53 protein-coding genes and 1 pseudogene (1 of these 54 running past the window's edge) are annotated in these 57,671 nt (G+C 54.2%); 15 read left to right on the top strand and 39 right to left on the bottom strand.

The features are described 5' to 3' along the window. A protein-coding gene (acs, locus tag JQ822_RS21480; RefSeq protein ID WP_213135164.1) for an acetate--CoA ligase crosses the window boundary here: on the bottom strand, positions 1-737 show its start. The gene continues 1,222 nt to the left of window position 1, outside the view; only the first 737 of its 1,959 coding nucleotides appear in the window; its start codon is at positions 735-737; the stop codon falls past the left edge of the window. 436 nt (positions 738-1,173) lie between these two features. On the opposite strand from acs, the gene nrfA reads away from it, so the two are divergent. The 8 genes and pseudogenes from nrfA (at position 1,174) to gltP (ending at position 9,249) form a co-directional block, all read left to right on the top strand. Further along, positions 1,174-2,610 carry an ammonia-forming nitrite reductase cytochrome c552 subunit gene (gene nrfA / locus JQ822_RS21475; RefSeq protein ID WP_213135163.1) on the top strand — a complete coding sequence of 479 codons (1,437 nt, stop codon included), beginning with the start codon at positions 1,174-1,176 and terminating at the stop codon, positions 2,608-2,610. A 44-nt stretch (positions 2,611-2,654) separates the two neighbouring features. After that, entirely contained in the window at positions 2,655-3,221 is a 567-nt protein-coding gene (gene nrfB / locus JQ822_RS21470) for a cytochrome c nitrite reductase pentaheme subunit (protein ID WP_135323507.1), read from the top strand. Next, entirely contained in the window at positions 3,218-3,889 is a 672-nt protein-coding gene (gene nrfC / locus JQ822_RS21465) for a cytochrome c nitrite reductase Fe-S protein (protein ID WP_213135162.1), read from the top strand. Before nrfB ends, nrfC begins: the two co-directional genes overlap by 4 nt. Next, positions 3,886-4,842, top strand: a complete 957-nt coding sequence (gene nrfD, locus JQ822_RS21460) for a cytochrome c nitrite reductase subunit NrfD (protein ID WP_213135161.1) — start codon at positions 3,886-3,888, stop codon at positions 4,840-4,842. The genes nrfC and nrfD overlap by 4 nt, the downstream gene beginning before the upstream one ends. An 8-nt stretch (positions 4,843-4,850) precedes the next feature. After that, on the top strand, positions 4,851-6,578 hold the full coding sequence (locus JQ822_RS21455; protein WP_446715023.1) for a heme lyase CcmF/NrfE family subunit: 1,728 nt from the start codon (positions 4,851-4,853) through the stop codon (positions 6,576-6,578). A gap of 28 nt (positions 6,579-6,606) precedes the next feature. Beyond that, positions 6,607-6,978, top strand: a pseudogene (gene nrfF / locus JQ822_RS24710) (heme lyase NrfEFG subunit NrfF); the annotation flags it as partial. After that, on the top strand, positions 6,975-7,592 hold the full coding sequence (nrfG, locus tag JQ822_RS21450; RefSeq protein ID WP_213135160.1) for a heme lyase NrfEFG subunit NrfG: 618 nt from the start codon (positions 6,975-6,977) through the stop codon (positions 7,590-7,592). The pseudogene nrfF and the gene nrfG, both read left to right, overlap by 4 nt. A 343-nt stretch (positions 7,593-7,935) precedes the next feature. Beyond that, on the top strand, positions 7,936-9,249 hold the full coding sequence (gene gltP / locus JQ822_RS21445) for a glutamate/aspartate:proton symporter GltP (RefSeq protein WP_213135159.1): 1,314 nt from the start codon (positions 7,936-7,938) through the stop codon (positions 9,247-9,249). A 53-nt stretch (positions 9,250-9,302) separates the two neighbouring features. On the opposite strand, the gene yjcO is transcribed toward gltP, so the two are convergent. Then, the gene (gene yjcO / locus JQ822_RS21440) at positions 9,303-9,992 is read right to left on the bottom strand and encodes a Sel1 family TPR-like repeat protein YjcO (protein WP_213135158.1); all 690 of its coding nucleotides are present in this window, start codon (positions 9,990-9,992) and stop codon (positions 9,303-9,305) included. A gap of 103 nt (positions 9,993-10,095) precedes the next feature. Then, complete coding sequence (gene fdhF, locus JQ822_RS21435; protein ID WP_213135157.1) at positions 10,096-12,243, bottom strand: formate dehydrogenase subunit alpha; 2,148 nt, start codon at positions 12,241-12,243, stop codon at positions 10,096-10,098. A gap of 287 nt (positions 12,244-12,530) precedes the next feature. Here fdhF and JQ822_RS21430 point away from each other — a divergent pair, with 287 nt between their 5' ends. Next, positions 12,531-13,262 (top strand): response regulator, encoded by a 732-nt coding sequence (locus JQ822_RS21430; RefSeq protein WP_213135156.1) that lies wholly within the window; start codon positions 12,531-12,533, stop codon positions 13,260-13,262. A 3-nt stretch (positions 13,263-13,265) separates the two neighbouring features. On the opposite strand, the gene JQ822_RS21425 is transcribed toward JQ822_RS21430, so the two are convergent. The 6 genes from JQ822_RS21425 to JQ822_RS21400 form a co-directional block, all read right to left on the bottom strand. Beyond that, entirely contained in the window at positions 13,266-14,270 is a 1,005-nt protein-coding gene (locus JQ822_RS21425) for a carbohydrate kinase family protein (protein WP_213135214.1), read from the bottom strand. Continuing rightward, positions 14,267-15,127, bottom strand: a complete 861-nt coding sequence (locus JQ822_RS21420) for a ketose 1,6-bisphosphate aldolase (RefSeq protein ID WP_213135155.1) — start codon at positions 15,125-15,127, stop codon at positions 14,267-14,269. The genes JQ822_RS21425 and JQ822_RS21420 overlap by 4 nt, the downstream gene beginning before the upstream one ends. A 14-nt stretch (positions 15,128-15,141) precedes the next feature. Continuing rightward, positions 15,142-15,825 (bottom strand): D-lyxose/D-mannose isomerase, encoded by a 684-nt coding sequence (locus JQ822_RS21415; protein WP_213135154.1) that lies wholly within the window; start codon positions 15,823-15,825, stop codon positions 15,142-15,144. Between the two features lie 68 nt (positions 15,826-15,893). Beyond that, a complete protein-coding gene (locus tag JQ822_RS21410; RefSeq protein ID WP_005132549.1) occupies positions 15,894-16,835 on the bottom strand; it encodes an ABC transporter substrate-binding protein in 942 nt (313 codons plus the stop codon). A 28-nt stretch (positions 16,836-16,863) separates the two neighbouring features. Further along, positions 16,864-17,859: an ABC transporter permease subunit gene (locus JQ822_RS21405; RefSeq protein WP_213135153.1), complete on the bottom strand. Its 996-nt coding sequence runs from the start codon at positions 17,857-17,859 to the stop codon at positions 16,864-16,866. Next, the gene (locus JQ822_RS21400) at positions 17,852-19,375 is read right to left on the bottom strand and encodes a sugar ABC transporter ATP-binding protein (protein ID WP_213135152.1); all 1,524 of its coding nucleotides are present in this window, start codon (positions 19,373-19,375) and stop codon (positions 17,852-17,854) included. The genes JQ822_RS21405 and JQ822_RS21400 overlap by 8 nt, the downstream gene beginning before the upstream one ends. A 114-nt stretch (positions 19,376-19,489) precedes the next feature. On the opposite strand from JQ822_RS21400, the gene JQ822_RS21395 reads away from it, so the two are divergent. After that, a complete protein-coding gene (locus JQ822_RS21395; protein WP_213135151.1) occupies positions 19,490-21,754 on the top strand; it encodes a hybrid sensor histidine kinase/response regulator in 2,265 nt (754 codons plus the stop codon). Positions 21,755-21,822: 68 nt separating this feature from the next. Continuing rightward, entirely contained in the window at positions 21,823-22,152 is a 330-nt protein-coding gene (gene yjdP, locus JQ822_RS21390; protein WP_213135150.1) for a DDRRRQL repeat protein YjdP, read from the top strand. Here the strand turns inward: yjdP and JQ822_RS21385 are convergent. The 18 genes from JQ822_RS21385 to JQ822_RS21300 form a co-directional block, all read right to left on the bottom strand. Beyond that, positions 22,149-22,436, bottom strand: coding sequence for a type II toxin-antitoxin system RelE family toxin (locus JQ822_RS21385; RefSeq protein ID WP_213135149.1), 288 nt, complete (start codon positions 22,434-22,436; stop codon positions 22,149-22,151). The two genes, yjdP and JQ822_RS21385, sit on opposite strands and share 4 nt — an antisense overlap. Continuing rightward, positions 22,433-22,684 (bottom strand): type II toxin-antitoxin system Phd/YefM family antitoxin, encoded by a 252-nt coding sequence (locus JQ822_RS21380; protein ID WP_213135148.1) that lies wholly within the window; start codon positions 22,682-22,684, stop codon positions 22,433-22,435. Before JQ822_RS21380 ends, JQ822_RS21385 begins: the two co-directional genes overlap by 4 nt. A 77-nt stretch (positions 22,685-22,761) precedes the next feature. After that, a complete protein-coding gene (phnP, locus tag JQ822_RS21375) occupies positions 22,762-23,520 on the bottom strand; it encodes a phosphonate metabolism protein PhnP (RefSeq protein WP_213135147.1) in 759 nt (252 codons plus the stop codon). A 9-nt stretch (positions 23,521-23,529) separates the two neighbouring features. After that, positions 23,530-23,964, bottom strand: a complete 435-nt coding sequence (phnO, locus tag JQ822_RS21370) for an aminoalkylphosphonate N-acetyltransferase (protein WP_213135146.1) — start codon at positions 23,962-23,964, stop codon at positions 23,530-23,532. After that, positions 23,951-24,505, bottom strand: coding sequence for a ribose 1,5-bisphosphokinase (phnN, locus tag JQ822_RS21365; protein WP_213135145.1), 555 nt, complete (start codon positions 24,503-24,505; stop codon positions 23,951-23,953). The genes phnO and phnN overlap by 14 nt, the downstream gene beginning before the upstream one ends. 2 nt (positions 24,506-24,507) lie before the next feature. Then, complete coding sequence (gene phnM / locus JQ822_RS21360; protein WP_213135144.1) at positions 24,508-25,644, bottom strand: alpha-D-ribose 1-methylphosphonate 5-triphosphate diphosphatase; 1,137 nt, start codon at positions 25,642-25,644, stop codon at positions 24,508-24,510. Further along, positions 25,641-26,321, bottom strand: a complete 681-nt coding sequence (phnL, locus tag JQ822_RS21355) for a phosphonate C-P lyase system protein PhnL (RefSeq protein WP_213135143.1) — start codon at positions 26,319-26,321, stop codon at positions 25,641-25,643. The genes phnM and phnL overlap by 4 nt, the downstream gene beginning before the upstream one ends. Positions 26,322-26,330: 9 nt before the next feature. Next, entirely contained in the window at positions 26,331-27,089 is a 759-nt protein-coding gene (phnK, locus tag JQ822_RS21350; RefSeq protein WP_213135142.1) for a phosphonate C-P lyase system protein PhnK, read from the bottom strand. Then, a complete protein-coding gene (locus JQ822_RS21345; RefSeq protein ID WP_244849068.1) occupies positions 27,086-27,877 on the bottom strand; it encodes an alpha-D-ribose 1-methylphosphonate 5-phosphate C-P-lyase PhnJ in 792 nt (263 codons plus the stop codon). The genes phnK and JQ822_RS21345 overlap by 4 nt, the downstream gene beginning before the upstream one ends. Before the next feature lie 46 nt (positions 27,878-27,923). Then, on the bottom strand, positions 27,924-28,991 hold the full coding sequence (locus JQ822_RS21340) for a carbon-phosphorus lyase complex subunit PhnI (protein ID WP_213135140.1): 1,068 nt from the start codon (positions 28,989-28,991) through the stop codon (positions 27,924-27,926). Continuing rightward, positions 28,991-29,575, bottom strand: a complete 585-nt coding sequence (phnH, locus tag JQ822_RS21335; RefSeq protein ID WP_213135139.1) for a phosphonate C-P lyase system protein PhnH — start codon at positions 29,573-29,575, stop codon at positions 28,991-28,993. Before phnH ends, JQ822_RS21340 begins: the two co-directional genes overlap by 1 nt. Beyond that, positions 29,572-30,024 (bottom strand): phosphonate C-P lyase system protein PhnG, encoded by a 453-nt coding sequence (gene phnG / locus JQ822_RS21330; protein WP_213135138.1) that lies wholly within the window; start codon positions 30,022-30,024, stop codon positions 29,572-29,574. The genes phnH and phnG overlap by 4 nt, the downstream gene beginning before the upstream one ends. Further along, positions 30,025-30,750: a phosphonate metabolism transcriptional regulator PhnF gene (gene phnF, locus JQ822_RS21325; RefSeq protein WP_213135137.1), complete on the bottom strand. Its 726-nt coding sequence runs from the start codon at positions 30,748-30,750 to the stop codon at positions 30,025-30,027. It lies immediately after the preceding gene. Between the two features lie 20 nt (positions 30,751-30,770). Further along, positions 30,771-31,550, bottom strand: a complete 780-nt coding sequence (gene phnE, locus JQ822_RS21320) for a phosphonate ABC transporter, permease protein PhnE (protein WP_135323480.1) — start codon at positions 31,548-31,550, stop codon at positions 30,771-30,773. Positions 31,551-31,612: 62 nt separating this feature from the next. Next, positions 31,613-32,629, bottom strand: a complete 1,017-nt coding sequence (phnD, locus tag JQ822_RS21315; protein ID WP_213135136.1) for a phosphonate ABC transporter substrate-binding protein — start codon at positions 32,627-32,629, stop codon at positions 31,613-31,615. Positions 32,630-32,653: 24 nt separating this feature from the next. Continuing rightward, a complete protein-coding gene (gene phnC / locus JQ822_RS21310) occupies positions 32,654-33,442 on the bottom strand; it encodes a phosphonate ABC transporter ATP-binding protein (RefSeq protein WP_213135135.1) in 789 nt (262 codons plus the stop codon). A 132-nt stretch (positions 33,443-33,574) separates the two neighbouring features. After that, a complete protein-coding gene (gene yjdN / locus JQ822_RS21305; protein ID WP_213135134.1) occupies positions 33,575-34,024 on the bottom strand; it encodes a VOC family metalloprotein YjdN in 450 nt (149 codons plus the stop codon). A gap of 97 nt (positions 34,025-34,121) precedes the next feature. After that, a complete protein-coding gene (locus JQ822_RS21300) occupies positions 34,122-34,457 on the bottom strand; it encodes a zinc ribbon domain-containing protein YjdM (RefSeq protein ID WP_096758651.1) in 336 nt (111 codons plus the stop codon). A 553-nt stretch (positions 34,458-35,010) separates the two neighbouring features. Between JQ822_RS21300 and crfC the strand changes: the two genes are divergently transcribed. Continuing rightward, positions 35,011-37,365 (top strand): clamp-binding protein CrfC, encoded by a 2,355-nt coding sequence (gene crfC / locus JQ822_RS21295; protein ID WP_213135133.1) that lies wholly within the window; start codon positions 35,011-35,013, stop codon positions 37,363-37,365. After that, entirely contained in the window at positions 37,362-38,255 is an 894-nt protein-coding gene (locus JQ822_RS21290; RefSeq protein WP_213135132.1) for a diguanylate cyclase regulator RdcB family protein, read from the top strand. The genes crfC and JQ822_RS21290 overlap by 4 nt, the downstream gene beginning before the upstream one ends. A 29-nt stretch (positions 38,256-38,284) precedes the next feature. Here JQ822_RS21290 and kdgT read toward each other — a convergent pair whose 3' ends face one another. Then, positions 38,285-39,283, bottom strand: a complete 999-nt coding sequence (gene kdgT / locus JQ822_RS21285) for a 2-keto-3-deoxygluconate transporter (protein ID WP_135323474.1) — start codon at positions 39,281-39,283, stop codon at positions 38,285-38,287. 697 nt (positions 39,284-39,980) lie between these two features. On the opposite strand from kdgT, the gene proP reads away from it, so the two are divergent. Beyond that, positions 39,981-41,483, top strand: a complete 1,503-nt coding sequence (proP, locus tag JQ822_RS21280) for a glycine betaine/L-proline transporter ProP (protein WP_213135131.1) — start codon at positions 39,981-39,983, stop codon at positions 41,481-41,483. 81 nt (positions 41,484-41,564) lie between these two features. Further along, on the top strand, positions 41,565-41,654 hold the full coding sequence (pmrR, locus tag JQ822_RS21275) for an LpxT activity modulator PmrR (protein ID WP_181212896.1): 90 nt from the start codon (positions 41,565-41,567) through the stop codon (positions 41,652-41,654). Here pmrR and pmrB read toward each other — a convergent pair. The 11 genes from pmrB to JQ822_RS21220 form a co-directional block, all read right to left on the bottom strand. Continuing rightward, positions 41,648-42,730 carry a two-component system sensor histidine kinase PmrB gene (gene pmrB, locus JQ822_RS21270; protein WP_213135130.1) on the bottom strand — a complete coding sequence of 361 codons (1,083 nt, stop codon included), beginning with the start codon at positions 42,728-42,730 and terminating at the stop codon, positions 41,648-41,650. The genes pmrR and pmrB overlap by 7 nt on opposite strands. Continuing rightward, positions 42,731-43,399, bottom strand: a complete 669-nt coding sequence (gene pmrA / locus JQ822_RS21265; RefSeq protein WP_213135129.1) for a two-component system response regulator PmrA — start codon at positions 43,397-43,399, stop codon at positions 42,731-42,733. 4 nt (positions 43,400-43,403) lie between these two features. Further along, positions 43,404-45,041, bottom strand: a complete 1,638-nt coding sequence (gene eptA / locus JQ822_RS21260; RefSeq protein ID WP_213135128.1) for a phosphoethanolamine transferase EptA — start codon at positions 45,039-45,041, stop codon at positions 43,404-43,406. A gap of 136 nt (positions 45,042-45,177) precedes the next feature. Beyond that, positions 45,178-46,515 carry an arginine/agmatine antiporter gene (gene adiC, locus JQ822_RS21255; protein WP_213135127.1) on the bottom strand — a complete coding sequence of 446 codons (1,338 nt, stop codon included), beginning with the start codon at positions 46,513-46,515 and terminating at the stop codon, positions 45,178-45,180. 128 nt (positions 46,516-46,643) lie between these two features. Continuing rightward, the gene (locus tag JQ822_RS21250) at positions 46,644-47,405 is read right to left on the bottom strand and encodes an AraC family transcriptional regulator (RefSeq protein ID WP_213135126.1); all 762 of its coding nucleotides are present in this window, start codon (positions 47,403-47,405) and stop codon (positions 46,644-46,646) included. A 316-nt stretch (positions 47,406-47,721) separates the two neighbouring features. Next, on the bottom strand, positions 47,722-49,989 hold the full coding sequence (adiA, locus tag JQ822_RS21245; protein ID WP_213135213.1) for an arginine decarboxylase: 2,268 nt from the start codon (positions 49,987-49,989) through the stop codon (positions 47,722-47,724). Between the two features lie 251 nt (positions 49,990-50,240). Further along, on the bottom strand, positions 50,241-50,873 hold the full coding sequence (locus JQ822_RS21240) for a DUF2238 domain-containing protein (RefSeq protein ID WP_213135125.1): 633 nt from the start codon (positions 50,871-50,873) through the stop codon (positions 50,241-50,243). A 161-nt stretch (positions 50,874-51,034) separates the two neighbouring features. Then, positions 51,035-52,681: a class I fumarate hydratase FumA gene (fumA, locus tag JQ822_RS21235; protein ID WP_213135124.1), complete on the bottom strand. Its 1,647-nt coding sequence runs from the start codon at positions 52,679-52,681 to the stop codon at positions 51,035-51,037. Between the two features lie 96 nt (positions 52,682-52,777). Then, positions 52,778-54,118, bottom strand: coding sequence for an anaerobic C4-dicarboxylate transporter DcuB (dcuB, locus tag JQ822_RS21230; RefSeq protein ID WP_213135123.1), 1,341 nt, complete (start codon positions 54,116-54,118; stop codon positions 52,778-52,780). A gap of 751 nt (positions 54,119-54,869) precedes the next feature. Continuing rightward, positions 54,870-55,589 (bottom strand): two-component system response regulator DcuR, encoded by a 720-nt coding sequence (dcuR, locus tag JQ822_RS21225; RefSeq protein ID WP_135323462.1) that lies wholly within the window; start codon positions 55,587-55,589, stop codon positions 54,870-54,872. Continuing rightward, a complete protein-coding gene (locus JQ822_RS21220) occupies positions 55,586-57,217 on the bottom strand; it encodes a sensor histidine kinase (RefSeq protein ID WP_213135122.1) in 1,632 nt (543 codons plus the stop codon). Before JQ822_RS21220 ends, dcuR begins: the two co-directional genes overlap by 4 nt. Positions 57,218-57,671 lie beyond the last annotated feature (454 nt).

Here is a 57,671-nt window from a genome sequence, read left to right as displayed (position 1 = left end):
GGGCTGGCTTTCTCAATAAGATCGGACCACCACAGGTCGCGGCCTTCCTGCCAGTCCGTTTTTCCGCCGGTACGTTTGAGAACCACCACGTGCTCAACGGTCTTCACGTTCGGGTTTTTCAGTGCATCATCCACGTTCTTTTTCAGTGGGATGCCGCGTCCAGCACGCACGCCTTCGTCAGCGGTGATCACCAGGCGCGAGTTGGAATCGATGATGCGCCCGGCAACGGCTTCCGGGGAGAATCCGCCGAAGATGACCGAATGCACTGCGCCAATACGGGCGCAAGCCAGCATGGCCACCGCGGCCTCCGGTACCATTGGCATATAGATCGCCACCACATCGCCTTTTTTAATGCCTAACTCCAGCAAGGTATTGGCAAAACGGCAAACGTCGCGATGCAGTTCGCGATAGGTAATATGTTTGCTCTGGGTGGCGTCATCGCCTTCCCAAATGATGGCGGTGCGATCGCCGTTTTCCCGCAGATGGCGATCAAGACAGTTAGCCGCCAGGTTCAGCGTGCCGTCTTCGTACCATTTAATGGACACGTTGCCGGGGGCAAAAGAGGTGTTTTTCACCTGGCTGTACGGTTTGATCCAATCAAGAATTTTTCCCTGTTCGCCCCAAAATGTGTCGGGGTCGGTAATAGACTGCTGGTATTTCGCGTCGTACTGCTCCGGATTTATCAGGCAACGATCCGCAATATTTGCGGGAATGGCGTGTTTATGTATTTGGCTCATGGCTTTTGTTCTCCTTGTAGGATGTTAATAATATGTCGCGAAAAAGTTAAATGTAGGGCCTTTAAGAGTTTTGTTTGGGATTTGAGCGGCAGATCACGCAATAACCGAATTGTGCAAATTAGCGGCAAACTGATTTTTGAAGGGTGCTAGCAAAAATTGATTAAATCTCGCTATAACATGCAGTTATATGAAAGCTGTTGAAAAGGTGATCTGTAGCAGGAATAGACGAAAGAGTGAGATCCTGGAGGGGGTTAATAACTCTAAAGTGGTATTTTACATGCACTTACAATTGATTAAAAACAACATTTTTAATGTGGTTTTTTGTTAAAAAGAGGGTGGAGCAATGTCATGACAGTATGCGTGTGGTTGCTGTTATGGAAAACAATAAAAGAATCGCCATTGCAGACAATGGCGTCATCTGGATGAGACCCCCTCTATGGCAAGGACAAAATCACCCGTACTCCGTTTTTTCAGCCTGATATTACCGTTTTTATTTATCTCTGCCGTTCACGCTGAACAAACCCCAGTACCCGCAAAAACCGTCACCGTTGAAGCGAAGAATGAAACCTTCGCCCCTCAGCATCCCGATCAATACCTCTCATGGAAAGCCACGTCGGAGCAGTCCGCACGCGAAGATGCGCTGGCAGAAGATCCGCGGCTGGTGATTCTGTGGGCGGGATATCCTTTCTCGCGTGATTACAACAAACCGCGTGGACACGCGTATGCCATCACTGACGTACGCGAAACCTTACGTACCGGCGCGCCAAAAACCGCAGAAGACGGCCCGTTGCCAATGGCCTGCTGGAGCTGTAAAAGCCCGGACGTGGCGCGTCTGATCCAGAAAGATGGCGAAGACGGCTACTTCCACGGCAAATGGGCGCGTGGCGGTCCGGAAATTGTTAACAACTTAGGCTGTGGCGATTGCCATAACACTGCGTCACCAGACTTTGCCAAAGGCAAGCCAGAACTGACGCTATCGCGCCCTTATGCGGAACGCGCGATGGAAACTATCGGCAAACCGTTTGATAAGGCCGGTCGCTTTGACCAGCAGTCCATGGTTTGTGGTCAGTGCCACGTGGAGTACTACTTCGACGGTAAAAACAAAGCCGTTAAGTTCCCGTGGGACGAGGGCATGAAAGTCGAGAACATGGAGAAATACTACGACACCATTGCGTTCTCTGACTGGACCAACTCCTTATCTAAAACGCCGATGCTGAAAGCGCAGCACCCGGAATATGAAACCTGGAGCGCGGGCATTCACGGCAAAAACAACGTGACCTGTATCGACTGTCACATGCCGAAAGTGCAAAACGCCGAAGGCAAGATCTACACCGACCATAAAATTGGTAACCCATTCGATAACTTCCCTCAGACCTGCGCCAACTGCCACACCCAGGACAAAGCGTCCCTGCAAAAAGTGGTCGCTGAGCGTAAACAAGCGATTCATGACCTGAAAATCAAGGTTGAAGATCAGCTGGTACATGCCCACTTCGAAGCGAAAGCAGCATGGGATGCGGGCGCAACGGAAGCCGAAATGAAGCCGATTCTGGAAGACATTCGCCACGCGCAATGGCGCTGGGATCTGTCAATCGCTTCTCACGGTATTCACATGCATGCGCCGGAAGAAGGTCTGCGCATGTTGGGTAGCGCGATGGATAAAGCCGCCGATGCGCGTACCAAACTGGTCCGTCTGCTGGCGACCAAAGGCATTACGCATGAAATCCCGCTGCCGGATATCTCTACCAAAGAGAAAGCCCAGAAGGCGATCGGTTTGAACATGGAGCAAATCAATGCTGAGAAGCAGGACTTCATCAAAACGGTGATTCCGCAATGGGAAGACCAGGCGCGTAAAAACGGTCTGTTAAGCCAATAACCCCATTCCGCCTCGCAAGGGGCGGATAACTCAACGGAGTGAATATGAGCGTATTACGTTCGTTATTAACTGCTGGGGTGCTGGCGTCAGGCCTGTTCTGGAGCCTGTGCGGGAACGCCGCCACACCCACGCCACAGGAATCGGACCAACGCTGGACGGTTACCCAACAGCGTAGCCCGGATGCTGCCTGTCTGGATTGTCACAAGCCAGACACCGAAGGCATGCATGGTAAACATGCAGAAGTCATCAACCCGAACAATAAACTGCCGGTCACCTGCACTAACTGTCACGGCCAGCCGTCACCGAACCACCGCGAAGGGGTGAAGGATGTGATGCGCTTTAACGAGCCGATGTACAATGTGGAGCAGCAGAACAGCGTCTGTATGTCCTGTCACCTGCCTGAGCAGTTGCAAAAAGCGTTCTGGCCTCACGATGTTCACGTGACCAAAGTAGCGTGTGCCAGCTGTCACTCACTGCATCCGAAGCAAGACACGATGCAGACGCTGAGCGATAAAGGACGGATTAAGATTTGCGTCGATTGCCACAGCGATCAGCGTAACAATCCGAACTTTAACCCGGCGTCGATTCCCTTGCTTAAGGAGCATCCATGAGTTGCTCTCGTCGCCAGTTTATCACCGACGTCGGCGCGCTGGTGGCAGTGAGCGGGACGGCGGGGCGCGTCGTGGCGAAGACGTTAAACATCAATGGCGTACGTTACGGCATGGTACATGATGAGTCATTATGCATCGGCTGCACCGCCTGTATGGACGCCTGTCGGGAAGTCAATAATGTGCCGGAAGGCGTGTCACGTCTGACGATTATTCGTAGCGAGCCGCTGGGGACGTTTCCTGATGTGAAGTACCGTTTCTTCCGCCACTCGTGCCAGCACTGCGATCATGCGCCCTGCGTTGATGTCTGCCCAACGGGGGCATCGTATCGCGATGCCGCCAGCGGCATTGTGGATGTGAACCCGGATCTGTGCGTCGGCTGCCAGTATTGCATCGCCGCCTGTCCGTATCGCGTGCGCTTTATTCATCCGGTCAACAAGACGGCGGATAAGTGCGACTTCTGCCGTAAAACCAACCTGAAAGCGGGCAAACAGCCTGCCTGCGTTGAGTCATGTCCGACAAAAGCGCTGACGTTTGGTAACCTTGACGATCCCAACAGTGAGATCTCTCGTCTGTTGCACCAGAAAAATACCTACCGTTACAAGCTGGCGCTGGGCACTAAACCGAAGGTCTACCGCGTTCCCTTTAAATATGGGGAGGTGAGCCAATGACACCCGCTTCTGCATTCCATTTTGAATCACTGGTGTGGGACTGGCCCATTGCCATCTATCTGTTCCTGATCGGTATTTCCGCCGGACTGGTGACGCTGGCGGTATTATTACGACGGCTGCACCCGGAAGCGGGCGGTTCAGACAGCACGTTACTGCGCACCACGCTGGTACTTGGTCCGGGGGCGATTATTCTCGGCCTGCTGATCCTGGTCTTTCACCTGACGCGTCCATGGACCTTCTGGAAACTGATGTTCCACTACAGCTTCACCTCGGTGATGTCGATGGGGGTCATGCTGTTCCAGGTGTATATGGTGGTACTGGTGCTGTGGCTGGCAAAAATCTTTGAAAAAGAGGTGATTGCCCTGCAACAGCGGTTCGTGCCGCGACTGACGATCGTGCCAAAATTGCTGACGCTAATCACGCCGTTCCATCGCGCGTTGGAGACGCTGATGCTGGTGCTGGCGGTTCTGCTCGGGGCCTACACCGGATTCCTGCTGTCGGCACTGAAATCCTATCCGTTCCTGAATAACCCGATCCTGCCGGTGCTGTTCCTGTTCTCCGGGATCTCCTCCGGTGCGGCGGTGGCGCTGATCGCTATGGCGCTGCGTCATCGCAGTAACCCGCATAGCACCGAGGCGCACTTTGTACACCACATGGAAACCCCGGTGGTGTGGCTGGAAATCTTCCTGCTGGCGGCGTTCTTCGTCGGGCTGGCGTTGGGCGATGACGGCAAAATGCGCGCGCTGGCTGCGGCGCTGGGCGGCGGCTTCTGGACCTGGTGGTTCTGGCTGGGCGTGGCTGGGTTGGGTCTGATCCTGCCGATGCTGCTAAAACCGTGGGCTAATCGCATCTCGACGTTTCACGGCGTGCTGGCAGTGTGCGGTGCGAGCCTGACCGGCGTGCTGCTGCTGCGCTTTTTTATTCTCTATGCGGGTCAGCTAACCGTTGCGTAAGGTGATTTCTGGACGTACTCCTTCCTGAAGCCGGTTTTCTGGCATTGCTGTTAAGTCTCGGGGTCAACGTGTTGACCCCGCTTGCCGTGTTGGCGGGTGTCCGCCAGCGCTGGCAGGGTGTTATGCGCCTGGCCTGTGCTGGCGTGTGGACGCAGTTTGCGCTGTTGCTGCTGGCTTTTGCCATTCTGGTGTTCTGTTTCCTGACCAGCGACTTCTCCGTTGTGTATGTTGCTCAGCACAGCTATAGCCTGCTGCCGTGGGGGTTAAAGCTGGCGGCGGTGTGGGGCGGTCATGAAGGGTCGCTGCTGCTGTGGGTGCTGTTTCTTTCCGCCTGGAGCGCGCTGTTCGCCTGGCGTTCTTGTCGCGAGGCGGACGCGTTGTTTCCGCTGACATTAAGCGTCCTGTCTATGATGACGGCCTCACTGCTGCTGTTCGTGGTGGTGTGGTCCGATCCGTTTGTCCGTATCTTCCCACCAGCGATTGAAGGGCGTGACCTGAACCCGATGCTGCAACATCTCGGGTTAATCCTGCATCCGCCGTTGCTGTATCTGGGCTACGGTGGCCTGATGGTGGCGGCCGGTGTGGCGCTGGCCTCGCTGCTGCGCGGCGGTTTTAACGCACAGACCGCATGGGTGTGCTGGCGCTGGGCGCTGCCCGGCTGGTGCGCCCTGACGCTGGGGATCATCCTCGGTTCCTGGTGGGCGTACTGTGAACTGGGCTGGGGCGGCTGGTGGTTCTGGGATCCGGTAGAAAATGCCTCCTTATTACCCTGGCTTTCCGCCAGTGCGCTACTGCATAGCCTGTACGTCTCGCGCCGGCGCGGAGGCTTCCAACACTGGTTGCTGCTGCTGGCGATTGTCACGCTGATTCTATCGCTGCTGGGCACGCTGATTGTACGTTCCGGCATTCTGGTTTCTGTGCATGCCTTCGCACTGGATAACGTCCGTGCTGCGCCGCTGTTCGCGCTGTTTACCGTGTTAAGCCTGGCGTCGCTCGGGCTGTACGCCTGGCGGGCGCGTGATGTTCGCCAGACGGCGCGTTTTGGCGGCTGGTCGCGTGAGATGTTGATTCTGGTCGCGCTGCTGCTCTTTTGCGCGGTGCTGCTGATCGTGCTGATTGGCACGCTGTACCCAATGATCTACGGCCTGTTTGGCTGGGGACGACTTTCCGTTGGCGCGCCATACTTTAACCGCGCGACGCTGCCGTTTGGCCTGCTGATGCTGGTGGTTATCGTGCTGGCGACGATCAGAAGCCGGAAAGCCTCGCTGCGAAGCCAGCTTCCGGCGCTGCTCGCGCATGCCGGTGTACTGGTTTTTGCCGCCGGGATTGTTTTTTCCAGCGGGAGCCGTCAGGAAGTTAGCCTGAATCTGAGTCCGGGGCAGCAGGTGGAACTGGCGGGCTATATTTTCCGTTTTGAACGCCTCGATCTGGAAGCAAAAGGAAACTACACCAGCGAGAAAGCGCTAATTACGCTGTGGCAGAATGAAAAGCGTATCGGCAGCCTGCAACCGGAGAGGCGTTTCTATGCTGCTCGTCGCCAGCAAATGATGGAGCCGGGTATCCGCTGGAATCTGCTGCATGACTGGTATGCGGTGATAGGCGAAAAAACCGGACCGGACCGCTACGCCATGCGTTTATACGTGCAAAGCGGTGTGCGTTGGGTATGGGGCGGCGGGCTGCTGATGGTGCTCGGTGCGCTGCTCAGCGGATGGCGAGGGAGGACGCGCGATGCGTAGTATCTGCGGTTTTATTATCCTGTTTTGCATCACCTTCGCGACGCATGCCCAGGTTGTGGACACCTGGCGCTTTGATAACCCGCAACAGCAAGAAAAAGCCCTGTCTATTGCCAGCCAACTGCGCTGCCCGCAGTGTCAGAATCAAAACTTACTGGAATCCAATGCGCCGGTGGCGGTCAGTATGCGTCATCAGGTGTACAGCATGGTGGCAGAGGGGAAAAACGAAGACGAGATCACCTCGTGGATGACCGATCGTTACGGTGATTTCGTCCGGTATAATCCTCCACTCAATGAGCAAACGCTGCTGCTGTGGGCGCTGCCGTGTCTGTTATTGCTGTTGGTGGGGGTGATCATCTGGCGGGTGAGAGAGCGTCAACGCAGAGAAGAGGACGAACGATGAGTCAGCCTGAATGTTCCACACCGTTACGTCCGATGCCCGTGAAACGACTGGCTGCAGCGGCTGTGCTGATGGTTGCTGCCTGTATTGGAGCTTATCTGATGACGCCAAAATGGCAGGCGGTGCGTCAGGAGCAGGTGAGACTGGCGGATCCCTTACACGCGTTCTCTGATGAGAATATTCAGGAAACACAGCTGATTTCGCTGCAATCAAAAATTCGCGCCAACCCGCAAGACAGCACGCAATGGGCGCAATTGGGTGAATATTATCTTTGGCAAAACGCGTATCATAATGCGCTACTGGCCTATGAGCAGGCGCTGCGTTTGCGCGGTGAAAACGCCGAAATCTATTCGGCGCTGGCGACGGTATTGTACTATCAGGCCGGGCAACATATGACGCCGCCCGCCCGTGAAATGATCGATAAATCGCTGAAACTGGACCCGGCAGAGGTCACCGCGCTGATGCTGCTGGCTTCCGATGCGTTTATGCAGGCTGACTACGCGCAGTCCATTTTGCAGTGGCAAAAGGTTCTCGATTTAAACTCGCCGAGGGTGGATCGCGCACAGCTAATTGACTCGATCAATATGGCGAAATTGCTGCAGAATAGACAAAAATAATTTTGTTTTTTTGTGATTTGTGTCGTTTTTGCTGTGTAAAAAAACAGCAGTTGAACGAATTCGTGAAAAAAATGCACGACGTAAATTCTTCATTTTTTATCAAATAAATATTCTTTTATAACAAAAAGTTATTCATGATGACCCGCATAAACTCGCGTTTTTATGCATAAAATCAGCTAAAGGCGCTGTTCCTGGAGGGTTGCGCGAGACAGTACGCAAATGATAATGATAATAAGCGTTAAAAAACTCCATAAACGAACGCAACACAAATCATACCCTTTCAGTATGTACTGTTCCCGCACTACGTGTGTGGAATAGCGCTCCATCGAGGAAGTCCGTTGTTATGAAAAATTTGAAAGTCAGCCTGGCATGGCAGATTCTAATCGCCATGGTGCTGGGCATTTTGCTGGGGAGTTACCTGCATTACCACAGTGACAGCCGCGAATGGCTGGTGGTCAACCTGCTGTCTCCGGCAGGGGATATCTTTATCCATCTGATTAAAATGATTGTTGTGCCGATTGTTATCTCCACGCTGGTGGTCGGTATCGCCGGGGTCGGTGATGCCAAACAGCTGGGCCGTATTGGCGCTAAAACCATTCTCTATTTCGAAGTGATCACCACCGTGGCGATTATCCTTGGGATCACGCTGGCGAATGTGTTCCAGCCGGGTTCCGGGATTGATATGTCGCAGCTGGCGACCGTGGATATTTCGAAATATCAGAGTACAACCGCTGAAGTGCAGAGCCACGCGCATGGCCTGATGGGCACAATTTTGTCACTGGTGCCGACCAACATCGTCGCATCGATGGCCAAAGGCGACATGCTGCCGATTATCTTCTTCTCGGTGCTGTTCGGTTTAGGTCTGTCTTCGCTGCCAGCCACTCACCGCGAACCGCTGGTTACCGTATTCCGTTCTATTTCCGAAACCATGTTTAAAGTGACGCACATGGTGATGCGTTATGCGCCGGTGGGTGTCTTTGCACTGATTGCCGTCACCGTGGCGAACTTCGGTTTTGCCTCCCTGTGGCCGCTGGCAAAGCTGGTGCTGCTGGTGCACTTTGCCATTCTGTTCTTCGCGCTGGTGGTACTCGGTATCGTGGCGCGTATCTGCGGTTTGAGCATCTGGATCCTGATTCGTATCCTGAAAGACGAGCTGATTCTGGCCTACTCTACCGCCAGCTCTGAGAGCGTGCTGCCGCGTATTATTGAGAAGATGGAAGCCTATGGCGCACCGGCCTCAATTACCAGCTTTGTGGTGCCGACCGGGTACTCGTTCAACCTCGACGGTTCGACGCTGTACCAGAGTATCGCCGCTATCTTCATTGCCCAGCTGTACGGTATCGATCTGTCGCTGTGGCAGGAAATCGTGCTGGTGCTGACGCTGATGGTGACTTCGAAAGGGATCGCGGGCGTGCCGGGCGTATCATTTGTGGTGCTGCTGGCGACGCTGGGTAGCGTGGGTATTCCGCTGGAAGGTCTGGCGTTTATTGCCGGTGTTGACCGTATCCTCGATATGGCGCGTACTGCGCTGAACGTGGTAGGTAACGCGCTGGCGGTGCTGGTGATTGCCAAATGGGAACACAAATTTGACCGCAAAAAAGCGCTGGCCTATGAGCGCGATGTTTTGGGCAAATTTGATAAGACCGCTAATCAGTAATTGATTACGGGTTGTCTGATGGCGCAGTTGATCGCGCCATCAGACAACAAACATCAACCATTGGTTAATTTATCAAACTCCTCGCAGCCGGTATCAAACCCTTCCGTACAGCTTAGATTCAACCAGTGCAGCGCCTTCTGTTTATTCTTCTCAATAAAACCCTGTTCGCCGTTTAGGAACATCATCCCGGCCCAGTATTCGGAATACCCGGTTCGCGAAATAGCCGAGCTGCGTTTGAAATACCAGGTGGCTTTGTCATCGTCTGCGGGAATGCCTACGCCATTGGCGTAAATCAGCCCGAGCAGCATTTGTGCGTCGACGGCGGAGTCGTTTTCCAGATCTTCAGAGGCGTTTTGCAGCAAAGTAATGGCTTTGGGGTAATCGGTGCGCCCTGCCTGGGTGTTGACCAGGATTCGTGCCAGGGTGAGTTCTCCCGCTTTACTGCCCGCTTTGGCGGCCTTTTCCGCCAGTGTTTTGGCCTGGGGGTAGTCAAGACTTACCGGATTTGTAATTTTGATTTGCGCCAGTAGCGCGCAGGCATCAGCATCACCGTTGTCGGCGGCTTTTTGCGCCCAATACTCGGCTTTGCTCAAATCGCCCGAGCTGAACCAGGTATCGGCGAGAAAATACTGTGCGCGTCGGTCCCCTGCCTCAGCGGCCTGTAGGTACTGGCTTCCTGGCTCAGTATCACTGGCATGGGCAAAGAATGTCACGAGGAACATCAATGCAAGAAGTTGTTTCATTTTGAGTTTTATTTAGGGTACGGAATGAACAGTATAAAGAGATCGTATGGATAAAAAAACAGCCTCCGGGCGGAGGCTGTTGCAGAACAGGTACGTAAACGGACTAACCCATTGCGCTTTCGCGCAGGCTGGATTTCAGCTTAGTGTACTCATCAATTACATACTGCTCAGCAGCACGCTGGTCGGCAATGCGCTCAACGTTGACGGCACAGTACTTGTACTCCGGCGTTTTGGTAATCGGGCTTAAGTTCTCGGTTACCAGTTCATTACATGCCCCAATCCACCACTGGTAGGTCATGTAAATCGCGCCTTTGTTCGGACGATCGCTGACTGCCGCGCGGGTGATAACGCGACCTTTGCGCGAGTTAACCCATACCAGCTCTTCATCCTGAATGCCCAAACGTTCTGCGTCGGCGGTGTTGATCTGGGCGTAGCCCGGTTCATCTGCTAACGCCGCCAGCGCCGCACAGTTGCCGGTCATGGAGCGGCAAGAGTAGTGGCCGACTTCACGCACCGTCGACAGCACCATCGGGTACTCTTCGGTGAGCTTGTCGATTGGCGCGACCCAGTCACAGGTGAAGAACTGCGCCAGGCCGTTCGGGGTGTCGAACTTCTCTTTAAAGAGGTAAGACGTACCCTGGTCGGCATCTGAGGTGTCGCGGCATGGCCACATGACATAACCCAGTTCGCCCATTTTCTCGTAAGTGGCGCCGTAGAAGTCCGGGCACAGATGACGCAACTCATCCCAGATTTCCTGGGTATTGTTGTAGTGCATCGGGTAGCCCATACGGGTGGCGATTTCACTGATAATCTGCCAGTCCGTTTTCAGATCCCACTTCGGCTCAACCGCTTTAAAGAAGCGCTGGAAGCCACGGTCAGCGGCGGTAAAGACGCCTTCATGCTCACCCCATGACGTAGACGGCAAAATAACGTCTGCGGCAGCGGCAGTTTTGGTCATGAAGATATCCTGCACGATGACCAGCTCCAGATCCTCAAAGCCTTTGCGCACTGCGGAGAGTTCAGCATCGGTCTGTAATGGATCTTCGCCCATAATGTACGCCGCGCGCACTTCGCCATGCGCCGCACGGTGTGGTAGCTCGCTGATGCGATAGCCAGTATGTGCAGGCAGGCTTTCCACGCCCCAGGCTTTGGCGAATTTCTCGCGGTTTTCCGGGAACTTAACGTACTGATAGCCTGGATAGGTATCCGGCAGCGCGCCCATGTCGCAGGCACCCTGAACGTTGTTCTGGCCGCGAACCGGGTTAACGCCCACGCTTGGCTTACCGAGGTTGCCGGTCAGCATCGCGAGGCTGGTCAGTGAACGCACTGTTTCCACACCCTGATAGAACTGGGTTACACCCATGCCCCACAGGATAGCGGCGCTTTTCGCCGAGGCGTACATACGTGCAGCCTGACGAATTTCCTGAGCGCTAACGCCAGTAATGTCTTCGACGGACTCCGGCGTATAGCCTTCGACAATCTTGCTGTACTCTTCAAAGCCTTCCGTACGTGAGGCCACGAACGCCTGGTCGTACAGTTTTTCTTCGATGATGACATGACCCATAGCGTTGAGCAGTGCGATGTTCGAGCCGTTTCTTAACGCGATGTGCATGTCGGCAATGCGCGCAGTTTCAATTTTGCGCGGATCGCAGACGATGATTTTCGCCCCGTTACGCTTAGCGTTAATCACGTGATTCGCCACAATAGGGTGGGAATCCGCCGGGTTGTACCCGAAAATAAACACTAAATCGGTGTTATCAATTTCGTTAATCGCATTACTCATTGCGCCGTTACCGACCGATTGGTGCAGACCTGCAACCGAAGGGCCGTGTCAGACGCGAGCGCAGCAGTCAACGTTATTGGTACCAATAACGGCGCGCGCGAATTTTTGCATTACATAGTTGGTTTCATTACCCGTTCCGCGAGATGAACCGGTCGTCTGAATGGCGTCCGGGCCATACTTCGCTTTGATGGCGCTCAGGCGATTAGCCACGTAATCCAGCGCTTCATCCCAGGAAACAGATTCCAGTTTGCCGCCACGTTGGCGACGGATCATGGGGGTTTTCAGGCGAGGGGTCAGGATCTGGGTATCGTTGATAAAATCCCAGCCATAGTAGCCCTTCAGACACAGGGTACCCTGGTTGGTTTTCCCCTGCGCCGCCTCAGCCCGGACGATTTTGCCGTTATCGACCACCAGGTTGATTTTGCAACCTGATGCGCAATATGGGCAAACCGTGACGACTTTTTTCATCGGTCTCGCTCCAGTTAATCAAATCGCGCATACGCGCTTGTCGTTTTTGTTATGCATCTTTTATGCCATGTTTTTATCAGGGGCATCAGCCGATAATACGGGCATAATTTGCGCAAAACCCTGACGAAAAACAGGCTGTCGTCATATTTGACGTGACGAATCTCCAGGGCGTGACGGTCTGGCAGTGTGACCGGGGCTATGTTTCCCGCACATCCTGTGCCTTATCGCTGTCACTCTGCGCAGAATCATTCACACTCATTTAAGTTGGCCATAAATGGGGAAAAACAATGAAGCCGGCGATACTGGTTGTGGATGATGACGTGGCTGTCTGCACGCTTTTACAGGATGTGCTGAACGAGCATGTCTTTGCAGTGACCGCTTGTTATAGCGGCCAGGAGGCGCTGCGCTGCATTGAGACGCAGCCGGAAATCGCTCTGGTACTGCTGGATATGATGCTGCCTGATATCAACGGTCTGATGGTGCTACAGCAGATACAAAAGCTGAGGCCCGGACTACCAGTAGTGATGCTGACCGGTATGGGCAGCGAGTCGGATGTGGTGGTTGGGCTGGAAATGGGCGCTGACGACTACATCGGTAAACCGTTCAACGCGCGCGTGCTGGTGGCGCGGGTAAAGGCGGTGCTCAGACGCGTGGGCGTGCTCACGCCTGAAAGCGCAGGCGCGCAAACCACCGGGCTTTCTTTTAATGGCTGGCATCTGGATACCGCAGGCTGCCAGTTGCACAATCCTCAGCAACTGAAGGTAGACCTGACGCAGGGCGAATACAGCCTGCTACTGGCGCTGGTACAAAACGCCCGCCGGGTGCTCAGCCGTGAGCAACTGCTGGAACTGACGCGCAGTGACAGCGTCGACGTGTTTGATCGCACCATCGATGTGTTAATCATGCGACTACGGCGAAAAATAGAGACCAACCCGCATCAGCCGATGCTGATCAAAACCCTGCGCGGTTTAGGGTACGTATTTGCCGCTGACGTCCAGCATCACGATAAGGCGGCGTAAGCATCAGGTATCAGCTATACAGGCTTTTAACGCTTCCAGCGTTTTCGCACCGTCTATCGCGTTGGCGCACAGTAGGCTTGCTCGTGCGCAGGCGTGTGCCAGCCGGATGCTCTCATCCAGTGACCAACGTTCATGACAGCCATACAGGAAACCGGCGCAAAACGCATCTCCCGCCCCGACGCTACCCACGATCTCCTCCTGCGCCAGGTATTGTGATGGGATCCAGACGCCCGCCCGATCCGGCGCTTCACCCCAGGCACCTTCCGGGCAGTGGATCACCACCCGCTGGCGCACGCCTGCGTCCAGCAGTTCACGCGCGGCGGTGGCGATGTGCGGGATATGCAGCTCGCCGTTGGGCTGACGAATTTCCAGCCCGCTAAACTCCCCGGCCTCCAGTTCGTTAATCACCAGATAGTCGAGATGGCGCAGGGCGGGCATCACCAGCGGCTGGTAGCGCGGATCGCCCTTGCGTGACACCAGATCCAGCGACGTTTCAAAACCGTTGTCGCGCATTTGCGCCAACAGCCGCGCGCTACGAGTGCCAAATTCCACATCCGGCATATCCAGGCTGTCGAGCAGCAGCAGATAACCGAGATGGAAGATTTTCATCGAGGTATCCAACTGCTCAAAAGCGGGCAGATCCAGCAGCCGGTTGGCACCGGGGGAGTGGAAAAAGGTGCGCTGACCGCTCGGGTCAGTCATGACCTGCGACATAGAGGTGGGCGCGAAAGTGGTGCGCTGCACGTGTTGGCGATTAACGTGATACTGCTCGAGCATCGCCATGATGTAGTCGCCGTCGCTGTCCTGACCGATTAACCCCACCGCCTGCAGCGGCATCCCGGAGTGCATTTTCGCCAGCGTCAGTAGCACGTTCAGCGGTGCACCGCCCGTGGCGCGTTCGCTACGGGTGATCTCCGCCAGCCAGCCGCGTTCCGGCCACTGCACAATCTGATGTACATGATCGACCAGCATATTCCCTGCGGCAATAATGCCTTTGCGTTCCATCAGACCTGCCCCGCGCTGCCAAAAATACGCATCTGTTCTGAAACGGTATCGGTAATGGCTTCTTCAATACTTAGCAGCAGTTCGGCAAATTCGTCGTACAGCGGCTGACGGTTGCTCATTCGCGACTCGACTGCTGACAACGCCGCCTGCGACATGCCGGTATAGAAGTTAATTTTGTGAATACCAAGCGCAATAGCGCGACGGAAATCGTCGTCGCTGATGCCGGAACCGCCGTGTAGCACCAGCGGGATCGCCGCCTGCTGGCGAATGGCGTCCAGCCGCGGGAAGTCGAGTTTGGGTTCGCCTTTGTACTTGCCGTGCGCATTGCCAATGGCGACCGCCAGCGCGTCAATTCCGGTTCTGTCGACGAAATCCCGCGCCAGCATCGGGTCGGTAAACAGTGATTCGTCGGCATGACCATACAGCGCGCCGCCTTCATCGCCACCGACTGCACCCAGCTCAGCTTCCACCGACACGCCGACAGCGTGGCACATCTTCACCACTTCACGAGTCTGGCGGATATTTTCTTCGTACTCCAGCGTGGAGCCATCGAACATCACTGAACTGAAACCTAAGCGTAGCGCTCGCACCACCGACTCAAAGTGCAGGCCGTGGTCAAGATTCAGCACCACTGGAATGTCATGTCTGGCGGCTTCGAATTTGACCGCTTCGACCAAAGAATCCAGTGAGATATATTTAAAATGTACTTCGGCGATGTTGATAATAAACGGCGAACGCTCCTGCTTTGCCGCGGCAAACAGCGCGCGCAGGAAGTGTGAATCCAGAACGTTAAACGCCCCTAAGGCATAGCGGTGCTCGCGGGCATGGGCGAGACCATCAGCGAGAGAGATCAATGGCATGATGCGCTCCTTGGTTAACGGAACAGGCGATACTCGTTGCACAGTACCAGCAACGCCGGTTCATCTTCTTCAATGTCGTTGTAGCGGGCGATGGGTTGCAGGAAATGGTTATCGTGGTCGTCGTCATTGACCGAGGAGACTTCGCCAACCAGCACGTCGCCAAACCCTTCTTCCGCCCAGAAGCTGTGATACAGCCCCGGCGGCAGGCAGATACTTTCACCGGGCGTCAGACGCAGTTGGCTACCTGCGGCATGCGTTTGCCGACAGCCGTCAATTACCACGCTAACGTCGCTGTCTTCCGTTTGTTCTCTGACCCCCGCATTCCACAGTTCCACAATCAGATTGCCGCCGCCGCGATTGATAATGTCCTCGCGTTTACGCCAGTGAAAATGCATCGGCGTGACCTGCGCATCGCGAACATGCATGATTTTCTCGGCGTAGCATTTCTCAAAAGGCATGCCTTTCGGTGAACCATTGCGCAGGGTGAACAGCGTTAACCCTTGTGCGGTGAAATTGTTACCGCCGAACGCGGTGACATCCCAACCGAGTTTGAGGTCGAAAACTTCGCTCCAGGCACTGGCGTCGAGCTTGCGCCATTGGGTGGGGGGAAAACTGGCAAAAGGAGGCAGGTGCACGTCGTGCAGAGAAAAAAACTGGCGCGTATGGCCAAGGATTTCGTTAATTGCGGAGCGTTTCATCGGCAGAATTCTCCTTATATAATGCCGGATAGGGCATTTATGCCGCCATCCGGCGCTGTATTGTCAGGTTATTTCACCGTCCAACCCTTATAGCTGCCGACGTTGTTTTTATCGATCATCGTCACCGGGATCAGCACGGGCTCTTTCGGGGCGGGTTTCCCCTGCAATATGTCATAACCGATTTCGACCGCTTTGGCAGCCATCACCTGCGGATCTTGTGCCGGGGTCGCCACAAATAGTGAGTTTTCGCGCTTCAGGGCCTCTTCACCGTCTGGGCTGCCGTCTACGCCAACAATAAAGAATTCGCTGCGTTGCGCCTGTTTTGCCGCCAGATCGGCACCGATCGCGGTGGGATCGTTAATCGCAAACACGCCGTCGATCTTCGGATTGGCCGCCAGCAGGGCGGTCATGATCTCCAGACCGCCTTCGCGGCTGCCTTTGGCGTTCTGATTATGCGACAGCACCTTGATGTCCGGGTGGCGTTTGAACTCGGTCTGGCAGCCTTCCACACGGTTCTGCACGGCGGAAACCGGCGGCCCGTTGATGATGACGACGTTGCCTTTCCCTTTCAGACGGTCGGTAATGTATTTACAGGCCATTTCTCCGGCCTGGGTGTTATCAGAGGTGATGGTGGCGTCTGCGCCTTCCGCCGCTACGTCAACGGCGACCACCACAATCCCTGCATCTTTCGCGCGTTTTACCGCCGGGCCGATGCCTTTGGAGTCGGCGGCGTTAAGAATGATCATGTCGACTTTGGCGGCAATAAAATTGTCTATCTGCGATACCTGCTGGCCGAGATCGTAGCCGCTGGAAACCAGCGTCACTTTGACGCCATCGCCCGCCAGTTTGCGTGCTTCCAGTTCCGCGCCTTTGGTTATCTGCACGAAGAATGGGTTGGCCAGGTCGCCCACCGTTACGCCGATGGATTTCAGTTCTTTTGCCTGCACAAACGGAGCGCTAGCAAGCAATGCGCCAGCACAGAGCGCGGTCACTAATGGCTTTAATCTCATGCTGTTTCCTCGAAGTAAGATGTTGTTGTTATGCACTTTGATGGTGTCGGGTACGGTATTTGTCGATCAGCACCGCTATGATGATCACCGCCCCTTTGATCACCAGTTGCCAGAAATAAGACACGCCCATCAGCGTCATACCGTTATTGAGCGTGGCGATAATCAGCGCCCCCACCAGCGTGCCGGTGATGGTGCCAATCCCGCCGACAAAGCTGGTGCCGCCGAGGATCACCGCCGCGATGGCGTCCAGCTCATAGCCCATGCCTAAGTTGCCGTTGGCGCTGTACAGCCGCGAGGCGCTCATCACCCCGCCAAGACCGGAAAGCAGTCCGCTCATGCCGTAGACGAATAACAGCACCAGCCACACTTTGATGCCGGTTAAGCGCGCGGCCTGCATATTGCCGCCGACCGCATAGATATGAACGCCGAGTGTGGTGCGGCGCAAAATGAACCAGCACACCGCAATGACCGCCAGCGCAATCACGACCAGCCACGGGATCGGCCCGAGATAGTTGTTACCAATCCACTCGAAGCTGATGTTGGAGTTAATCACCGTCGTGCCGTCCGCCAGCAGGTAGGCCGCGCCGCGCAGCGCCGTATAGGTCCCGAGCGTGACGATAAACGGCGGCAGACCAGCAAACGCCACCAGCGCACCGTTAAACAGTCCCAGCACCAGGCCGAGCATCAGCGCCGCCGGAATCGACAACATCGCCAGCTCCGGAATAAGAGAAACGACCATCGCCGCCACCGCGGTGGTGCCGAGAATCGAACCCACGGAAAGATCGATCCCACCGGTCAAAATGATGAAGGTCATACCCGCCGCCAGCACGATGTTGATCGACGCCTGGCGCGTGATGTTCAGCAGATTACTTTCGGTAAAAAAGTTGGGTGCGATAAAGCCAAATACCGCCACAATCAGGATCAGAATGGGCAAGATGCCGACCGTTTGCATCAAATCGCCCATCAGCATTTTTTTTGCGGAGGCGGATTTCGCCACCTGCCGGGGAGTGGTTGGATTATTCATGGGGCACCGCCTGATGGTGGGAGTCGTTCACGCCGGTTGCGAGCGTCATAATGTTTTCCTGGGTAATGCTTTGTCCGTTCAGCTCGCCGGCAATGCTGCCTTCGCGCATCACGTAAACCCGATCGCTCATACCGACGACTTCCGGCAGTTCACTGGAGATCATCAGGATCGCCACGCCTTTGCGCGCCATATCGTTCATGATCCGGTAGATCTCGCTTTTGGCGCCAACGTCCACGCCGCGCGTGGGTTCATCGAGGATCAAAATGCGTGGGCCGATCGCGACCCAGCGCGAAATCAGCAGCTTTTGCTGGTTGCCGCCGGATAGCCCGCCCGCGCGGACCTGCGCATGCGGTACGCGAATATTGAGCAATTTGATGGCGTCATCGGAAATCGCCTGCGCCTTTTTGCGATCGAGCATGCCCCAGTTGGCGTCACGCTCCAGCGTCGCCATGGTGATGTTCTCTGCCGCCGCCAGCTCTAAAAACAGCCCCTGTTCTTTGCGATTCTCGGTAAGAAAACCGATGCCGTGGTCGATGGCTTCACGCGGAGAGTGGACAACCACCGGTTCGCCGTCGACTTCTATCATGCCGCCGATGGCTTTGCGCACACCAAAAATCAGCTGCGCCAGTTCGGAACGCCCGGCACCGACTAAGCCCGCAAGGCCCACAATCTCCCCGGAGCGCACCAGTAAACTGCATGGCTGCACTTTGTTGCCGTCGGTCAGGTGATGCACGTTCAGACGTGCTTTGCCTAAGGGGATATCGCGCTCTTTGTTAAACAGATCGCTTAACGGACGGCCCACCATCATGCGCACCAGTTCAGAAGCGTTAAGCTTGTCGCGGGTCAGGCTGCCGACGTATTGCCCGTCGCGCAGGACGCTGACGCGATCGGAGAGTTCGTACACTTCCGCCATGCGGTGGCTGATGTAGATAATCGCCATCCCTTCATCGCGCAGGCGCATGATCAGTTCAAACAGGCGGTGAGTTTCACGTGAGGAGAGGGCGGCGGTGGGTTCATCCATCACCAGAATGCGGCTGTTACGGTGCAGGGCGCGGGCGATTTCCACCTGCTGCTGCTCGGCGATGGTCAGCGTCATGACCCGATCGCTGGCCTTAAACTGGGCGCCAAGCCGGTCGATGACTTTCTGCGACTGCATCACCATCTCTTTGCGTTGCACCAGACCACCGCGCGACAGTTCGCTGCCAAGAAAGATATTTTCCGCCACCGTCAGATTGGGCGCGAGCTGCATCTCCTGATAAATCAGCGTAATGCCAGCGCTGAGCGCATCTTTTGGCCCGCGAATATGAAACGGCTGACCGTCAATCAGGATCTCGCCGCTGGTGGCGGTATAAGCACCGGCGAGGATCTTCATCAGGGTACTTTTCCCCGCGCCGTTCTCGCCCATCAGGGCGTGGATTTCGCCAGGCCAGACCGTCAAATCGACCCCTTTCAGCGCATAAAACTTGCCGAATGCTTTGGCAATATTGCGCATCTCCAGAACCGGTGTCTTGCTCATAACGGATCTCCTGCGGGGTGGCCGATATCAGCAGTCCATCACAGGAATGTAAATGCAAAATGTCAGAAGCCGTTCATATTTGTCATATTGCGATTTTTCTTTACGGAGCGTGATATGCCACAACCCGGACGTCACTTTTTCGCCAGTGCGCGCGGGCGATTGCTGTTCTTCAATCTGCTGGTGGTGGCGGTCACGCTGATGGTTAGCGGCGTGGCGATGCTGGGTTTTCAACATGCCAGTCAGATCCAGGAGCAGGTGCAACAGCAAACCGTTGACGACATGACCGGCAGCATGAATCTGGCGCGCGACACGGCAAACGTGGCGACGGCGGCGGTACGGCTCTCGCAGGTGGTGGGCGCACTGGAATACAAAGGCGAAGCGGAACGGCTACAGGAGACCCAACGCGCGCTTAAGCATTCGCTGGAACAGCTAGCCAGCGCGCCGCTGGCGCAGCAGGAGCCGGGGCTGGTCGAGCGTATTATCCAGCGCAGTAATGAGTTGCAAAGTAGCGTGGAAGGGATGTTGCAGCGCGGGCAGTTGCGGCATCAGGAGCGTAACGCGCTGCTCAGTTCGCTGTACCAGAATCAAAGCTATTTACGCCATCTGCAAAAACTCACCGGCGCACAGGATGACGCGCTGCTTGCGCAAATGGACCGCCTGATCGTCGCCGCGATTGAAACGCCCGCGCCGCGCTCGGTGATCAAACAGTTGGGCGGTGTGATGCCTGCGCTTGCCCTGCAAAACACGAATTTGCTGGTGAGCCGCATTCTGAGCGATTTCAACCTTGAACTGCATAAGCTGGAACCGCTTTCGTCCGCGCTGGAGCAGAGCGATCTGGCGATCAGCTGGTATATGTTCCACATCAAAGCGCTGGTGGCGATCCTCAATAGCGACATCAACCAGTATGCTTCACAGGTGGCGATTATCTCCGAGCAGCGGGTGGCGCAAAGTCATCAGGAGCTACAGTCCGGCGCGCTGTTTATTATGATTTTTGCGCTGCTGGCGGTGGTAATCACCGGTTTTGCCGGCTGGTATATCTACCGCAACCTCGGCTCCAACCTGACGGCTATCTCGCGGGCGATGACCCGGCTGGCGCATGGGGAATCAGACGTCAGCGTCCCGGCCCTGCAGCGGCGAGATGAGCTGGGTGAACTGGCGCGCGCCTTTAGCGTCTTTGCCCGCAATACGGCGTCGCTGGAGCACACCACCCGGTTGCTGAAAGAAAAAACCACGCAGATGGAAATCGACCGCACTGAGCGCCAGGGGCTGGAAGAAGCGCTGCTGCACAGTCAAAAGCTGAAGGCGGTGGGGCAGTTGACGGGCGGATTAGCGCATGATTTTAATAACCTGCTGGCGGTGATTATCGGCAGTCTTGACCTGGTGAATCCGGACTCCCCCGACGCGCCACGGATCAACCGGGCGCTAAAAGCGGCCGAGCGCGGGGCGCTATTGACCCAGCGACTTCTGGCCTTTTCGCGCAAACAGTCTTTGCATCCGCATGCGGTGGAGCTGAAAACATTGCTGGAAAACCTGGGCGAACTGATGCGCCATTCGCTCCCGTCCACGCTGGCGCTGGAAATTGAAGCCCAGTCGCCAGCCTGGCCCGCGTGGATCGACGTCAGCCAACTGGAAAACGCCATTATCAATTTGGTGATGAATGCCCGTGATGCCATGGACGGGCAGGCGGGTACGATAAAAATCCGTAGCTGGAATCAGCGGGTCACGCGCAGCGATGGGCGCAAACAGGACATGGTGATGCTGGAGGTAGCCGACCAGGGAAGCGGGATGTCGCAGGAGGTGAAAGCCCAGGTCTTCGAGCCGTTTTTCACCACCAAACAGACCGGCAGCGGCAGCGGTCTGGGATTGTCGATGGTGTACGGTTTTGTGCGCCAGTCCGGCGGTCGGGTGGAAATTGAGAGCGCGCCGGGGCAGGGAACCACGGTCCGGTTACAGCTTCCCCGCGCCGTTGTGCCGGTACAGATTCAGGCAGAACCGGTAGCGGAACATGCGGCGAACAGCGGTGAAAAGCTGGTGCTGGTGCTCGAAGATGAGGCCGACGTGCGCCAGACGCTGTGTGAGCAGTTGCATCTGCTGGGCTATCTGACGCTGGAAGCCGCCAACGGCGAGCAGGCGCTGCATATGCTGGCGGCTTCCTCCGAGATTGATATTTTTATCAGCGACCTCATGCTGCCCGGCGGGTTAAGCGGCGTGGATGTGGTTAACTATGCGTTGAAGCATCATCCGCAGCTGACCATCCTGCTGATCAGCGGCCAGGATTTACGCCCGGCACATAACCCGGCCTTGCCGGAGGTAGCACTATTACGTAAACCCTTTACCCGGGGGGAACTGGCGCAGGCGCTACGCCACCCGCGTAATTGAGATTCCTCCGCTACTCGCGAACAAGCGCTTTGATTACCTTGGGGCGAGTTTCTTTCTGAGGCTGGTTTATGAAACGCACCCCGACATTCTTTTTATTCAGTTTGCTGATGCTGCCCACCCTTTCGGCGCAGGCGGATATTATTGATGATGCTATTGGCAATATTCAACGCGCCGTCAGTGATGCCTATAAGCCTGAAAATAATCGGGATTACGACGACTCGCGCGATGAAAGCTGGCAGCGCCAGATGAGCGACGATCGCCGCAGGCAATATAACGATCGCCGCCGGCAGTTTGAAGACCGTCGTCGTCAGTTAGACGATCGCCAGCGCCAGCTCGATCAAGAACGGCGTCAGCTCGAAGATGACGAGCGAAGAATGGAATACGATTACGATCGTTAGCGCAGTCTTTCGCTGGCAAGATTATAGACTTCACTACGCTCGCGTTTACCGACGGCAACGACAGCGATGATCAGGGCATCATCAATGACTTGATAAACAAGACGGAACCCTGAAGTTCGGAGTTTGATTTTGTAGCAATCTTTTATTCCCCTGAGCTTTGCTGAGGGGACATGCGGATTTTCACAGCATTCCTTTAGTTTTTTGGCAAACTGCTGCTGAATGGTTTTATCCAGTTTTTGCCATTCTTTCAGCGCATCTTCCCTGAACTTTACCGTATAACTCATAAATAGCTGTCCAGATCCACATCCACCAGGGGTTGTTGGCTACGTTCATGGACTAATTTAACCAGTTGCTGATCGTCCAGTGCATCAAGCATTTTTTCGTAAAGCTCTGCTGGCACGCAATAAAAAACGGGCTGGTTACGGTTCAGAATTGCGACCGGAAACCCATCTCCTGCGCTAACCGTCGCCATCGGGTTCTTTTTCAGCTCACTCACGCTCGCGGTGGTATCGCTTAAAATGATATGCGGCATAATCGCTCCTAAAGACCATTTAACTGGTCTTAATATAGAGCGTCAGAGACCTGTTAACAAGTCTTATTGTCGGGGATTTAATCCAGCACAATCTCCATCCCGTCATGCCCGGCTTCGATGCCTGCCGGTAGCGTATTGTCCATCATCCACTCGTCAAACTGATGGCTGATGTGCGTCAGAATCACCCTTGGGCAGCGGATAACCTCATTCAGCGCGATAACGGTATTTAAATCGCAGTGATTGCGTGGCGGTTGTGCGCGCGGGGCATGGCTACAGTCGATGATAATCGCCTGTGGCTGGTTATTGTGCAGAAATTTCAGCGTCTTATCGGGCAGTCCGGCGGTATCGGAAAGCCACGCCACGCAACTGTGCGCGGTTTCCAGCAGATAACCAAACGTCAGCTTCGAATGATTCAGCGGCAGTGGCGTAACCTGCAACCCTTGCAGGTCAAACACCTCAAACGGTGCGGCGGTATAGCTAAAATCAAGAATGCCGGGATGCTTAAACAGATCGTCGCAGCCCTGTTCATCCGGCGGGCCGTACACCGGGATGGTTGCCCCCACCCCCCAGCGCAGGGGAAACAGCCCCTGCACATGGTCCATATGGTAATGGGTGAGCAGAAACTGGCGGAAGCTGCCCGCCGGCCAGTCGTCCATCAGATGCGGGATCCCCGCGTCGAGCAGCGTCACCGCATTGTTGAATTTGACTACGCCGCTGCAGGGGCGGCGACGGTATTGCGGCTGTAAATGCGCTCGTTGACAGGCGGGGCAGTCGCAGCCAAAAACCGGCACCAGCTGCGCACCGCCCGTTCCCGCCAGCGTGATGGTCAGACTCATTACGTCCCCCTACAACGGCTTGGTGAAGCGAAAATGGCTCTGTGAATAGCCTTCGCGCAGGTAAAAACGGTGTGCGTCGTGGCGTTGAATACTGGTAGAAAGCTCGGTCATTTCCGCACCCGCTTCACGCGCGGTAGCTTCGGCCCAGGCCAGTAGCTGGCTGCCCACTTTTAGCCCGCGTGCCTGCGGCATCACCACCAGTTCCTGGATCTCGCCGATCCAGTTGGCGTGGTGCAGGTGAAACTGCAGATGCAGACCAATCATCCCGACGACCTGTCCGTCAAGCAGCGCTAACTGATAGCTCATGTTGTGATCCCGCAGATTGGCCGCATACCCGTCGCTAAAGGCCTGATGGTCAAATTTGCCCTGCTTCAGTTCACAGACAAGCGCGTAAACCGTATCGACATCGTACAGCGTGGCGCGGCGTAATTCACAGACAGACATGTTTCTTCTCCTTGCGTCCCATCAGTGTGAGCAATGTATCGACTGACTGTAGCAAACTTCCATCGTTATTGAGCGTGTGACAATCAAACGGCGCATAGCGAGCGGCGCGTTCAAGGCGGGCGTCAATTTCTGTTGCACTCTCGCGCCCGCGTTTCTCCAGGCGCTGGCGCAGAATAGCAGGGGATACCTGTAGGCAGACAGGGAGTAGCGCTGCGCTATAACGTGCCTGCGCCTGAGGCAGATGCGCGCGGGAGCCGTTCACCACCACGTCAAATCCGGCATGCAGCCACAGGTCAATCTCTACGCCGATGCCGTAATACAGACCGTTAGCATGCCAGCTCAGGGCCAGCAGGTTCTGCCCGGCGCGGGTAAAAAATTCCTGTTCGCTCAGCGCAATATGGTTTTCGTTTCCGGCGTTGGCCGCACGGGTGATGTAACGATGTGCCACCAGCAGTTGCGCTGGTTCCTGCTGGCGGAGCTCCGCCAGCAGACTGTCCTTACCGGAGCCGGACGGCCCCATCAGCCAGATCAGTTTACCCATAGTCAGAATACCCTTTTGCCCTGACGCCAGACGTGGTCGATATGGACGTTGCCGCCTTTGCGATGCGCCAGCACCAGATCCGCGCGTTTACCTTCGGCGATGGCGCCGCGATCGTCCAGATTCAGCGCCCGTGCTGGGTTGCGGGTCACCAGGCGAATGGCCTGCGGCAGCGTAAAGCGGTTGGCGCTGTCGTCCGCCACGCGAAACGCCGCATCGAGCAGGCTGGCAGGGTAGTAATCGGAAGAGAGGATATCCAGCAGCCCTAGTTCCGCCAGCTTATGCGCCGCCACGTTGCCGGAGTGAGAGCCGCCGCGCACGATGTTAGGCGCGCCCATCAGCACGTTCATTCCGTGCTGGCGCGAGGCTTCTGCGGCTTCGAAAGTGGTGGGAAATTCGGCAATCACGCTGCCAAGTTGATGAGATTCGAGCACATGTCCGTGGGTGGCGTCGTCGTGGCTTGCCAGCGCAATCTGGCGCTCACGGCACATTTGGGCAATCGCCATGCGGTTGGGCTGTGACCAACGCGCCGCCAGGGCTAACTGTTCCTCTTCGTAGCGGGCCATTTGTTCGTCGGTGAGCGAATACTTGCCCTGGTAATACTCACGGTATTTTTCGCGGTTGGCGAACTGGCGCTGGCCCGGCGAGTGGTCCATCAGTGAAACCAGCGTCACCGGCTCGCGACCGACCAGCTTCTCAAACAGCGGCAGGGTGGTGTGATGCGGCAGTTCGCAGCGCAGATGCAGGCGGTGCTCGGCACGGTTAACGCCACGCTTCTGCGTGTCTTCCACGGCGTTGATCATCTTCTCCAGATTTTCCAGACGGTCGCCGCCGTCACGCACGTCGCCAATCGCCACCGCATCCAGCACGGTGGTAATGCCGCTGGCAACCATGAGCGCGTCGTGGCTGCTCATTGCCGAATGCGCGGGCCAGTCCACCTTCGGGCGTGGGGTAAAGAATTTGTCGAGATTATCGGTATGCAGTTCGATAAGCCCCGGTAGCAGCCAGCCGCCTTCGCCGTCCAGCGCCTCTGGTAAACGGCTCTGGTTTTCGGCAAAAGCGCGAATAATCCCGCCCTCAATTTCCAGCGATCCCTGCACCACTTCATCTTCCAGAACCAGCTTTACATTGTTGATTATCATGCTGTTGTTCCCATCAGGTGCAAACGGTCCGCTACGCGCTCGCGCACGGCCTCATCGTGAAAAATACCGACAATCGCCGCGCCGCGCGCTTTAGCTTCTTCAATCAGTGCGACGACCGCCGCGCTGTTTTTGGCGTCCAGCGAGGCGGTGGGCTCATCAAGTAATAAAATCGGGTAATCGACGATAAACCCGCGGGCGATGTTGACGCGCTGCTGTTCGCCGCCGGAAAAGGTGGACGGGGCGAGGTGCCATAGGCATTCCGGTACGTTCAGACGTTCAAGCAGGCGTGCGGCTTTGGCGGCACACTCCTCACGGGATACGCCCAGATCCAGCAGCGGCTGCATCACCACGTCCAGCGCGGAGATCCTTGGTATCACGCGCAGGAACTGGCTGACCCAGCCGATGGTTGAACGGCGGACTTCCAGCACTTTGCGCGCCGGGGCCTGCACCAGATCCACCCACTCGTCGCCGTGTTGAATATGAATATGGCCGGTGTCTGGCAGATAGTTGGCGTACAGCGAACGCAGCAGGGTGGATTTGCCGCTGCCGGAGTGGCCGTGCAGCACCACGCACTCGCCGTTTTTCACTTCCAGCGTGGTATTGTGCAGCACTGGCAGACGCACGCCGTTTTGCTGATGCAGTACAAAGGTTTTACTGACGTTTTCAACGCGAATCATGTTGGCCTCTTAGTTCTGCAGTACGGACGACACCAGCAATTGGGTATACGGATGATGCGGATCGTCGAGCACGCGGTCGGTTAATCCACTTTCCACCACCTGACCCTGTTTCATCACCAGCAAACGGTCTGCCAGCAGGCGCGCCACGCCCAAATCATGGGTGACAATCACCACCGCCAGATCCAGTTCCACCACCAGGCCGCGCAGCAGGTCCAGCAATTTGGCCTGCACCGAGACGTCCAGCCCACCGGTTGGCTCGTCCATAAACACCAGTTTGGGATGGGTGACGAGGTTGCGGGCAATCTGCAAACGTTGCTGCATGCCGCCGGAGAAGGTGGTCGGCAGGTCGTCGATGCGTGAAGCGGGAATTTCGACGTCGGTCAGCCAGCGCTGTGCGGTGGCGCGGATATCGCCATAGTGGCGCGCACCGGTCGCCATCAGGCGTTCACCGATGTTGCCGCCCGCCGAAACCTGACGGCGCAGACCGTCCATCGGGTGTTGATGTACCACGCCCCATTCGGTGCGCAGCAGGCGGCGACGGTCGGCTTCACTCATGCCGTACAGCGAACGGTTCTGATACAAAATGTCGCCAGACTGCGGCGTCAGGCGCGAGGAAATCGACTTCAGCAGCGTCGTTTTACCGGAGCCGGACTCACCGACGATGCCCAGCACTTCGCCAGGCCACAGGTCAAAAGAGACATCGCTGAAGCCTTTGCCCGGCGCGTAGAGATGGGTCAGGTTATTGACTGAAAGCAGCGGTTGCGTCATTGGCTGAGGGCCTCGCTCTGTTGGCGGCAGTAGTCGGTGTCGGAGCAGACAAACATCCGTTTGCCGCTGTCATCGAGCACCACTTCGTCGAGATAGCTGTGGGTTGAGCCGCAGATGGCGCAGGGCTCATCCCAGCTCTGCACGCTAAACGGGTGATCGTCGAAATCGAGGCTTTCGACGCGGGTGTAAGGTGGAACGGCATAGATACGTTTTTCGCGGCCTGCGCCAAACAGTTGCAGGGCGGGCATCCTGTCCATCTTCGGATTGTCGAATTTTGGGATGGGCGACGGGTCCATGACGTAGCGACCGTTGACCTTCACCGGATAGGCGTAGGTGGTGGCGATGTGGCCGAAGCGGGCGATATCCTCATACAGTTTCACCTGCATTATGCCGTACTCTTCCAGCGCGTGCATGGTGCGGGTTTCCGTTTCGCGCGGTTCGATAAAGCGCAGCGGTTCGGGGATCGGCACCTGGAAGATGATTATCTGATCTTCGGTTAGCGGCGTTTCCGGAATGCGGTGGCGGGTCTGGATAAGCGTGGCGTCTTTCGTGCGTTCGGTGGTGTCCACCTCGGTCACATGCCGGAAAAAATTGCGGATCGACACGGCGTTGGTGGTGTCATCCGCGCCCTGGTCGATCACCTTCAGCACGTCAGCCTCGCCAATTACGCTGGCGGTAAGCTGAATCCCACCGGTTCCCCAGCCGTAAGGCATCGGCATTTCACGTCCACCGAACGGCACCTGATAACCCGGAATGGCGACCGCTTTCAGCAGCGCCCGGCGGATCATGCGTTTGGTCTGCTCATCGAGATAAGCAAAGTTGTAGCCGGAAAGGTTAGCGGTCACGGACGGCCTCCTGTTGCAGGCGTTTGAGCAGTTCCAGCTCGGCCTGGAAATCGACGTAGTGGGGGAGTTTGAGGTGCGAAACAAAACCCGCCGCCTCGACGTTATCCGCATGCGCCAGCACGAACTCTTCGTCCTGCGCCGGTCCGGTGACCGTTTCATCGTATTCGGCTGCCTGTAGGGCGCGGTCTACCAGCGCCATCGCCATTGCTTTGCGTTCGCTCATGCCGAACACCAGGCCGTAGCCGCGGGTAAAATGGGGAGATTCGTTTTCCGGCGCGACAAAACCGTTGACCATTTCGCATTCAGTCATTAGCAATTCGCCGACGTTCACCGCAAATCCCAGCTCTTCCGGCACCGTCTCCAGTGCTACGTAGCCGCTGCGGATCTCGGCGGCAAACGGATGGTTGCGCCCGTAGCCACGCTGGGTGGAGTAGGCCAGCGCCAACAGATACCCTTCGTCGCCGCGCATCAGCTGTTGCAGGCGTGAGGCTCGTGAACAGGGGTAAACCGGCGGCGTGCGGGTGATGTCATCAGGCTGAGCGCCGTCGTCCTCTTCGCGCTTTGCCAGCCCCTGGTTTGCCAGCAGGGAAAAGACGTGCGGGGCGGCATCCTGCGCGTCGTCTGCGCTGCGCAGCGGCGGTGTTTCACCGTTCGCCAGCAGAGTAAAATCTAGCAGACGATGGGTGTAGTCGTAAGTTGGGCCTAATAACTGCCCGCCGGGAATGTCTTTGTAGACGGCGGAAATACGTCGTTCGAGGCGCATCTCGGCGCTGTTTACCGGTTCGCTCACCGCCACTTTTGCAAGCGTAGTGCGGTAGGCGCGTAGCAAAAAGATGGCTTCGACGTTATCGCCGCTGGCCTGCTTAAGCGCCAGTGCCGCCAGTTCGCGGTCAGCGATGCCGCCTTCGGTCATCACCCGGTCAACGGCGAGGTTCATCTGCTGTTCGATTTGCGCCACGCTCAGTTCGGCAATGTGCGCATCGCCCCGGCGTCGGTTCTCCTGCAGCGCGTGGGCGTTGACTATCGCCTTCTCGCCCCCTTTGACGGCAACGTACATCAGCACACCTCCACATGGGTGGTTCGCGGAATAGCCAGCAGCCGTTCGCCGCAGGTGAGGATCAGATCAATCCCCAACGGGAACGGATGCGGACGCTCGGTGAGTTCGTGGATCAGGCATTCCGGCAGCTGTGGCGCGATCATCCGTTCTTCGGCGATACCGGCCCCGGTCAGACGCAGCATCCGTCCGCCGCTCAAACCCGAGACCTGCACAATCAGCGTGGCGCTGGTTTCTGGCGCCACGGCGGAACCGGAAGAGAGGGCGTTAAGCTGCTCGCTGCTGATGCGTTCATCGACGACGGCAAAGGCCGCCAGCTGCGGTTGTTCGACCAGCGGCGCATTGGTGTGAAAACGCAGGTTCTGCCGGGCAATATCGTTATCCATAGTAGGGGACAGCCACACCGGCGTGTCGCCGTCGACCAGGGTCAGCAGCACGCTGGTGGTTGCCAGGCCCAGCGGCTGCCAGCCGTGTTTCAGTTGATGCAGGGTGACAATCACCCCCGGTTCGCTCATAGCCTTCAGCAGGCGACGAAAGCTCTGCTGTGCGTCCTGGACGGGTAAGTTAAAAGCTGTTTGTAAAGTCATTCGTTATCTCCGCGTACCAGCGTGAAGAAGTCGACCCGGCTGGCGTTGACTTCGGCACGGCGTGCGCTTATCAGCGCCTCGCGTTCCGCTTCCAGCGGGGCAATTAAGGTTTCCATTAAGCTCTGGAAATGCGTGTGTTCCTGTAGCAGTGCGTCAATCATTGCGCACTGCTCGGCATGGCGTTTGTTGCGTCCCAGCAGGTAGCTGTAACCCAGCGTGCCGCTTGTCAGGCGGATTACCGCGCGAGTAAGCGTGGTGTCACCGGCAAAAAAACGGTTGCCGGTGCCGCCCATGCGGGCCTGGATCTGCATCAGCCCGCTTTCCGGTGCGCGGATAAGTTCATAGCCCGGCGTCAGTTTGAGTGCGTTGATGCGGGCGTTCAGGGCATCGGCATTGCTGTAAGCCAGCGCGCGCATCCAGCGCTGGCGGGTGGCGGTATCGAAATGCATTCAGTGCTCCATAGTGAATTCAATCATGTCGGCGCGGGTCAGGCTGACGGAGTATTCCGCCGCATGTTCTTCACCTTCACGGTGGTTCAGGGTGCGCACGCACAGCAGCGGCGCCATGTTGGGGATTTCCAGTACCTTGCTCTCTTTGGCCTGCGCGCGGCGGGCGCTGATGCGCGTCTGCGTGCGCAGGAGCGTCAGACCAGACTGCTCGCGCAGATAGTCGTGCAGCGAGCCGCTGTTAAAGCCCTGCAGCAGCGGCCACAGCGTGAGGTCGGAAAAATAGTGGTCGATCTGACACAGCGCGATACCGTTTACCCGACGCAGGGTGCGCAGATGAATCACGTTATCGCCCTCTTTAATGCTGAGCGCGTCGGCAATATGGCTGGAGGCCGGGCGCAGCACCGCCAGCAGCTTTTCGCTGGTGGGATGGCTACCCTGATCCAATAAGTTCTGACTAAAACGCGCCTGGGCGTTGAGCGGGTAATCGAACGGGCGCATCAGGACCAGTACGCCGACGCCCTGGCGGCGCTGTACCCATCCGCGCTCAACCAGTTGGTCAATGGCACGGCGCAGGGTGTGGCGGTTAACATCAAAACGCGCGGCAAGCTGGTGCTCGGCGGGCAGGTAATCACCGCAGCGATAATGTTGACGAAGCTCCTGCTCAAGTCTCGCGGCAATCTCCTGATAACGCGTCGGATAACTGGTCGGATGTGTAGACAAGTGCATAGCAATCAATGCCTCGCTGATTAGATGAAGTGCTTACGCAAACGCTGGGAGAGGAAATCCAGCAGGCTGACGGTGACGATGATTAACACCATCAGGGCGCAGGTTTGCTGAAACTGAAAGCCGCGAATCGCCTCCCATAAGGTCACGCCAATGCCGCCTGCGCCCACCATGCCGACGACCGTGGCCGAGCGAACGTTGGATTCAAAGCGGTACAGCGAGTAGGAGATAAGCAGCGGCATGACCTGTGGCAGAACGCCGTACAGAATCTCTTCAATTTTGTTGGCTCCGGTGGCGCGAATACCTTCTACCGGACCCGGCTCGATGGCTTCTACCGCTTCGGACAGCAGCTTCGAGAGCACCCCGGTGGTGTGGATAAACAGCGCCATCACCCCGGCAAACGGGCCTAAACCAACGGCGACCACGAACAGCATGGCGAAGACCATTTCATTGATGGCGCGACAGGCGTCCATCAGGCGACGCATAGGCTGGTAAATCCACCACGGCACGAGGTTGTCGGCGCACATCAGACCGAAAGGAATCGACAGCACCACGGCGAGGGCGGTCCCCCAGACGGCGATTTGCAGCGTGACGGCCATTTCACTGAGATAGTCCTGCCACTGGCTGAAGTCCGGCGGGAAGAAGTCGGCGGCGAAGGTCGCCATATTGCCGGAATCCTCGATCAGCGTGAGCGGGGCCATTTCGGCACCTTTCCACGAGACCACCAGCACGGCGAGAAGAATGGCCCAGCTCAGCAGCGAGAACCAGCTACGTTTGGGCGGGGCAACGGTGATGGTTTGCATGTTTGGCTCCGTGCGTAGGTTATTGCCGGATGACAGCGCTTGCGCCTTATCCGGCCTACAAATTACTGCACCGCTTTGGTGACGCTGGTCATGGCACCCAGTGCGGCGGTCAGGCGGTCGAGATCATCGAGCTGTGCTTTCAGCGCCGAGGTTTTGCTGGTCTTCTCTTCCTCGTTCAGCCCTTTGTTGTCCTTCACGCCCTGCATCTCTTTAAACAGCGCCAGTTGACGAATTGGCACCAGTTGCAGATCGCTGGACGCGCGGAACGGTGCCCAGCCCAGGCGTTCCAGCGTGGCTTTCTGTTCCGGCGTTTTGCCGTAGTTCATGAAGAAGTCGTACACCTTGTCCTTGGTGGTTTCTGAGAGGTTTTTGCGCCAGACGATCGGATCGCCCGGGATCAGCGGCGACTTCCAGATAACCTTCAATTCTTTCAGTTTGTCCGGTGCGGAGGTTTTCAGCTTGTCGAGGTTTTCAGTGTTGTTGGTGGCGACATCGACCTGCTTGTTAGCGACGGCCAGGGCGTTGGTTTCGTGCCCGGCGTTAACGGTGCGTTTGAAGTCGCTGGCAGAAATATTGTTTTTCGCGAAGACGTAGTAACCGGGGACGAGGTAGCCAGAGGTGGAGTTGGGATCGCCGTTGCCGAAGGTGAGATCCTTACGTTTGGCGATTAGATCGTTCAGGTTATTGATCGGACTGTCTTTGTTAACGATCAACACGCTCCAGTAACCCGGGGATCCGTCGGCGGCGACGGTCTGGGCAAACACCTGTCCGTTGGCGCGATCCACCGCTTCCATTGCCGAGAGGTTGCCATACCAGGCGATATCGACTTTATTAAAGCGCATCCCCTGGATGATCCCGGCGTAGTCCGGGGCGAAGAAGGCGTTTACTTTCACACCCAACGACTTTTCCATGTCCTTCAGGAACGGTTCCCACTGCGGCTTCAGGTTTTGCTGTGATTCGGTCGAAATAATGCCAAAGTTCAGCGTTTTTTCCTGCTCTTCGGCAAATGCTGGACTGAGCAGAGTACTGACGCTGAACATGCTGGTGAATGCCAGCGCGGCAACGGCCTTGTAATTCATGTTTATTCCTCAGTTCGGACAAAGTTAAGCAGCCTGCGCGTTCTGGTCGACGCGGTTCATGCTGCGGTAGAGATGGTCAAATCGATCGTTATCAAACTGCTGGCTGCTGCCGTCAAAGAAGACGTTGCCCTGGCGCAGCGCGACAATGCGTTCGCAGTAGCGCAGGGCGTAATCCACCTGATGCAGCGTGATGACCACGGTGATGCCATCGGTCTGGTTAATGTCGCGCAGGGTGTCCATCACGATGCGCGCGGATTCCGGGTCCAGCGAGGCAATTGGCTCGTCGGCGAGGATCACTTTGGCCTGCTGCATCAGGGCGCGGGCGATGGCCACACGCTGCTGTTGCCCGCCCGAAAGTGTGGAAACGCGCTGATGGGCAAAGTGCGCCATGCCGACGCGGGCCAGCGCCTGTAACGCGCGTTGTTTCTGCTCTGGCGTAAACCAGCTAAAACAGGTGCGCCAGAACGGCGTGCTGCCGAGCGCGCCAATCAGCACGTTCTCCAGCACCGTCAGACGGTTCACCAGATTGAACTGCTGGAAGATGTAGCCGGTGTGGGCGCGGCTTTTGCGGATGTCGCGCGCCAGTCGGCCTTCGCGCTGCACCGTGCGGCCTAATAACTCGACGTGGCTACCCGGCGATTTATCACCGGTAATCAAGCCGCTTAAATGACGTAAAAGGGTGGATTTGCCGGAGCCTGACGGCCCAAGCAGAGCCACCATCTCACCGGAACGGATGGTCAGATCAACCGCATTCAGCGCCTGATGCTGATTGAAGGATTTGCTGAGTTTCTCGACGCGAATAACCGTTTGCATGATGCGGCCTCCCTAAAAAAGTGGCCCCATCGTGACGGAACAATGTGACGTTTTCGTTAAGGGATGGTTACTCGAAGATGAAGAGTTGAGCGAGATTTGATGACAGTACGGGAGGGCAAGCCTCCCGTGGGATTATTCAGTAGGCGGCTGCTGCTGTTTGACGACGTTGATCATCCACGGCACACCGTACTGATCGGTGACCTTACCGAAACCGTGCGCCCAGAACGTTTCCTGCCAGTCCATTTCGATTGTTCCGTTTGCCGCCAGGTTATCAAACCAGCGCTTCCCTTCGCTGACATCCTGGGTGTCGAGTACCAGCGTGAAGCCAGAATAGTGGGCTTTTCCCGTCGCGACGCCGTCGCTCATCATGATGTCGCTGCCCGCAACGCGCAGGTTGGCGTGGGCGATGGCGGTATCGGGGAATTTCATTCCGGAAGGGCAACCCTCCTCGCTGTCCTGCGCCGATTTGGGCATTTCACCGAAGTTGATTTTGTAGAGCAGTTCAGCGCCCAGCGTTTGTTGGTAGTAAGCGATGGCGTCAGCGCAGTTGCCTGCAAAGGAGATGTAGGGACTTAACGGCATGATCTTAACCTCAGAATAAGATAAGAGAAGCCAGTTAAGTGTAGTTCGAAATTTGTACAGCATGCCCGGTAAGCACAATGCCACCGGGCAAGTTGAATCAGTTCTTTTTCACAAACTCGGATTTCAGCTTCATCGGGCCGAATCCATCAATCTTGCAATCGATGTTGTGGTCGCCTTCAACCAGACGGATATTCTTCACTTTGGTCCCGATCTTCAGCATCGAAGAGCTGCCTTTGACCTTCAGATCTTTTACGACGGTTACGCTGTCGCCGTCGGCCAGCAGGTTGCCGTTGGCATCTTTCACAATCAGTTCGTCGCTGTCATGAGCCGGTTCAGCATCGTTCCATTCGTGAGCGCATTCCGGGCAGATGAACATGCCGTTATCTTCGTAAGTGTATTCGGAGTTGCATTGTGGGCAGTGTGGTAATGACATGTGGATTTCCTCAAGAGTCAGCAGGGGCAAAAGCGCCCAAAAAATGGCAGATTGCCGAAAAAGGCCGCAATTATACATAAAATCCCTGCGGTTGTCGGGACTACTGTCCGACTTAGCACAAAGGCATGGCGCATATAAAGGTCGCAATACCTGTGGTTTCCCGTAGCTGCAATTCTGGCAGATTATTTTTTAAGGGAAATTGCTACGTTTTGTTATTTAAGTTAAGGTGAGGCGAACCACCTGATATCTATAGGTAACATGACTCGTAGTCAGGCATAGTTATTGTGAGTGGATATCTCATTACCCCTTAATTTAGGTAGGGGAATTAAACTGGCATTTTTTAAAACTGAACTACTCTGTTTATCTTTCTTACTTATTACAGTAAGGGAGAGGTATCAGGCTAGCGGTTATACAACAAAGATTAATTTAATAATATCAATTAGTTGTTTTGATTCTAATTATTTCCACACGTAATTATAAAAGCCGAAAATCCATAAATAAAAAGATTTGGCTAAATAAAAGTTAGGTTATTTGCGTTAAGGAAAGATTTTCCATGTACACACAGACAATATATGAATTAAGTCAGGAAGCTGAACGCTTGCTGATGCTCTCTCTTGACCATCTCAGGCAGTTGCAAAAATTGCCGACGACCTCGTTGGATGATGTCGCGCTGAAAAAAGGTGAGCATAGCGGGCAGGTACAGCCCCTGCATTTCAGCGCGCGTGGCATGGATGTCCAGCAAGCAACGCTCAATAATGAGCTACGTAAGATCACCCGCCTGGAGATGGTGCTGGCTATCGTTGGCACTATGAAGGCGGGAAAATCGACGACGATTAATGCGATTGTCGGGACGGAAGTTTTACCCAATCGTAATCGGCCAATGACGGCCCTGCCGACGCTGATTCGCCATACGCCAGGCCAGAAAGAACCGGTGCTGCATTTTTCTCATGTTGCGCCGATTGATACCTTAATGAATATCTTGCAGCAGCGCGTGCGGGGTTGCGATCGCCAGGCTCTTACCCATGAGCTGGAAATTGATAAGGATATGAATACGCTGCTGCTGCGAATTGAAAACGGCGTGGCGTTTGAACGGAATTATTTAGGTGCAGAACCTATTTTCCAGTGTCTTAAGAGTTTGAACGATCTGGTGCGTCTGTCAAAAGCGCTGGAAGTCGATTTTCCTTTTTCTGCTTACGCCGCGATAGAGAATATTCCGGTTATTGAGGTTGAGTTTGTGCATCTGGCCGGGCAGGCAAGCTATCCGGGGCAATTGACCCTGTTGGATACGCCGGGGCCAAATGAAGCCGGACAGCCGCACTTACAAAAGATGTTGAATGAACAGCTGGCGCGGGCTTCTGCAGTACTGGCGGTGATGGACTACACCCAGTTGAAGTCGATTTCGGATGAGGAAGTGCGTCAGGCGATTACCGCGGTGGGCAAATCGGTGCCGCTGTATGCCCTGGTGAATAAATTCGATCAGAAAGACCGCAATAGCGATGATGAAGAGCAGGTGCGGGCATTAATTTCCGGCACGTTGATGAAGGGCGGTATTACGCCTGAGCGCATTTATCCGGTTTCTTCAATGTGGGGGTATCTGGCGAACCGCGCGCGTCATGAACTGATGACGCACGGGCGGTTGCCGGATCACCAGAAACAACGTTGGGTACAGGATTTTGCCGAAGCCGCGCTCGGTAGGCGCTGGTGCACTGCCGATCTGGATGATACCGAGCATATTCGGCATGCCGCCGATCTACTCTGGGAAGACTCGCTGTTTGAGCAGCCGATTCAGAATGTGATTCATGCCGCCTACGCCAATGCCTCGCTCTATGCACTGCGTTCCGCGTCACATAAGTTGTTGAACTATGCCCAAAGCGCGCACGAATACCTTGAGTTTCGCTATCACGGGTTAACCGTCGCTTATGACAAGCTGCGGCTGAACATCAGCCATATTGAAGACGATATGCAGCAGATCCAGGTCGGCCAGGAGCAGGTGAGCGATGAGGTTAAACACGAAGTTGATCTGGCTCTGGAAGCGACCACCGCGTTTCTCAATCAGCAGCAGACAGAGATCTTATGCAGTATCAATACGCTCTTTGAAAAAGAAAGCGTGCTGAGGATGTCACAACACGGCATGGGGGCGGCCATTACGGCGGCGGAAATAGCCGGAGAAATGCTGGTATTGCATGATGAAGGACAAGCGAAAATTGTCTTAGATAAAATTCGCTCGTCCTGTGAAGTCGTCCTGCTGGCGGCGCAGGAGAGTATCAGCCGTGATTTAGCGCTGCGTTTTGAGCAACTCGAGTCGACGTTGTCACGGGCGTTGAATGACGCCATTCGGCCCATTGAGCTGCGGGTGAAAGAGGAGTTGAGCCATGCCGGGTTTCGCGCACGGATCCGCTTTCCGGCGTTTCATTCGGCGATGTTTAACTTCAACACCCGTCAGTTGTTTAACGAAGCGATTGAACAGGATACGCCGTTGGATGAAGCGACATCCCCTGCGGGCGGGGTACGGGATACGTTCTCGCGTTGGCTAAACCAGCCGAACTGGGGATGGAATGATTATGCCGCCACGAAAACGCGTTACCTCATTGATATCAACGTCCTGCACAACAGCCTTGTGCAGTATGTCACCCTGTTTTGCCAACAAATTCGTAAAGCTTTAGCGGCGCAGGTCGATATTTCCGTTACGGCAGGCATGGCGACGTTTTTTGCGGATTTCTCACTGTGCCTGGCGCAATTGCAGACGAGCCTGCGTGAGAGCCTGATCCTGCGCCAGCAAAACGAATCTGCCGTGACCGCATTGAGTGAACAATTGCAGCACCGTATTGCGATCGCGTCATGGATTTATGAAGACTCCCGCTTGCTACGTGACGATATTCACACTCTTTTTGCAGCTGAGCATACATGACTAACGTGTTACTGGAAGGCCCCGGGCGGACGCTGGAGTGCGTCTACCCGAAGTTTATGGTCGATCTGGTTCAGGGAGATGAAACCAAACGTTCCGGCAGTTTTCTGCAACAGCAGCGGCTGCTGCGTGCGCGCCTGACGCAGGAAGTGTTATCCCAGACGCAACTGCGCGCATGGGTGATGGCGGGCGTCTCCAGCGAAAATCTGATGATGCGCCTGAAGCTGGTGGAGAAACTGGCGGGCATGATCGATCCGGGGCATCTGGCGTTGGTGCGTATTGCCGAACGACTGATGTTTTTGCAAGAGTCGGAACGTCCGCGCGGGCAATCCACGCCCGGTATTATGCAGCAGATCAATGCGCTCTCTGGCTGGTTCAGCCAACGCAGTGCCTATAAAGAGAAGGCGCTGACGCAGCGCGGGCTGACCGTGCAGGCAGGCGCACACAGCGAACAAATTTTTACCCGCTGGCGGGCAGGTGCCTATGATGACTGGTCGCTGCCGGGGCGCTGTTTTGTTGCGCTGGAGGAACTGCGCTGGGGGGCGTTTGGTGATGCCTGTCGGCTGGGCAATGCCGACGTGGTGTCGATGCTCAAAGATAATCTCCGCACGATGGCGGCCCAGGCACTGGCGTACAGTGTGAATGCCGCGCCCACTACGCGTCATTATTATCATCATTGGCTTAATTCACCTGCTGTTGGCGGTTCGGGCGAGCACAACGATATGCTGAGTTGGCTTGGCGACTGGTGTGATGCGCAGCGGCATCCGGTGAGCTGGTCGGTTACACAACGGTGGCAAAATGTGGCGCTGGGGATGCCGAGGCTGTGTTCGGCGAAGCGGCTGGTGGATGCGATGGTGGAAGAGATTTTTGCACCGTCCCCTCTCAGGGGCTGAGAAGGGACGGTGCGTCGGCAGCAACAAACTTAGTGGTGCAGCGAATCTGCCGGTGTGGTTGCCGTTTCTGCGGCGACCGGCGCTTTGTTAAACCGTTTGGCGTACAGGGCGGTGATAATGGGTACCAGAATCGCCGTGACAATGACGCTGGCGGCAACCAGCGCGGTAGCGGAGGCGGCAACCGGTTCAAATGCCGGGTTAATCTGGGCGATGATCACCGGGTTTGCTACCGCAGCACCAGCTGCAGAAGATGCCGCAACGCCCGCCGTACCGTTTCCGCCACCAATCACGCGGTCAGCAATAATCAGCGGGATACCGGTAATCACGATGACCGCAACGCCCAGCAGGATACCCAGTAGACCGGTGTCAACAATGACGCTCAGGTTAATGGTATTCCCCAGTGCGAAACCGAAGAATGGAATCAGTACCGGCGTCGCTTTGCTAAAGAAAGAACGCAGGTCGTGATCCAGATTACCCAGCGTAAAGCCAATCAGGAACGGTAATACGGCACCGACAAAATGATGTGGCTCAAAAGAGGCGAGGCCCGCAGAACCCAGAATAACCATGGTCATCAGCGGACCGGATTCCAGAGACATCAGCACAAATGCGCCGGACTCTTCTTTGGTGCCGTACTGGTTCATCAGGCTGGCGTACAATCCCCCGTTGGTCATGTCCATTGCAGAGACAATAGCCAGTACGGAAAGACCCGCAAAGAACCCGGTTTGAATACCGGTATCAGGAATGAATGACGCGGCAATCATTGCCACTGCCCAGGCCACGGCTATTTTGGTTAATACCAGCGTACCAGACTTGCGTAATACCGTTCCGGTCGCTCGTAAATCAATAGAAGCACCGATACAAAAGAACCACACTGCCAGAATGGGAACGGTGCCACTAATCATCCCTTTGGTAAATGAACCGAAATATGCACCGGTATCGGGAGCTAACGTATTTAACACTGCACCTAATAACAGAGGAATCAACATCATTCCGCCGGGGATGCGTTCAATCGTGGCTTTAATTTTCATAAACGTCCTCATGTCTTGTCGCAGGTATTACACGCGAAAGAAGGCAAAAGTTAATAAATTCAAATAGTTACTTGTGTTTCTTCATAAGAAAAACAGCTATCTCTTTGTTTTATAAAATCTAACGCGGCATACGTTGAGCGTGTTGCTGCTCCCAGGGATATTGCGTCTGGAATTAGTGTGCATTCATGGGAACGATGATTCAATCAAAATAAAACGATGTTTTAGTTATCTTCATCACATATTCCGAGCAAAAATTCTTAAGCGCTCCGATTATTAAAAAAGCTGTGATCTTTTTGTGAAAGGATTAGGTGATTTTTTTGCTAGCAGAATAATAGTGACCGCTGTGATTGTTGGTGCAATAAAGCGATTTCTTCTTGTATTTAATTGCCAATAAATCTCAAGCATGACATGTAAGAAAGTTGACCGAGAATGACCTTATTTACGCAGGTTGACGAAATGAAAAACTATGTGTGAAGTTGATCACAAATTTAAACACTGTTAGGGTAAAGAGGTCATTAACCGCCCAATCAGGCGTCAACAGGTTCGGTTGTACTGCTCATTGCAAGTCAGTGTAAGTAAACCTGCTACGCTTGTTACAGGGATTGCGCCTGTGCATTCCCCGCTCGGCGATGACCTTAGCGCATGCTGCGTTGGGAGAGTCTCCGTGCGCGACAGGGCTAAGTCTATGAGGACTGGTATGCTAAAAAGGAAAAAAGTAAAACCTATTACGCTTCGCGACGTCACCATCATTGATGACGGTAAACTGCGAAAAGCCATTACCGCAGCATCGCTGGGTAATGCGATGGAATGGTTCGATTTTGGTGTTTATGGATTTGTTGCTTACGCATTAGGTAAAGTGTTCTTCCCGGGGGCTGACCCCAGCGTGCAGATGGTTGCTGCACTCGCCACCTTCTCCGTTCCCTTTCTGATTCGACCGCTTGGCGGTTTGTTCTTCGGTATGCTCGGCGATAAATACGGTCGCCAGAAGATCCTCGCGATCACCATTGTAATTATGTCGATAAGCACCTTCTGTATCGGGCTTATCCCATCGTATGCCTCGATTGGTATCTGGGCGCCGATTCTGCTGCTGCTGTGTAAGATGGCGCAGGGGTTCTCAGTGGGCGGGGAATACACCGGTGCCTCAATATTCGTCGCGGAATACTCTCCGGACCGTAAACGCGGATTTATGGGGAGCTGGCTGGACTTCGGATCGATCGCCGGGTTTGTGCTGGGGGCGGGCGTCGTAGTGTTGATCTCGACCGTCGTGGGTGAGGAAAACTTCCTTGAGTGGGGCTGGCGTATTCCGTTCTTCATCGCGCTGCCGTTAGGGTTGATTGGTCTGTATCTGCGTCACGCGCTGGAAGAAACCCCGGCGTTTCAGCAACACGTCGATAAGCTGGAGCAGGGCGACCGTCAGGGTCTGCAGGAAGGGCCGAAGGTTTCGTTTAAAGAAATTGCGACCAAGCACTGGCGTAGCCTGCTGGCGTGTACCGGTCTGGTGATTGCCACCAACGTGACCTACTACATGTTGCTCACGTACATGCCAAGCTACCTGTCGCATAACCTGCATTACTCTGAAGATCATGGCGTGCTGATTATTATCGCCATCATGATTGGTATGCTGTTTGTGCAACCGGTAATGGGACTGCTCAGTGACCGTTTCGGGCGTCGTCCGTTTGTGATCATGGGCAGTATTGCGCTGTTTGTGCTGGCGATCCCGGCCTTCATCCTGATTAACAGTAATGTCATCGGCCTGATTTTTGCCGGTTTGCTGATGCTGGCGGTGATCCTCAACTGCTTTACCGGGGTGATGGCGTCAACGTTACCGGCGATGTTCCCGACGCACATTCGTTACAGTGCGCTGGCTGCGGCGTTTAATATTTCGGTATTGATTGCCGGTCTGACACCGACGCTGGCCGCCTGGCTGGTGGAAAGTTCGCAGAATCTGATGATGCCGGCCTACTATCTGATGGTGGTTGCGGTGGTGGGGTTAATTACCGGCGTGACTATGAAAGAGACGGCCAATCAGCCGCTGAAAGGCGCGACGCCTGCCGCTTCGGATATTCAGGAAGCGAAAGAAATCCTCGGGGAGCACTACGATAATATCGAGCAGAAGATTGAAGATATCGATCAGGAAATTGCGGATTTACAGGTTAAGCGTACGCGCCTGGTTCAGCAGCATCCGCGTATTGATGAGTAATCTTTTCCTGCAAGTTGTGCCTTAAGGTTGGCTTAATCTCTGGCAGATAAACTCTCCTCCATATTGTTGGAGGAGAGTGTCATGAAAACCCGTATCTATGAAAGTTTAACCGCCGTATGTAGCCTGCTGATCGTCAGCAGTTTTTTATACGTGTGGGTGAGCTCTTACTGATCTTTCTCCAGCACGATCCAGGCGCGAGTGCCGGTGGCTTCTGGGCGATTTTGTAAAAAGAACTGCCCGCGATGGAGTTGGGTGATGCGGCTGACAATGCTCAGTCCCAGCCCAATACCGCCGAAACGGCTGTCCATGCGCACAAATGCTTTGCTTAACTCCCCGCATTTACTTTCATCAATGCCCGGCCCTTCGTCCTCGACGACCATCTGCGCATGCTTATCAGTATTCAGGCTAATCGTAATATTACTGCCTTCCGGGCTGTAACGATGCGCGTTTTCTACCAGGTTTCGCAGCAGCATCCGCAACAGGGTGGCGTCGCCGCGCACCACGACATCGGCAGCGCTCTCGGGCAATAGAAGCGTTTGTTGCCGCTGATCCAGCATGGTGCTGAGTTCATCGTATGAAGGCAGTATGACGTCTTCCAGCAGTTTGACATGCTGATAATTCCCCGCCGAAAACGACTGGCCCACGCGGGCAAGCTGCAGCAGCTGTGACACGCTGTCCATCATTTGGTCCAGGCGAGCAATTAACGGCGAAACATCAACGTTGTGGGTTTTTGATAACAATTCCAGGTGCAAGCGAACGCCAGATAACGGCGTGCGCAGCTCGTGGGCGACGTCGGCAGTAAACAGACGCTCGTTGTCGATGGTGTTGGTCAGGCGCGTTACCAACTCGTTGAGCGCCGAGACGACCGCCTGTATCTCAACGGTATTACTGCGAATCTCGATGGGGGTCAGGTTATCGGCCGTGCGTGCCTCTAACTCTTTTTGCAGGTTGGCAAGGGGGCGAGTGATCCGCCGTACCGCCTGATAGCAAATCATCAGCGTCAGGCTGACCATAAAGATACCGGGGACGATCAGGCTGGCGATGGCCTCGCGGATCTCATGCATGATGTGGCGATCGTTGTTACGGTTTTCGCGTAACGCCTGTTCGAACAGTTGTATTTGTTCGGTGCTTTCATGCCACAGCCAGAAGGTGCTAATCAACTGGAAGACCACCAGAACCAGGCCGATCGTCAGCATTAAACGATGGCGCAGAGGCAACGGCTGTTTTAAAAAACGCATCAGCTTCACTTAGCTTTCCTCAGTGGCAACCAGCATGTAGCCAAATCCCCTGACTGTGCGGATGCGTGCTTTACCGACTTTGTCGCGCAGGTTGTGGATGTGAACTTCCAGCGTATTGGTCGACGGTTCGTTGTCCCAGCTGTAGATATCGTTATACAGGATTTCCCGGTGTACCGGGCTGCCTGCTTTGAGCATCAAGCGCGACAGCAGCGCGTACTCTTTCGGCGTTAAGATAACCTCTTGTCCGTCCATCCATACCTGGCGACGGCCAATATTCAACGTCAGGTTACCGACAATCAACTCGCTTTCGCCCTGATTGTTATGGCGACGCAGCAGCGCCCGAATACGGGCATGCAGCTCTTCCAGCGCGAACGGTTTGACCAGGTAGTCATCGGCACCAATGTCCAGCCCGGCGATACGATCTTTGAGCGTGTCGCGAGCGGTGAGGATCAGCACCGGCAGGGTATATTTTTTCTGCCTGATGCGGTTTAGTAAGTGCAAACCGTCTTCATCAGGTAAGCCGAGATCCAGCACCACCAGACTATAGTGCCCGCTCTCCAGACACTGCTCTGCGGCACGGGCGGTTGACACGCCGTCGCAGGCATAGCCTTCCGTTTGTGCGGCAAGGATCAGTCCCTGCAATAACAACGTATCGTCTTCAACAATCAGAATTTTCATTCAGTTAGCCTCCCCGGCACGGTTGCAGAATATCATCTGCGGCCTGGTAATTCCTGGTCTGTACGCCTGTTAATCCCAGCAGGGTTGAGAATAAATTATCCTGTGAGAAATCTTCTGCGCTTGCCCGTTTTTGCAAACATGTTTGCGAGATCTGGTAGCGCTGTTGGTAATCCTCTGACAGCCACAGCAGCATTGGCACATGTTTTTGCGTGTCTGGCGCAATTGAATACGGCAAGCCGTGCAAATAGACGCCATTTTCCCCTAACGATTCACCGTGATCGGAAAGGTAAACCAGGCTGGTGGTGAAATTATCCTGATGCGCTTTCAGCACATTGATTGCTTTATCAACAATATAGTCAACGTACAGGATGGTGTTGTCATAGGTATTCACCAACTGCTGCTGTGAGCAGGTCTGAATTTCGTTGGTGTCGCAGGTGGGGGTGAATTTCTTAAACTGCGGTGGATAGCGGTTGTAATAGGTCGGGCCGTGGCTGCCGATAGTGTGTAGAACAATCACGCCGTCGCCCTTAAGGTTATTGATGTACTCTTCCAGCCCGTGGAACAGGACCTCGTCGTAGCATTCGCCGTCAATACACTGCCCCGGTAGGTTCAGCTCGGTCATATTCTGGTGCGGTACGCGGTCACATGCCCCTTTACAGCCACCGTCGTTATCATTCCACAACACGTTAATTCCCGCCCGTTGAATGATGTCGAGTACGCCTTCCTGGTGGTGTGCCAGCTCCTCATCATAGTGCGCGCGCGGCATGTCGGAGAACATGCAGGGCACGGACACTGCCGTCGCCGTCCCACAGGACGTAGTTCGCGGGAAATAGACCACGTTATCTTTTTGCAGCAATGGGTTGGTCTGGCGCGAATAGCCTGACAGCGAGAAGTTGTCACCGCGCGAGGTTTCGCCGAGCACCACAATCGTGAGGTTTTTACGTTTTTCTTTCAGCATCAGCGGATTGCGATGGGCATCTTCGCCGATGCGTACCAGTGGCAAATTGGCCAGACGTTGGTGGGAATACCAGGATGAGGTGGCCACGATGCTGTTGGACGGGCTGAGGGATTTAACCAGCTCTTTGTTGTTGCGAAACAGTGAGGCGTAATCTTTGTAGAAGAAGGCGGCGACCAGCACGATCAGCAGCACCGAGACGAGGATATTTACGCCCCGATACAGCACGCTGCGCAGCACCGGAGTGATAGGTTTGATTCTTATCCAGCAGGCGATTACTGCTGCCAGAATGCCGCTCAAGCCGAGCGTTAAGATCATCTGCGGCGTCAGCAAGGCGAAGGTTTCAGCGGGCGTGGTATCCATCATATTGGCGATCATCGAGCGGTCGATGATGATGCCGTAGGTCATAATGAAGTACTGGGCGGATGCGCCCACCAGAATGAAAATACAGGCCAGCGGGCGGTTAAGCCACAGGAACGAGGCCAGCGTCAGCACAATATTCATGACGCTGAACGCCACGACCGGCATGGATAAAAACACCAGCACATTGCGCAGAGAATCCAGCGGCAAGTCTTGCAGTACCTGCTTGTAGAACGCAATGTTCAGGAAGGTGGCAAGATAAAAAGAGATCAGCAGAAGCCAGCTGATATGTCCGAGAGTCGGTCTTTTGAACAGGTGCTTTAACATTAAGAGGAAATTCCATCGACTAAGTGGCGCAGATCCTCGCAAAGTAAAGTTAAGCCAACCTTAAGAACTTAACATTGGCTTTAGGCCGGGCGGCGGCTACGCCTTACCCGACCTATATTCACCACTGTCGCTTACATTAGTTATTGTTAACCGGAGCATCCAATGGATAGGGGTTTTTATGGATACGGTTGTAATTGAGGGCATACAGCGCGGTGATGACCATCATCATTACGAATGACCACATCACTTCTTTGGCTCCAGAGCCGACCACTGCCCATATGCAGTAAACAAATGCTACGAAAGTCACCAGTAAATACAGCGGACGCGCTTTACCAAAGTGACCATGGCCCAGCAGCAGCAGGGCGGCACAGGTATACAGATAAGGCACCAGCGTGAAGATGACCGAGACAGAAGAAACCAGACCGAACTCTTTCGCGGCGTTTGGCGACATGCTGCTGAACTGGAAGATGGTCATCAGGATCCCGACGATAATTAACCCGGCAACCGGCGTACCGGCTTTGTTGACGCGGGCGAAAATTGGCGGGAACAGGCCGTCATCAGCCGCCGCTTTTGCGGTTTGCCCGGCAAGCAGCGTCCAGCCGCCCAAAGAACCAAGACACCCGGCAGCTGCGCAGAAGGAGACAATCGCCCCAGCGGTATCACCCAGCGCCATCCGTGCCGCATCGCCGAACGGAGAAGCCGAAACGCGTAGCGCAGCGTTAGGGATCATGCCCATAATCGCCGTGGTGGAAAGCACATAGCAGACGGCGGCAATCAGCACCCCACCAATGGTGGCGATAGGAACGTTACGTTTAGGGTTTTTGACCACACCTGCCGCCACAGAGGCACTTTCTACACCGATGAATGACCACAGCGTCACGTTTAAGGTGCTCTGAATCGCACCGAAGGTGTTCATACCACTGACATTCCAGGCCGCCATATAGGTTTCGCCCCGGAACCAGAACCAGCCGAAAACGGCAATCCCGACAATCGGTACCAGCGCCAGTACCGTCGCGACGGCCTGTACGCGGGTGATCATTTTCGGGCCGACAATATTCAGCAGCACGAAGAGCCACAGTACGGCGACGCAGGTCAGCGTCAGGACTAGCGGATCTTTTAAGATGGGGAAGAAGTAGCTCAGGTAACCCACGCCAATAACCACCATCGCGATGTTACCGATCCAGCAGGCCAGCCAGTACAGGACGTTGGTTTGGTAACCTAAGAAGGGGCCGAAGCAGCGGCGGGCATAAGCATAAGAACCACCGGGACTGGAGTCTAAGGACGACATTTTGGCGTAAACCATCGACAGTGCCAGCGCACCGATAATCGTGACCAACCATCCGTAGATTGCAATCCCGCCAGTTGACGCCAGGTTGGCGGGTAGCAGGAATACACCGGAACCCATAATATTCCCCGACACCATAAGGGTGACGGGGATTAAGCCCACTTTGTGAGCATCAGCATCCGAAGACATAAAATAACTCCTGAAAGGAATGACAAATCAGGCTGTATCATACCCCTGCAGAATGCTAATGAATTGAGGTCAGCGTGGCTTATCCCCAATGCTGATATTATTATGGCTTATCGCTAAATGACTAAAAGTCAGGCAACCGATTGTTCCCGATGTTGGCTGACATAATGCAGGGGCGTCATGCCATAGAACTCTTTGAATACGGAGATAAAGTATGAGGTGCTGTTATATCCGCATAATTGAGATACCTGTGAAATATTTTTTCCGTCCATCATTAATTGATTAACGGCATAGCGCATGCGACAGGTAGTTATTATATGGCTGTAACTTGTATTTTCATTTTTGAGCTTTTTCTTTAACAAACTGGGGCTCAGGCATAAACAACTGGCGACCATGCTTAGATTCCAGTCTTTATGAATATCGCTCTCAATGATGTGGTAAACGCTGTCGCTAATACGATTTCGTAACATATGCATCAGCAGCGGGATAAACTTTTTACTGTCGAGAAAACGTGATAATACCGTGAACAACAAAGATCGTGTCCGTTCGCTTTCACTTTCATCTCGAGCCTCCATCACGCTGTGTTGAGCCGCGACCCGAAAAACGTCCGGTGTCAGGCAGTCGGCGATCAGCACGGGGTTGGCGCTACGTTGCCAGAGAGGGATTTGTGAGAGATCTTTATTTAAAAAACGCAGGTAATCTTTAATGATATCGCGACTGATGTGGACGACCAGCGCATTATTGAGTGAAGATAAATCGATAATATTATTTTCACAAGCCAACAGTGCCATCTGGTTAGCTTTTAAACTGATGGCTTCTTTACCGTTAATCCTTAACCAAACATCTTTCTCCGTAAATACAACAACACAAGCTTCTTCGCTGCAAACTCTCATACCCGAACTCCTGGAATATGAACAGAAAATACCGTAACTCGCCGTAAGGTGAGCCATATCGGTCAAAATAAAATTGTATGATGAATCAAGGTCTGCAATAAAATAGCGTGTCTGGGATATATTACAATATTTGATGGGATTTTTCTTATGTACAAAATTGTTTACGCTAGTGGAAACGGTTTTTTTCTGTGCATAAAAAAGCGCGGGGTGGTCCCGCGCAAAAGGGTATGACAGTGTTATTGTTTTGCAGCAATACTCAGGAATTACTCAAACATCACATATCAACCTTATAAAGCAGACTATCTAAAAAGAGACATTATGCTTTCACGCACATGACGTGATACACGCCGTCAATAATTTCCGTTCCTTCGGTTTCATGTTCAAATCCAGGGAAGTGATGATCCCAGGATTGCAACGAACGCAGGTACCCGATTTGTGGGCTGTTGGCATCGCCAAAGTTTTCCCCGGACAGCAGCATTGGAATTCCCGGCGGGTAAGGGATCACTGAGTTTGCCGCAATACGTCCCGCCAGATTTTCAATGGCCACCATTTCAACGTTGTCGCTCACAATCGCGTTATAGGCGTCACGCGGTGTAATATCAGCGGCAGGCAGACCGGAGTAAGCCGCGTTGAGTCGTGCCCCAGGGTTGTTTTCTTTCAACCAGGCAAACATGGTGTCGCCCAGATCGTGAATGCCCATGTTAGCGTAAGTGTCAGGATGTTCTTCTACCAGTTCTGGCATCACCTGCGACAGCGGAGTGTTCGCGTCATAGTGATGTTTGAAGGAGCACAGGGTGTTGATCAGTGTGCCCCATTTCCCACGGGTTACGCCCATTGAGAACAGGAACATAATCTGAAAGTCGGTGGTGCGGGTGGGGACAATACCGTGACGTCCCAGCCAGGCAGTAACCAGTGCAGCAGGTACGCCGTTGTCTTCTAGTTCACCATCGTCGCCCATGCCTGGAGCCAGAATGCTGACTTTAATTGGATCCAGCATGCTCCAGTTATCCGGCAGGTCTTTAAAGCCGTGCCAGGATTCACCCGGACGCATCACCCAGCAGTTTTGATCGGTTGCCAGCAGTTTTGCTGGAGCGTCGGCAAAGCCCCAGGTTTTACCGGTCTGTGGATCGGTGACGACTTCTTTGTTCCACGGTTTGAAGAACCATTCGCCATCAGCGGTAAATTCGTTATACAAGCGAGCCATCGCCTGGCGGAAATCAACCGCTTCGTCGATCACTTCCTGAGTGAGTGACAGGCCGCTGTTACCGTCCATCATTGATACTGCCACGTCGTTTGATGCGCAGATGGCATACAGCGGCGAGGTGGTGGCGTGCATCATATACGCCTGGTTAAAGCGGGAGAAGTTCACCGCACCACGGCCTTCACGGACGTGAATGTAAGATGCCTGAGAGAGCGCATTCAGCAGTTTGTGGGTTGAGTGAGTCGCAAAAACGGTAGGACCGTTGTGATCGCCTGGTTTGCCACGCATGGCGTAGTGATCGGTATAAATCGGGTTGAAGCGTGCATAGCCGTACCAGGCTTCATCGAAGTGAATACGATCGCTGGTTTGTGCCAACAGATCCTGCGCTTCTTTTGCGTTATAACAAACGCCGTCGTAGGTACAATTAGTCACTACGCTGTATGACGGTTTCTGTCCGATTTTGCCTTTGGTCAGCGGGCTTTCGCTGATTTTTTTCTGCAACGTTTCTGGCTGCATTTCTTGCGGGTAGATTGGCCCGATAATGCCGTAACGGTTACGGCTTGGCACCATATACACCGGTTTCGCACCGGTCAGGATCAGCCCCTGTTCAATGGATTTATGGCAGTTACGGTCCAGTACTACCACGTCGTTGTCGGTCATGCAGGCCTGCATGATGGTACGGTTGGAACCGGAAGTCCCGACCACAACGGACCAGGAGCGGTCAGCGCCGAACACGCGGGCGGCATTTTTTTCGCTCTCGCCAAAAGCGCCAGTATGGTCGAGTAAAGAACCGAGATTGGTGCGTTCAATCCCCATGTCAGTACGGAACAGGTTTTCACCGTAGTAGTCATGGTACAGGCGACCGGCAGGTGTTTTGGTGAAGCCGACACCGCCCTGATGACCAGGAGCGGCCCAGGAATACTCATGGACATTGCTGTATTTCATCAGAGCGTTGAACAGCGGCGGTAACAACTGCTGACGGTAGCGGGTCATCGCCGCAACGGCGCGGCCAGCGATAAAGTCAGCGCTGTCTTCGAGAATCCAGGCGAATTCATCGACAAGCTCCAGCAGGTCGCGATCCAGAGACGCGGTGGCCTTTTCCCGATCGCCCAGCAGGAAAACCGGTACGTTTTGCTGGCGTTCGTGGAGCTTACCGATCAATTGCCTGACATTCAGGTGTTCATCTTGTTGTTCCATTTGATAGCTGAACATCAGGCAATCAATGGCTTCATTTGCCGCGAGGATGGCGTAACCATCGTCGAATGAGGTGGACTTAATGACGGTAACATTTTGCTGACTTAAGGCATCAGCCAGACGTTCGACAGCGCTACCGACCCAGGTGTCCTGATGCAGAAACTCACTTTCAACAATTAATACTTTCATCATCTTTTTCCTGTAGTGGAGGATGTGTGACGAGGGCAAGTATTTACCTGATAAGTAAGGGAGTAAAGCGGTCAATAAACAGACTATTTTGTGTTTTTATTTTTTATAATCAATATATTAGATAATATATTGTGCCGTTTCTGCCTGCTGTTTATCGACAGGGGGATTATTTTTTTGGCTGATAGTGATATTGCCGAATGGAATGTGCTGCAGGCCGGATGGGCGTGAGCGGCATCCGGCCTCGTGTTCGCTCAGTTTGTCTTCATTAACCCATAATGTCTTAGCTGCCGACAATGAACTCGCGCCAGCAGTATTACCGTGGTTAATGCGCCGAGTAGGGCGCAGAACATATCTGACTGGGTATCCCACGGGTCGCCCTGTGTGCCAAGGAAATCATCTGCACCCTGACCCATCGCCAGCGCCGCCCACCACTCAATCAGTTCATAGGTAGCGCTGATCGCCAGCGCGACACAGCAGACTAAAAATGCCAGCATCTTACGTCCACGGACAATATTACCGCGCACTAAAATCTCTCTGGCCGTCAGGGCAGGCACCAGCCCCTGGAAGAAGTGGCCCAGTTTGTCATAGGGGTTGCGGCTCAGATTCAGCCATTCCTGAACGTCAAAGCCAATCGGTACCTTAGCGTAGGTATACATACCGCCTACCATCAAAATGATGGCATGCAAGAAAATTAGCGTGTAGAGCAACGGTGTCAAAGGATAGCGCCTGGCCGTGGTAAGAAGCAGCGGCACGACAATAATGACCGGTGTGACTTCCATCAGCCAGGTGATTTTTTCTGTAGCGCAGAAGCCGGTATAAGCAAGGATTAGCGCCAGCACCAGTGTGCCAGCGTTCAGTATCGAAGCATTCAGTGTACGGATCATGGTGATCTTGTGAGTAGTCGAAAAGGCTACTATTTACCGGGCGTGTTAAAAATTCAATACCCGTTATTGAGGGGGAAAGAGTGGCCCGGGGGGATCACCGGGCTGTCCTCAAAGGTTGGATGTCCAACTATTGGGAACAGTCCGGTGCCGGGCCAGATACGTTACTTCGCGCAGTTAGCGCATTGCTTGCTGACAATTTGCTGGAAGAAATCGTTGCCTTTGTCATCGACCAGGATGAAAGCCGGGAAATCTTCAACTTCGATTTTCCAGATGGCTTCCATACCCAATTCCGGGTACTCCACGCATTCCAGATGCTTAATGCTCTGCTGCGCCAGTACCGCTGCCGGACCGCCGATGCTGCCTAAGTAGAACCCGCCGTGTTTGTGGCAGGCGTCGGTCACCTGCTGGCTGCGGTTCCCTTTCGCCAGCATGATCATGCTGCCGCCGTGGGATTGCAGCAGATCAACATAGGAATCCATACGACCCGCGGTGGTTGGCCCTAAAGAGCCGGACGGATAACCTGCTGGCGTTTTGGCCGGACCCGCGTAGTAGATGGGGTGATCTTTTACGTACTGTGGCAGGCCTTCGCCGGACTCAATGCGCTCTTTCAGCTTCGCGTGAGCAATATCGCGACCAACAATAATGGTGCCGCTTAGCGACAGGCGGGTAGACACCGGATACTGAGAAAGCTGGGCGAGGATCTCTTTCATCGGACGGTTGAGATCAACCTTAACGGCTTCACCTTCGCCCGCCTGGCGCAGAGATTCTGGAATGTACTGGGCGGGGTTATGCTCCAGTTTTTCAATCCAGACGCCGTCACGGTTAATCTTGGCCTTGATGTTACGGTCAGCAGAGCAGGAGACGCCCATGCCTACCGGGCAGGACGCACCATGGCGAGGCAGACGGATCACGCGAATATCGTGCGCGAAGTATTTGCCGCCAAACTGGGCGCCGAGACCAAGCTTCTGCGCTTCGATCAGTAGTTCCTGTTCCAGTTGGATGTCGCGGAATGCCTGACCATGGGCATTACCTTCGGTCGGCAGCGCGTCGTAGTAGTGCGTGCTGGCCAGTTTCACCGTTTTGAGGGTACTTTCCGCTGAGGTGCCGCCAATGACAAACGCGATGTGGTAAGGCGGGCAGGCCGCAGTACCCAGCGTGCGCATCTTATCAACCAGATAATTTTTCAGCTTGCCGGGGGTCAGCAGCGCTTTGGTTTCCTGATACAGGTAAGTTTTGTTGGCAGAGCCGCCGCCTTTGGCCACGCACAGGAATTTGTATTCATCGCCATCAACGCTATACAGGTCGATTTGCGCGGGCAGGTTAGTACCGGTATTCACCTCTTTGTACATATCCAGTGCGGCGTTTTGTGAGTAGCGCAGGTTGTCTTCAATGTAGGTATTAAACACGCCTTTGGAGAGCGCAGCTTCGTCGTCGCCGCCGGTCCAGACGCGCTGACCTTTTTTACCCATGATAATGGCCGTGCCGGTATCCTGGCAGGTCGGCAGTACGCCTTTGGCGGCGATTTCAGAATTTCTCAGGAATTGCAGCGCCACGTACTTATCGTTTTCGCTGGCTTCAGGATCGTGGAGAATGGAGGCGACCTGCTGCTGGTGTTCCGGGCGGAGCATGAAGGAGGCATCGTGGAAGGCTTGCTGGGCCAGGAGCGTCAGTGCTTCTGGTGCTACCTTCAGGATTGTCTCGCCTTCAAACTCGCCGACGCTGACGTGATCGGATGTCAGCAGATAGTACTCAGTCTTGTCTTCCCCCAGCGGGAAAGGCGCCTGGTAAGTGAATTCAACTTTTGACATTTGCTTCCAGCCTTTTCTTTTTTATCAGAAACGTAAATTGTTCTGCATCTTTTTGAGTGGCGTGCCGTACAAAAGTGGACGGCACGCGAAGTGTAATTACAGGAAACCGTACATTGCAGCGAACACCCAGCCAAATACGCAGGATACGCTTACGCCGATCAAACCAGGCAGAATGAAGCTGTGGTTAATGACGAAGCGACCAATGCGTGTGGTGCCGGAACGGTCAAACTGAATCGCAGCCAGATCGCTCGGGTAGGTCGGCAGAATGTAGTAACCGTAGCATGCCGGAGCAGAGGCAACGATGTACGCTGGATCAACGCCGATAGCCAGCGCGACCGGCACGATAGCCGCCAGCGCCGCAGCCTGGGAGTTTACAAACTTGGAGACCAACAGCAGGACAACCGCATAGGCCCACGGATATTCTTTCACCATTTCGCCCAGTACGCCCTGAATTTCAGACATATGCGCGCCGAACATGGTTTCCGCCATCCAGGCAATACCGTACACCGCTACAATCGCGATCATACCCGAACGGAAGACTTCGTTTTTAGAGATAGATGCGGGGTTGGTTTTGGTCAGGATGATAATCAGTGCGCCGGTCAGCAGCATGAACATCTGGATAACCAGAACCATTGATAGCGGTTTGCCGCCAAATGAAGGACGCAGCTCAGATACTGCGCCGAGCACGGCAACAACAGCGATAGCGGCCAGGAAGATCCACATTGCCAGCCAGTTGCTCTTAGGCAGTTTCTTGTCTAACAGCGTGGCGGTGTCGCCATAGACATATTGGTGGTTTTCAGGAACGGAAATAAATTTCTGAAAATCTTCGTCTTTGTCCAGATCTTTACCACGGAACCAACTGAAGATACCGATCGCCAGAATACCCAGTAGGGTAGAAGGGATGGTGATAGCAAGCAGGTCGAGGAATTCGAGGTGTTTGCCTTCAAACGTCACGTTGCCCAGCATCGCGACCAGTGATACCACGGCCACGGAGACTGGGCTGGCAATGATCCCCATCTGCGCGCCGATAGAACTTGCTGCCATCGGACGTTCCGGGCGGATATTGTTCTTAATCGCAACGTCATAGATGATAGGCAGAATGGTGTACACCACATGGCCTGTACCGCAAAGAATGGTCAGGGTGCAGGTGACAAATGGTGCCACGATGGAAACGTATTTTGGGTTACGACGCAGCAGCTTTTCAGCAATTTGCAGCATAACATCAAGACCACCGGAGGCCTGCAAGGTTGCAGAGGCTGCCACCACGGCAATAATGACCAGCATAACGTCTACAGGCGGTTTACCCGGCTGGAGATGGAAAACAAAAACCAGAATGACCAGACCGATACCGCCTAACAAACCCAGCGCGATACCGCCTTTTCTGGCACCATAAAACAAACATATTAATATTATGAGAAGTTGTATACTAAATAACATTTTATTTACCCTCGCGAAAAACCCAGTCAATTTTTGATAAATGGATCTGTGCCACATTCTTTTATGCTGGAATAAGCATCAGAAAGCGGTCAATATTCGGTATGCCCGTATTTGTGATTAATGTTCAAATGCCTGGCTAGAAAATTTTTAAACGTTATTGGAAATATTTAGCTTTTTTCTGTGGCTTTGTTCAGAGGAGAGAATCCTCAGGCGATGGGAAGCAGAGCTTGTTGTGAAGAGCATTGGCTGACGTTGTAATGTAGGCATGTTGTTCCGGTTATCCGGATACTTGTCGTCAGCTTTACGTTTTCTACTATTACGTGAATCACCGTCAGAATGGGTGAGTGCATTATTTATGTGATCACGTTCACGCCAGTTCATGGTGCTATGAGGTTGGCGAACGGATACGTTTATTTGCTCACAAAAATGTACGGTGTCCATAGTACGTAGCATGTTCTCCATTGCTACCGATATAGATTTTTTATGTCTGGTTAATTTCAGACTAATCCTTTAGGAGTAAAAATACACATTCTGCGAGTTAGATAATACTTAATTAACTTTTGTTAGTGATTTTGAAATTAAAAACAGTGTGATGTTTGTCAATAATAAAATAGAGCATTAACATGTTGGATACAATTATATTTGATCTAACGCAAATTTAGTATTTTACTGAATCAGACAGCAATAAAGGGATTTTTCATTATTTTAATAATTGTTACTTTTATATAACGAATAATCCCCGTAATGCTTTTTATTGGCAGTATTGTTTTAGCAGCGAATAATGCTCAGCCTGAACACGGTAGCGATAAACCGGTCTGCCAGTCACGCCGTAATGGATGCTGGTAAACAAGATGTGACAATTAACTAACCAGATGAGGTACTTGCGGCAAGAGACGCGTGAGATATTGACCTCGTTCGCCAACTCATCGGTAGAGAACTCCTGATCCTGATGCTCATCAATCCACTGGCACAGGGTACGTAACGTTTGAGGCGTCAATCCTTTGGGTAAGCGCCGCGTTTCCTGTTCGCTGGAGGAACTGCCGTGAATCAGTTGATCAAGCTCCGACTGTTCATAGTACTGATGCTTTTCCATCTCCGTTTTTTTGTGCAGCCAGCCGGTAAGAGCTTCTTCAAAACGGGAAGCCTGGAACGGTTTTATCAGATAGTCAACCACTCCGTAGTGGAGTGAGTCTTTGATGGTGGTGGCGTCGGCGGCGGAAGAGATGACAATGACATCACACTTACAGCCTTCGCTGTGCAAAACGGGAAGAAGGTCCAGACCGTTTTCTTTCTGCATATAAATATCAAGTAAAATCAGGTCGATATGGTGCTCGCCATGAAAGAGTATCTCTTTGGCTTTTTCCAGCGTAGAGGCTGTCCCACAGCAATGAAAACCGGAGAGTTGCGCTACATATCGGCGATTTAGCTCCGCTACCATTGCGTCGTCATCGACAATTAAGACATTGATCATCTGCTGGCCCTCTCACCATTCCACGGTAACTGTACAAAAAATTGGGTGAAGATCCCAGGTTCAGATTCGACGGAAATATTGCCGCCAACACTTTCAACCTGCTGTTTAACAAGCGCTAAACCAACGCCCCGTTCGCTTCCTTTTGACGAGACGCCTTTCTCAAAGATGTGGTCAATGCGATCGGGAGCGATCCCCGGACCATCGTCATTAACTTCGCAATGCAACCAGCCGTGTCGATAATGTAAGGATACGCTGATCTCACCACCGACTTCTTGACCTAACGCTTCCAGGGCGTTTTCAATCAAATTCCCCAGAATGGTAATCAGTACGGTCACTTGGTCTTCATTGCTGTTTTCCGGCAATTGACTTTCATTGCTAATGACAAGGATATGACCTAAATCGGATGTGCGATTAATCTTACTGAGTAAAAATCCCGCGATAACCGGGGATTTTATTTTTCCCAGTAATGAGCCGATCTCTTCCTGATAGTTGTTGGCTGTTTTAATTATATAAGTTTCCAGCTGCTTATAACTTTTCAGGTGCAATAATCCCAGAATCACGTGTAACTTATTCATGAATTCGTGGGATCGTTCACGAAGTGCGTCAGCATAGTTGACCATGCCATCCAGTCGTTGCATCAGTTTACGGACTTCAGTCTTGTCTCTAAACGTGGAAATGGCACCGATGATTTTTCCGTTGCTGAGTACCGGTACGGTATTGATCAGCAGCAGCCTGTCTTTTACGGTGATCTCTTCATCGCGCCGTGGCGTTCCATCACGTAATACCTCAGACAAATCGACCACCTGCGACCACGCATGACTGAGCGTGGAGAGTTGCTCGTCGTCTTGTGATTTGTGGTAGTCAAGCAGTTCCTGTGCCGCCTGGTTTATCAGCGTGACTTCGCCACTGTCGTCGACGGCAATAACGCCTTCCTTTATAGAGTGCAACATTGCCTGGCGCTGTTCGAACAGGTTGGATATTTCGTAGGGCTCGAGGCCAAACAATATGCGCTTGAGAACTTTGACGAATATCCATGTACCGAGTAGCCCCACGAGTACGCCAAATAAGATGGACCAGATGATGCTGCCGCGACTGTTATTGATCTGCTCAGCAACTCTGCTTAGCTCAAGACCGATCGCCACGACGCCAATTTGGCGGTGATTCTCGTCGTAGATGGGGGTAAACACGCGCAGTGCTTTAGCCAGAAAGCCACGATTAATGGCTACGTTCTCTTTCCCTTGCAGCGCCAGCAAAATATCGTCACCTTTAAACGGCTGGCCGATTCGCTGCGCTTCGGGATGAGAATAACGGATACTTTGCATATTCGTGACGACGATGAACAAAAAGTCGTTGCTTTGATTCACCGCCTGAGCAATTGCCTGAATGCCACTTTCCTTGGGGGCTTTCTGCAAGCCCAGACGGATCTCCGGGGAGTTAGCCAGCGTTCGCGCCACTGCCAGGGCTTTGTCCGCTAATGCGTCGCGCGTCATATTGCTAATTTGTGAGAAGTAAATCAGATGAACGACCAGCAGCACGGAGAAGAGTACGGCACTGACCATGAGGATCACGGTAGTGCCGAGTTTCATCGGGCGTTTGCGTATAGCAGTACGTTGTAGAGCGTTTCTCATCACGGTCCTGGAATCACTGATTGTACGGGTATTATCGCCTGATGAAATGCGTAATTCAAAGGTGGTAGGGCGATTATGGAGCTACCGCTGTTTGCTCTGCTTATATATAGAGTAGAAAACGGGTGTGCGTTGATTCCTTCTATATAGGGGATTCGAGGCCGATTTACGTACCTCTTCTCGATGTGAGGTTGGAAATCTCGACGCCNGTCATTTAAGGGTTGCGGGCAGCGGGAAACTCCCTATAATGCGCCTCCATCGACACGGCGGATGTGAATCACTTCACACAAACAGCCGGTTCGGTTGAAGAGAAAAACCTGAAAATTAGGGGTTGACTCTGAAAGAGGAAAGCGTAATATACGCCACCTCGCGATAGAGCGCTAAAGCGCGTCGCAACTGCTCTTTAACAATTTATCAGACAATCTGTGTGGGCACTCGAAGATACGGATTCTTAACG

This window comes from Citrobacter sp. FP75 (assembly GCF_018342065.1).
Lineage (GTDB): Bacteria > Pseudomonadota > Gammaproteobacteria > Enterobacterales > Enterobacteriaceae > Citrobacter.
Note: the sequence above shows the minus strand (reverse complement) of the source record. Positions and strands in the feature narration are given on the sequence as shown.

What these genes read in the sequence shown, in the direction of transcription:
- nrfA (WP_213135163.1), top strand. Translation starts at nt 1,174, where the DNA reads ATGGCAAGGACAAAATCACCCGTACTCCGTTTTTTCAGCCTGATATTA.
- nrfB (WP_135323507.1), top strand. Translation starts at nt 2,655, where the DNA reads ATGAGCGTATTACGTTCGTTATTAACTGCTGGGGTGCTGGCGTCAGGC.
- nrfC (WP_213135162.1), top strand. Translation starts at nt 3,218, where the DNA reads ATGAGTTGCTCTCGTCGCCAGTTTATCACCGACGTCGGCGCGCTGGTG.
- nrfD (WP_213135161.1), top strand. Translation starts at nt 3,886, where the DNA reads ATGACACCCGCTTCTGCATTCCATTTTGAATCACTGGTGTGGGACTGG.
- nrfG (WP_213135160.1), top strand. Translation starts at nt 6,975, where the DNA reads ATGAGTCAGCCTGAATGTTCCACACCGTTACGTCCGATGCCCGTGAAA.
- gltP (WP_213135159.1), top strand. Translation starts at nt 7,936, where the DNA reads ATGAAAAATTTGAAAGTCAGCCTGGCATGGCAGATTCTAATCGCCATG.
- yjcO (WP_213135158.1), bottom strand. Translation starts at nt 9,992, where the DNA reads ATGAAACAACTTCTTGCATTGATGTTCCTCGTGACATTCTTTGCCCAT.
- JQ822_RS21430 (WP_213135156.1), top strand. Translation starts at nt 12,531, where the DNA reads ATGAAGCCGGCGATACTGGTTGTGGATGATGACGTGGCTGTCTGCACG.
- JQ822_RS21420 (WP_213135155.1), bottom strand. Translation starts at nt 15,127, where the DNA reads ATGCCATTGATCTCTCTCGCTGATGGTCTCGCCCATGCCCGCGAGCAC.
- JQ822_RS21415 (WP_213135154.1), bottom strand. Translation starts at nt 15,825, where the DNA reads ATGAAACGCTCCGCAATTAACGAAATCCTTGGCCATACGCGCCAGTTT.
- JQ822_RS21410 (WP_005132549.1), bottom strand. Translation starts at nt 16,835, where the DNA reads ATGAGATTAAAGCCATTAGTGACCGCGCTCTGTGCTGGCGCATTGCTT.
- JQ822_RS21405 (WP_213135153.1), bottom strand. Translation starts at nt 17,859, where the DNA reads ATGAATAATCCAACCACTCCCCGGCAGGTGGCGAAATCCGCCTCCGCA.
- JQ822_RS21400 (WP_213135152.1), bottom strand. Translation starts at nt 19,375, where the DNA reads ATGAGCAAGACACCGGTTCTGGAGATGCGCAATATTGCCAAAGCATTC.
- JQ822_RS21395 (WP_213135151.1), top strand. Translation starts at nt 19,490, where the DNA reads ATGCCACAACCCGGACGTCACTTTTTCGCCAGTGCGCGCGGGCGATTG.
- yjdP (WP_213135150.1), top strand. Translation starts at nt 21,823, where the DNA reads ATGAAACGCACCCCGACATTCTTTTTATTCAGTTTGCTGATGCTGCCC.
- JQ822_RS21385 (WP_213135149.1), bottom strand. Translation starts at nt 22,436, where the DNA reads ATGAGTTATACGGTAAAGTTCAGGGAAGATGCGCTGAAAGAATGGCAA.
- JQ822_RS21380 (WP_213135148.1), bottom strand. Translation starts at nt 22,684, where the DNA reads ATGCCGCATATCATTTTAAGCGATACCACCGCGAGCGTGAGTGAGCTG.
- phnP (WP_213135147.1), bottom strand. Translation starts at nt 23,520, where the DNA reads ATGAGTCTGACCATCACGCTGGCGGGAACGGGCGGTGCGCAGCTGGTG.
- phnO (WP_213135146.1), bottom strand. Translation starts at nt 23,964, where the DNA reads ATGTCTGTCTGTGAATTACGCCGCGCCACGCTGTACGATGTCGATACG.
- phnN (WP_213135145.1), bottom strand. Translation starts at nt 24,505, where the DNA reads ATGGGTAAACTGATCTGGCTGATGGGGCCGTCCGGCTCCGGTAAGGAC.
- phnM (WP_213135144.1), bottom strand. Translation starts at nt 25,644, where the DNA reads ATGATAATCAACAATGTAAAGCTGGTTCTGGAAGATGAAGTGGTGCAG.
- phnL (WP_213135143.1), bottom strand. Translation starts at nt 26,321, where the DNA reads ATGATTCGCGTTGAAAACGTCAGTAAAACCTTTGTACTGCATCAGCAA.
- phnK (WP_213135142.1), bottom strand. Translation starts at nt 27,089, where the DNA reads ATGACGCAACCGCTGCTTTCAGTCAATAACCTGACCCATCTCTACGCG.
- JQ822_RS21345 (WP_244849068.1), bottom strand. Translation starts at nt 27,877, where the DNA reads ATGATCCGCCGGGCGCTGCTGAAAGCGGTCGCCATTCCGGGTTATCAG.
- JQ822_RS21340 (WP_213135140.1), bottom strand. Translation starts at nt 28,991, where the DNA reads ATGTACGTTGCCGTCAAAGGGGGCGAGAAGGCGATAGTCAACGCCCAC.
- phnH (WP_213135139.1), bottom strand. Translation starts at nt 29,575, where the DNA reads ATGACTTTACAAACAGCTTTTAACTTACCCGTCCAGGACGCACAGCAG.
- phnG (WP_213135138.1), bottom strand. Translation starts at nt 30,024, where the DNA reads ATGCATTTCGATACCGCCACCCGCCAGCGCTGGATGCGCGCGCTGGCT.
- phnF (WP_213135137.1), bottom strand. Translation starts at nt 30,750, where the DNA reads ATGCACTTGTCTACACATCCGACCAGTTATCCGACGCGTTATCAGGAG.
- phnE (WP_135323480.1), bottom strand. Translation starts at nt 31,550, where the DNA reads ATGCAAACCATCACCGTTGCCCCGCCCAAACGTAGCTGGTTCTCGCTG.
- phnD (WP_213135136.1), bottom strand. Translation starts at nt 32,629, where the DNA reads ATGAATTACAAGGCCGTTGCCGCGCTGGCATTCACCAGCATGTTCAGC.
- phnC (WP_213135135.1), bottom strand. Translation starts at nt 33,442, where the DNA reads ATGCAAACGGTTATTCGCGTCGAGAAACTCAGCAAATCCTTCAATCAG.
- yjdN (WP_213135134.1), bottom strand. Translation starts at nt 34,024, where the DNA reads ATGCCGTTAAGTCCCTACATCTCCTTTGCAGGCAACTGCGCTGACGCC.
- JQ822_RS21300 (WP_096758651.1), bottom strand. Translation starts at nt 34,457, where the DNA reads ATGTCATTACCACACTGCCCACAATGCAACTCCGAATACACTTACGAA.
- crfC (WP_213135133.1), top strand. Translation starts at nt 35,011, where the DNA reads ATGTACACACAGACAATATATGAATTAAGTCAGGAAGCTGAACGCTTG.
- JQ822_RS21290 (WP_213135132.1), top strand. Translation starts at nt 37,362, where the DNA reads ATGACTAACGTGTTACTGGAAGGCCCCGGGCGGACGCTGGAGTGCGTC.
- kdgT (WP_135323474.1), bottom strand. Translation starts at nt 39,283, where the DNA reads ATGAAAATTAAAGCCACGATTGAACGCATCCCCGGCGGAATGATGTTG.
- proP (WP_213135131.1), top strand. Translation starts at nt 39,981, where the DNA reads ATGCTAAAAAGGAAAAAAGTAAAACCTATTACGCTTCGCGACGTCACC.
- pmrR (WP_181212896.1), top strand. Translation starts at nt 41,565, where the DNA reads ATGAAAACCCGTATCTATGAAAGTTTAACCGCCGTATGTAGCCTGCTG.
- pmrA (WP_213135129.1), bottom strand. Translation starts at nt 43,399, where the DNA reads ATGAAAATTCTGATTGTTGAAGACGATACGTTGTTATTGCAGGGACTG.
- eptA (WP_213135128.1), bottom strand. Translation starts at nt 45,041, where the DNA reads ATGTTAAAGCACCTGTTCAAAAGACCGACTCTCGGACATATCAGCTGG.
- adiC (WP_213135127.1), bottom strand. Translation starts at nt 46,515, where the DNA reads ATGTCTTCGGATGCTGATGCTCACAAAGTGGGCTTAATCCCCGTCACC.
- JQ822_RS21250 (WP_213135126.1), bottom strand. Translation starts at nt 47,405, where the DNA reads ATGAGAGTTTGCAGCGAAGAAGCTTGTGTTGTTGTATTTACGGAGAAA.
- adiA (WP_213135213.1), bottom strand. Translation starts at nt 49,989, where the DNA reads ATGAAAGTATTAATTGTTGAAAGTGAGTTTCTGCATCAGGACACCTGG.
- JQ822_RS21240 (WP_213135125.1), bottom strand. Translation starts at nt 50,873, where the DNA reads ATGATCCGTACACTGAATGCTTCGATACTGAACGCTGGCACACTGGTG.
- fumA (WP_213135124.1), bottom strand. Translation starts at nt 52,681, where the DNA reads ATGTCAAAAGTTGAATTCACTTACCAGGCGCCTTTCCCGCTGGGGGAA.
- dcuB (WP_213135123.1), bottom strand. Translation starts at nt 54,118, where the DNA reads ATGTTATTTAGTATACAACTTCTCATAATATTAATATGTTTGTTTTAT.
- dcuR (WP_135323462.1), bottom strand. Translation starts at nt 55,589, where the DNA reads ATGATCAATGTCTTAATTGTCGATGACGACGCAATGGTAGCGGAGCTA.
- JQ822_RS21220 (WP_213135122.1), bottom strand. Translation starts at nt 57,217, where the DNA reads ATGAGAAACGCTCTACAACGTACTGCTATACGCAAACGCCCGATGAAA.